Origin of the sequence: Bradyrhizobium sp., from assembly GCF_035652035.1 — a bacterium.
Classification (GTDB): Bacteria; Pseudomonadota; Alphaproteobacteria; order Rhizobiales; family Xanthobacteraceae; genus Bradyrhizobium.
In genome coordinates this window covers 1-57,671 of sequence record NZ_DASREO010000038.1, presented here as the reverse complement: position 1 = coordinate 57,671, position 57,671 = coordinate 1, and the positions used below count along the sequence as shown (strand labels likewise).

At 62.0% G+C, this 57,671-nt stretch carries 45 protein-coding genes (1 of these 45 running past the window's edge); 24 read left to right on the top strand and 21 right to left on the bottom strand.

All coding sequences use genetic code 11. The features are described 5' to 3' along the window. Positions 1 to 1,086: the 5' portion of a PQQ-dependent sugar dehydrogenase gene (locus VFB05_RS12285; RefSeq protein WP_325012615.1), read on the bottom strand. It extends 162 nt beyond the left edge of the window; the window shows 1,086 of its 1,248 coding nt (coding positions 1-1,086); the start codon lies at positions 1,084 to 1,086; its stop codon lies beyond the left edge, outside the window. A 221-nt stretch (positions 1,087 to 1,307) separates the two neighbouring features. Further along, positions 1,308 to 1,577, bottom strand: a complete 270-nt coding sequence (locus VFB05_RS12280; RefSeq protein WP_325012613.1) for a DUF6894 family protein — start codon at positions 1,575 to 1,577, stop codon at positions 1,308 to 1,310. A gap of 308 nt (positions 1,578 to 1,885) precedes the next feature. Between VFB05_RS12280 and pqqA the strand changes: the two genes are divergently transcribed. From pqqA to VFB05_RS12230, 10 genes are all read left to right on the top strand, one after another. Beyond that, the gene (gene pqqA, locus VFB05_RS12275; RefSeq protein ID WP_012029362.1) at positions 1,886 to 1,966 is read left to right on the top strand and encodes a pyrroloquinoline quinone precursor peptide PqqA; all 81 of its coding nucleotides are present in this window, start codon (positions 1,886 to 1,888) and stop codon (positions 1,964 to 1,966) included. 150 nt (positions 1,967 to 2,116) lie between these two features. Next, a complete protein-coding gene (pqqB, locus tag VFB05_RS12270) occupies positions 2,117 to 3,043 on the top strand; it encodes a pyrroloquinoline quinone biosynthesis protein PqqB (RefSeq protein WP_325012611.1) in 927 nt (308 codons plus the stop codon). Positions 3,044 to 3,054: 11 nt separating this feature from the next. Beyond that, positions 3,055 to 3,813 (top strand): pyrroloquinoline-quinone synthase PqqC, encoded by a 759-nt coding sequence (pqqC, locus tag VFB05_RS12265; protein WP_325012742.1) that lies wholly within the window; start codon positions 3,055 to 3,057, stop codon positions 3,811 to 3,813. 9 nt (positions 3,814 to 3,822) lie between these two features. Further along, complete coding sequence (gene pqqD / locus VFB05_RS12260) at positions 3,823 to 4,134, top strand: pyrroloquinoline quinone biosynthesis peptide chaperone PqqD (protein WP_325012609.1); 312 nt, start codon at positions 3,823 to 3,825, stop codon at positions 4,132 to 4,134. Positions 4,135 to 4,144: 10 nt separating this feature from the next. Then, positions 4,145 to 5,347: a pyrroloquinoline quinone biosynthesis protein PqqE gene (gene pqqE / locus VFB05_RS12255; RefSeq protein WP_325012607.1), complete on the top strand. Its 1,203-nt coding sequence runs from the start codon at positions 4,145 to 4,147 to the stop codon at positions 5,345 to 5,347. Then, complete coding sequence (pip, locus tag VFB05_RS12250) at positions 5,337 to 6,329, top strand: prolyl aminopeptidase (protein ID WP_325012605.1); 993 nt, start codon at positions 5,337 to 5,339, stop codon at positions 6,327 to 6,329. Before pqqE ends, pip begins: the two co-directional genes overlap by 11 nt. 106 nt (positions 6,330 to 6,435) lie before the next feature. After that, on the top strand, positions 6,436 to 7,101 hold the full coding sequence (locus tag VFB05_RS12245; protein WP_325012603.1) for a hypothetical protein: 666 nt from the start codon (positions 6,436 to 6,438) through the stop codon (positions 7,099 to 7,101). 272 nt (positions 7,102 to 7,373) lie between these two features. Continuing rightward, complete coding sequence (locus tag VFB05_RS12240; RefSeq protein ID WP_325012601.1) at positions 7,374 to 9,173, top strand: FAD-dependent oxidoreductase; 1,800 nt, start codon at positions 7,374 to 7,376, stop codon at positions 9,171 to 9,173. Further along, entirely contained in the window at positions 9,143 to 10,990 is a 1,848-nt protein-coding gene (locus tag VFB05_RS12235) for a 2-oxoacid:acceptor oxidoreductase subunit alpha (protein WP_325012599.1), read from the top strand. Before VFB05_RS12240 ends, VFB05_RS12235 begins: the two co-directional genes overlap by 31 nt. Before the next feature lie 127 nt (positions 10,991 to 11,117). Then, a complete protein-coding gene (locus tag VFB05_RS12230) occupies positions 11,118 to 12,173 on the top strand; it encodes a 2-oxoacid:ferredoxin oxidoreductase subunit beta (RefSeq protein WP_325012596.1) in 1,056 nt (351 codons plus the stop codon). Positions 12,174 to 12,249: 76 nt separating this feature from the next. On the opposite strand, the gene VFB05_RS32150 is transcribed toward VFB05_RS12230, so the two are convergent. The 3 genes from VFB05_RS32150 to VFB05_RS12220 all read right to left on the bottom strand — a co-directional run bounded on the left by VFB05_RS32150 (position 12,250) and on the right by VFB05_RS12220 (position 14,840). Next, on the bottom strand, positions 12,250 to 12,486 hold the full coding sequence (locus tag VFB05_RS32150) for a GCG_CRPN prefix-to-repeats domain-containing protein (protein ID WP_414643189.1): 237 nt from the start codon (positions 12,484 to 12,486) through the stop codon (positions 12,250 to 12,252). Positions 12,487 to 12,677: 191 nt separating this feature from the next. Continuing rightward, a complete protein-coding gene (locus tag VFB05_RS12225) occupies positions 12,678 to 13,445 on the bottom strand; it encodes a hypothetical protein (protein WP_325012594.1) in 768 nt (255 codons plus the stop codon). A 135-nt stretch (positions 13,446 to 13,580) separates the two neighbouring features. After that, positions 13,581 to 14,840, bottom strand: coding sequence for an alpha-hydroxy acid oxidase (locus VFB05_RS12220; RefSeq protein WP_325012592.1), 1,260 nt, complete (start codon positions 14,838 to 14,840; stop codon positions 13,581 to 13,583). Between the two features lie 329 nt (positions 14,841 to 15,169). Here VFB05_RS12220 and VFB05_RS12215 point away from each other — a divergent pair, with 329 nt between their 5' ends. From VFB05_RS12215 to VFB05_RS12190, 6 genes are read left to right on the top strand one after another with little or no spacing between them, the layout of a single operon-like run. Further along, a complete protein-coding gene (locus tag VFB05_RS12215) occupies positions 15,170 to 18,016 on the top strand; it encodes a bifunctional transaldolase/phosoglucose isomerase (protein ID WP_325012589.1) in 2,847 nt (948 codons plus the stop codon). A 27-nt stretch (positions 18,017 to 18,043) separates the two neighbouring features. Beyond that, positions 18,044 to 19,066 carry a phosphogluconate dehydrogenase (NAD(+)-dependent, decarboxylating) gene (gnd, locus tag VFB05_RS12210; RefSeq protein ID WP_325012587.1) on the top strand — a complete coding sequence of 341 codons (1,023 nt, stop codon included), beginning with the start codon at positions 18,044 to 18,046 and terminating at the stop codon, positions 19,064 to 19,066. Continuing rightward, positions 19,063 to 20,574 carry a glucose-6-phosphate dehydrogenase gene (gene zwf / locus VFB05_RS12205; RefSeq protein ID WP_325012585.1) on the top strand — a complete coding sequence of 504 codons (1,512 nt, stop codon included), beginning with the start codon at positions 19,063 to 19,065 and terminating at the stop codon, positions 20,572 to 20,574. Before gnd ends, zwf begins: the two co-directional genes overlap by 4 nt. A 5-nt stretch (positions 20,575 to 20,579) precedes the next feature. Beyond that, the gene (gene pgl / locus VFB05_RS12200) at positions 20,580 to 21,311 is read left to right on the top strand and encodes a 6-phosphogluconolactonase (protein WP_325012583.1); all 732 of its coding nucleotides are present in this window, start codon (positions 20,580 to 20,582) and stop codon (positions 21,309 to 21,311) included. 47 nt (positions 21,312 to 21,358) lie between these two features. Beyond that, positions 21,359 to 21,838 (top strand): gluconokinase, encoded by a 480-nt coding sequence (locus VFB05_RS12195; RefSeq protein ID WP_325012740.1) that lies wholly within the window; start codon positions 21,359 to 21,361, stop codon positions 21,836 to 21,838. 5 nt (positions 21,839 to 21,843) lie between these two features. Further along, on the top strand, positions 21,844 to 22,650 hold the full coding sequence (locus tag VFB05_RS12190) for a Cof-type HAD-IIB family hydrolase (RefSeq protein WP_325012581.1): 807 nt from the start codon (positions 21,844 to 21,846) through the stop codon (positions 22,648 to 22,650). Positions 22,651 to 22,777: 127 nt separating this feature from the next. On the opposite strand, the gene VFB05_RS12185 is transcribed toward VFB05_RS12190, so the two are convergent. Together VFB05_RS12185 and malQ are read right to left on the bottom strand one after the other, a co-directional pair. Continuing rightward, positions 22,778 to 24,577 carry a glycoside hydrolase family 15 protein gene (locus VFB05_RS12185; protein ID WP_325012579.1) on the bottom strand — a complete coding sequence of 600 codons (1,800 nt, stop codon included), beginning with the start codon at positions 24,575 to 24,577 and terminating at the stop codon, positions 22,778 to 22,780. A 1-nt stretch (position 24,578) separates the two neighbouring features. Then, a complete protein-coding gene (gene malQ, locus VFB05_RS12180) occupies positions 24,579 to 26,561 on the bottom strand; it encodes a 4-alpha-glucanotransferase (RefSeq protein ID WP_325012578.1) in 1,983 nt (660 codons plus the stop codon). A gap of 316 nt (positions 26,562 to 26,877) precedes the next feature. Here malQ and treS point away from each other — a divergent pair, with 316 nt between their 5' ends. From treS to VFB05_RS12150, 6 genes are all read left to right on the top strand, one after another. After that, positions 26,878 to 30,183, top strand: coding sequence for a maltose alpha-D-glucosyltransferase (treS, locus tag VFB05_RS12175; RefSeq protein WP_325012576.1), 3,306 nt, complete (start codon positions 26,878 to 26,880; stop codon positions 30,181 to 30,183). After that, on the top strand, positions 30,176 to 32,323 hold the full coding sequence (glgB, locus tag VFB05_RS12170; RefSeq protein ID WP_325012574.1) for a 1,4-alpha-glucan branching protein GlgB: 2,148 nt from the start codon (positions 30,176 to 30,178) through the stop codon (positions 32,321 to 32,323). The genes treS and glgB overlap by 8 nt, the downstream gene beginning before the upstream one ends. A gap of 2 nt (positions 32,324 to 32,325) precedes the next feature. Beyond that, the gene (gene glgX, locus VFB05_RS12165; protein WP_325012572.1) at positions 32,326 to 34,401 is read left to right on the top strand and encodes a glycogen debranching protein GlgX; all 2,076 of its coding nucleotides are present in this window, start codon (positions 32,326 to 32,328) and stop codon (positions 34,399 to 34,401) included. After that, the gene (gene treZ, locus VFB05_RS12160; RefSeq protein WP_325012570.1) at positions 34,398 to 36,161 is read left to right on the top strand and encodes a malto-oligosyltrehalose trehalohydrolase; all 1,764 of its coding nucleotides are present in this window, start codon (positions 34,398 to 34,400) and stop codon (positions 36,159 to 36,161) included. Before glgX ends, treZ begins: the two co-directional genes overlap by 4 nt. Then, positions 36,161 to 38,962, top strand: coding sequence for a malto-oligosyltrehalose synthase (gene treY / locus VFB05_RS12155; RefSeq protein WP_325012568.1), 2,802 nt, complete (start codon positions 36,161 to 36,163; stop codon positions 38,960 to 38,962). Before treZ ends, treY begins: the two co-directional genes overlap by 1 nt. 118 nt (positions 38,963 to 39,080) lie before the next feature. Continuing rightward, positions 39,081 to 39,245, top strand: a complete 165-nt coding sequence (locus VFB05_RS12150) for a DUF3309 family protein (protein WP_325012566.1) — start codon at positions 39,081 to 39,083, stop codon at positions 39,243 to 39,245. 15 nt (positions 39,246 to 39,260) lie between these two features. Here the strand turns inward: VFB05_RS12150 and ligD are convergent, their stop codons facing one another. From ligD to VFB05_RS12110, 8 genes are all read right to left on the bottom strand, one after another. Further along, a complete protein-coding gene (gene ligD, locus VFB05_RS12145; RefSeq protein ID WP_325012563.1) occupies positions 39,261 to 41,879 on the bottom strand; it encodes a DNA ligase D in 2,619 nt (872 codons plus the stop codon). Positions 41,880 to 41,994: 115 nt separating this feature from the next. Continuing rightward, complete coding sequence (locus VFB05_RS12140; RefSeq protein WP_414643186.1) at positions 41,995 to 42,222, bottom strand: DUF6496 domain-containing protein; 228 nt, start codon at positions 42,220 to 42,222, stop codon at positions 41,995 to 41,997. Positions 42,223 to 43,224: 1,002 nt separating this feature from the next. Next, a complete protein-coding gene (locus VFB05_RS12135; protein ID WP_325012561.1) occupies positions 43,225 to 43,914 on the bottom strand; it encodes a response regulator transcription factor in 690 nt (229 codons plus the stop codon). Beyond that, positions 43,911 to 46,640: a sensor histidine kinase KdpD gene (locus VFB05_RS12130; protein ID WP_325012559.1), complete on the bottom strand. Its 2,730-nt coding sequence runs from the start codon at positions 46,638 to 46,640 to the stop codon at positions 43,911 to 43,913. Before VFB05_RS12130 ends, VFB05_RS12135 begins: the two co-directional genes overlap by 4 nt. A 32-nt stretch (positions 46,641 to 46,672) precedes the next feature. Next, positions 46,673 to 47,275, bottom strand: a complete 603-nt coding sequence (locus tag VFB05_RS12125) for a K(+)-transporting ATPase subunit C (protein ID WP_325012557.1) — start codon at positions 47,273 to 47,275, stop codon at positions 46,673 to 46,675. Positions 47,276 to 47,286: 11 nt separating this feature from the next. Then, positions 47,287 to 49,404 carry a potassium-transporting ATPase subunit KdpB gene (gene kdpB / locus VFB05_RS12120; protein ID WP_325012555.1) on the bottom strand — a complete coding sequence of 706 codons (2,118 nt, stop codon included), beginning with the start codon at positions 49,402 to 49,404 and terminating at the stop codon, positions 47,287 to 47,289. Between the two features lie 22 nt (positions 49,405 to 49,426). Continuing rightward, positions 49,427 to 51,130: a potassium-transporting ATPase subunit KdpA gene (gene kdpA, locus VFB05_RS12115; protein ID WP_325012553.1), complete on the bottom strand. Its 1,704-nt coding sequence runs from the start codon at positions 51,128 to 51,130 to the stop codon at positions 49,427 to 49,429. Between the two features lie 79 nt (positions 51,131 to 51,209). Then, positions 51,210 to 51,299 (bottom strand): K(+)-transporting ATPase subunit F, encoded by a 90-nt coding sequence (locus VFB05_RS12110; RefSeq protein WP_325012551.1) that lies wholly within the window; start codon positions 51,297 to 51,299, stop codon positions 51,210 to 51,212. Between the two features lie 525 nt (positions 51,300 to 51,824). Between VFB05_RS12110 and VFB05_RS12105 the strand changes: the two genes are divergently transcribed. Next, the gene (locus tag VFB05_RS12105; RefSeq protein WP_414643188.1) at positions 51,825 to 52,655 is read left to right on the top strand and encodes a DUF2927 domain-containing protein; all 831 of its coding nucleotides are present in this window, start codon (positions 51,825 to 51,827) and stop codon (positions 52,653 to 52,655) included. Here the strand turns inward: VFB05_RS12105 and VFB05_RS12100 are convergent. Continuing rightward, positions 52,652 to 52,879 carry a hypothetical protein gene (locus VFB05_RS12100; protein ID WP_325012547.1) on the bottom strand — a complete coding sequence of 76 codons (228 nt, stop codon included), beginning with the start codon at positions 52,877 to 52,879 and terminating at the stop codon, positions 52,652 to 52,654. The two genes, VFB05_RS12105 and VFB05_RS12100, sit on opposite strands and share 4 nt — an antisense overlap. Positions 52,880 to 53,171: 292 nt before the next feature. Continuing rightward, positions 53,172 to 53,423, bottom strand: a complete 252-nt coding sequence (locus VFB05_RS12095) for a hypothetical protein (protein WP_325012545.1) — start codon at positions 53,421 to 53,423, stop codon at positions 53,172 to 53,174. Between the two features lie 254 nt (positions 53,424 to 53,677). Here VFB05_RS12095 and VFB05_RS12090 point away from each other — a divergent pair, with 254 nt between their 5' ends. Beyond that, complete coding sequence (locus tag VFB05_RS12090) at positions 53,678 to 54,022, top strand: hypothetical protein (RefSeq protein ID WP_325012543.1); 345 nt, start codon at positions 53,678 to 53,680, stop codon at positions 54,020 to 54,022. 48 nt (positions 54,023 to 54,070) lie between these two features. On the opposite strand, the gene VFB05_RS12085 is transcribed toward VFB05_RS12090, so the two are convergent. From VFB05_RS12085 to VFB05_RS12070, 4 genes are all read right to left on the bottom strand, one after another. Beyond that, positions 54,071 to 54,403, bottom strand: a complete 333-nt coding sequence (locus VFB05_RS12085; RefSeq protein ID WP_325012541.1) for a hypothetical protein — start codon at positions 54,401 to 54,403, stop codon at positions 54,071 to 54,073. A gap of 676 nt (positions 54,404 to 55,079) precedes the next feature. Further along, positions 55,080 to 55,841, bottom strand: coding sequence for an outer membrane protein (locus VFB05_RS12080; protein ID WP_325012540.1), 762 nt, complete (start codon positions 55,839 to 55,841; stop codon positions 55,080 to 55,082). Positions 55,842 to 56,045: 204 nt separating this feature from the next. Then, the gene (locus tag VFB05_RS12075) at positions 56,046 to 56,777 is read right to left on the bottom strand and encodes a porin family protein (protein WP_325012538.1); all 732 of its coding nucleotides are present in this window, start codon (positions 56,775 to 56,777) and stop codon (positions 56,046 to 56,048) included. Between the two features lie 67 nt (positions 56,778 to 56,844). Next, a partial coding sequence (locus VFB05_RS12070; protein ID WP_325012536.1) for an outer membrane beta-barrel protein occupies positions 56,845 to 57,671 on the bottom strand: 827 nt, incomplete at its 5' end.

Sequence of the window (57,671 nt, the reverse complement as noted above, 5' to 3'; positions counted from 1 at the left end):
CTTGACCGTGCCGTCCTTGTTCAGGTGCGCGACGACAACGTCACCGCCGAACTTGTTGGTCCGGTTCCACGAGCCGTGGCGTGCAATGATGGGCTGGTTCTTGAAGGCCGCCGGGAACATCTTGCCGGTGTAGAAGCGCATGCCGAGCGACGCCGCGTGCGGACCCATCAGGCCGACCGGCGGCGTGTAATCGCTGCACTTATGTCCCCAACCGAATTCGGTGTCGGGAATGTTGCCCTGCCAGCAATAGGGCGCGCCAAAGTGCTCGCCGACCTTGGTGACGCGGTTGAGCTCGTCGTTCGGCAGGTCTTCCGAGAACCAGTCGCGGCTGTTGTCGGTGAAGTAGAGCTGCTTGGTTTCCGGATTCCAGTCGAAGCCGACCGTGTTGCGGACGCCGACGGCGACCACTTCCGCTCCCGAACCGTCGAGGTTGATGCGGCGGATCTGGCCGTGATCCTTGTCATGCAGCACGTTGTTGCCTGGCTGGCCGACCGGAACGTAGAGCTTGTTGTCCGGTCCGATGGCGATGAACTTCCAGCCGTGCGCTTCGTCCTTTGGCAGGTCGTCGTAGACCACCGTCGGCTTCGGCGGATTGTCGAGATTGTCCTCGATGTGTTCGATCTTCGACACCTTCGACAGCTCGGCGATGTAGAGCGTGCCGTCCTTGAAGGCGACGCCGTTCGGCCGGTAGAGGCCGGAAGCGATGATCTTGACCTCGCGTTTGCCGTCCTTGTTGACGATGGCATAAACCTTGTCGACCGTGCGGCTGCCGACGAAGACGGTGCCCTTGTCGCCCAGCGCCATCTCGCGCGCATTCGGCATGCCGGCGGCATAGACTTCGAGGTTGAAGCCGGCCGCGGTCTTCAGCTTGTCCATCGGCAGCTTGTCGGGCGCGGCTGCGAGCGGCGGAGCCACCTGCGGAGCCAGTTTTTGTGCCGCTTCATTGTCAGGACGGCCGATCATCGGCGAACCCGGGGGAAGCGGCTGGGCCGGCGCAGGCGTCTGGGCGGCCGCGCCATAGCTGAAAATGCTGATGAAGGCGCCCGCCAGCAACAGGCTGCGCGGCACCGATGAACTGATCCTCATAATCTTCTCCCTTTGTGGAAGTCTTCGATCCGTGCGCGAGGCAAACCCGAGGCAGTCCCTTGGCCCCCGACGGTGGACTTCATCCCATAGTGTGGAATATTTCCGAGCCCGGACGCAATCAGAAACATCTTTCAAGCGGTTGCGGGAAGCGCGTCGCGGGACCAGCGGACGCTGGTGCGACACCTTAACCGTCCTGAACCCGGCCGGCCCGCCGGCGCCTATCAATGCTTCGTGACGGATATGTTGTCGTCATCCGCATCGCTGTCGTCCAGCACGGCCTCGGCAAAGGGAAACTCCAGCACGATCTCGCCTTCATCGTCCGTCACCTCAAGCACGGCCCGCATGAGGCTCTCGACGCCCTCGATTTTCAGGAGCTCGTGGATCATGGCGCGGGCGACTTCCCAGGCACGATCAGGGTTGCGCAATTCTTCGCCCTCGGGGTCGGCGATCACCTCGTCGCCGATTCTCGTATTGAAGAAGTATCGCGGCATGATCGAACCTGTTTTCGGCTAGAGGGTCGGATATCGGCAGGCCGGACCCGCCGTCTTTCACAGTTGCTTTATCTGGCACTTGCCGGCGCGGACCAGCCAATCCCCAACGCACATTCTCGCCAGAAGAACCTATTGATGCGTCATTGGTTTGACGGGAACCCGGTCACGGATCTTCGAAAAGATTGTGCAATGCAACAATTTCTTTCGGCTGGCCGCAAGCCAAGAAGATTCCACTGGCGAACTTTTTGATCTGTACTAACTTGTCAGGAGGGCGGAAGTCGTCCGGTTTCATCTTAAGGAGAGCCAAAATGGCCTGGAAAGCACCGAAGATCGTTGAAGTGCCGGTCGGCATGGAAATCAACATGTATGCCTGCGCCGCCCGCAAGTAAGCGACGGCATCACACTACGTCTTGAACAAGGTGGATCGCCGGGAGTGATGCGTCCCATCCGGGAGCGCTTGTCACCCCGCGTCCACCTTTTAAGTTTTCAGAGCTCGAACTCTCAGACATCCAAGTTTCAGGGATTCCAGGAGACGGATCATGTTGCGCGTCGTCGTCCTGGGCGCCGCGGCGGGTGGCGGCGTTCCGCAGTGGAATTGCGGCTGCCGGGTCTGTCAGGCGGCGCGAACCGACCATCCCGGACTTCAAAGCACGCAGGCGTCAATCGCGATCAGCGCGGACGGCGACCATTGGTTCCTGATCAACGCTTCGCCGGATCTGCGCCAACAATTGATCAACGCGCCACAGCTTCACCCTGCCCCCGGCAAACTTCGGCATTCGCCGGTTTCAGGCGTCATCCTGACCAACGGCGAGATCGATGCGATCGCAGGCCTGTTGTCGATGCGCGAAGGCTGGCCGTTTACGATCTACGCGCACCCAAAAGTGCTCGCGACCTTGAAGGCCAACAGCGTCTTCAACGTGCTGAGCGAAAAGAACGTGCACCGTCGGCCGATCGAGATCGATCAGGCGTTCGAACTGACGCTTCCGGATGGGTCGTCCTCCGGCATTGAAATCCTGCCTTTTGAGGTCACCGGCAAGGGCGCGTGGTACCTCGAAGGCGAGCGCCGCGAGGGGACCAAGGCCGCGGGCGATACGCTCGGCCTTCGCATCCGCGACAAGGCGACGGGCAAGTTCTTCTACTTTCTGGCCGCTTGCGCCGAAGTGACCGACGATCTCAAATCGCGGCTGAAGGGAGCCAGCCTCGTGTTCTTCGACGGCACGGTGTGGCGGGACGACGAGATGATCCTGGCCGGCCTTGCCACCAAGACCGGGCGAAGCATGGGACATATTTCGATGTCGGGCGAACAAGGCGCGATCGCAGCCCTTGAAAGTCTTGGCATCGGACGAAAGATATTCTTGCATATCAACAACTCGAACCCGGCGCTGCTTCCCGATTCCGAGGAACGCAAAGCGGTCGAGCGGGCGGGATGGCAGATCCCGGCGGATGGAATGGAGATTATCCTGTGAAGCTGGAAGGGATGACTGCGCAATCGCTCGGGGCCAAGACCATGCTGAACGGCGCCGCGGAACTCGAAGCTGCGCTGCGCTTCATCGGCGAGACGCGCTATCACAGCCTGCACCCGTTTCATAAGCTGCTGCACGGCGGCAAGCTCAATAAGGGCCAGGTGCAAGCCTGGGCGCTGAACCGCTACTATTACCAGAGCACGATCCCGATCAAGGATGCCGTGGTGATCTCGCGCTTCCGCGATCGCAACACCCGCCTGGAATGGCGGCATCGCATCGAGGACCATGACGGCGATACGGGTGCGGAAGGCGGCATCGAACGCTGGCTGAAACTGACCGAAGGCCTTGGGCTGGATACGGCCTACGTCGAATCCACCGAGGGCATCCTGCCGGCAACGCGCTTTGCGGTCGAAGCCTACGTGCATTTCGTGCGCGACAAGAGCCCGCTGGAAGCCATCGCCTCCTCGCTGACGGAACTGTTCGCGCCCAATCTGCATGAAGAGCGCATTTCCGGCATGCTGGCGCACTATGACTTCGTGAACCCGGACATTATGAGCTATTTCAGCCGACGCCTGACCCAGGCGCCGCGCGATGCCGGCTTTGCGCTCGATTACGTCAAGAAGCATGCCCATACGCCGGAACAGCGCGCGGCGGTCTGCAACGCGCTGATCTTCAAGACCAACGTGCTATGGGTTCAGTTGGATGCGCTGTATCATGCCTATGTCGAGGGCCATATTCCGCCGGGCGCCTTTGTGCCGAGGGAAGGCAAGTAGAGAAACGCAATGGCATCGGGCCGCAACATCACCGTCAGCGAAACGAGCCGGCCGAAACTGCCGCGCCACACCCGCCTGAAATTCGATGAGACGCGCCAGGTCTGGGTGATCCTTGCGCCGGAGCGCGTGCTCGCTCCCGACGAGATCGCAGTGGAAGTGTTGCATTTCTGCGACGGCGTGCGCAGCGTCGCCGAGATGGTCGATCAGCTCGCCGCCAAATATGCCGCGCCACGCGAGGCGATCTCGTCAGACGTGATCGCCATGCTGCAGGACCTCGCCGACAAGGGCTTTCTCACCGAGGCACGGGAGAACGCGCCATGAGACCACGATCATGAGTCCGACGCTGACCGATGCCAATCAGGCCGTGACCGATCCCGCCGACGGGCTGGCGGCGCTGGAATCGCGCCGCTCCACGGCTGAGACGTATGGCATTCCGCTCGCCGTGCTCGCGGAAGTGACTCACCGCTGTCCGCTACAATGTCCATATTGCTCGAACCCGGTCGAACTCGACCGCGCCGGCAGCGAACTCACGACGGACGAATGGAAGAAGGTCTTGTCCGAGCTCGCCGAGATCGGCGTGTTGCAGATTCATTTTTCCGGCGGCGAGCCGACCGCGCGCAAGGACCTGGTCGAACTGATCCAGCATGCCAGCGATGTCGGGCTTTATTCCAACCTGATCACATCAGCGGTGTTGCTGACGCGCGAAAGACTTGCAGCCCTTGGCGATGCCGGGCTCTGCCACGTGCAGATCAGCTTCCAGGGCAACGAGCCTGTGGTGGCCGATCGCGTCGCCGGCTTCAAGGGGCACGCCAAGAAGCTCGAAGTTGCGAAATGGACGCGCGAGCTCGAACTGCCATTGACGGTAAACGCCGTCATGCATCGTCAGAACCTGCACCAGCTCTCCGACATCATCCAGATGGCGGTCGATCTCGACGCCGACCGGCTCGAAGTCGCCAACGTGCAATATTACGGCTGGGCGCTGAAGAACCGCGCCGCCTTGATGCCGACGCTGGAGCAGATCGAGGAAACGAGCCGCATCGTCGAGGATGCGCAAGCGCGGCTGAAAGGCGTTCTCGCCATCGACTATGTCGTGCCGGATTACTACGCGCTGCGGCCGAAGAAATGCATGGGCGGCTGGGGACGGCAGTTCTTCAATATCTCGCCGGCCGGCAAGATCTTGCCGTGCCATGCGGCCGAGAGCATCACGGGGCTCGAGTTCGAATCCGTGCGCTCCAACCATTCGATCGCCTGGATCTGGCAAAACTCGGAAGCGTTCAACCGCTATCGCGGAACGGGGTGGATGCCCGAGCCATGCAAGAGTTGCGAATTCCGCGAGGTCGATTTTGGCGGCTGCCGCTGTCAGGCCTTCGCGCTGACCGGCGATGCCGGCAACACGGACCCGGCCTGCACGCTGTCGCCGCATCACGACCGGATTTTCAAGGTCGCATCCGAAGAGGCCGCCGGCGACCACAACCGCTTCATCTATCGCAATTTTGCGGGTGGCACGCCGGAGCCGAGCGACGATGGGGCCTGATGCGGACGCCGGCAAATCGATTGCACAGCGCGCCGATCCCTTTGCGCCGCTGACATCGGAGCTTTTGCCGGTCAGCGACGGCCACAGCATTCATGTGGAGAGCGTCGGCCGCGAAGGCGGCATTCCCGCCGTCTATCTGCACGGCGGGCCCGGCAGCGGCTGCCAACCCGATCACCGCCGCCTGTTCGATCCCGAGCGATTTCACGCCGTGCTGTTCGATCAGCGCGGCGCGGGGCGCAGCCGCCCGAAGGGCCGCCGCGAGAACAATACGACGGCAGCGCTGATCGCGGACATGGAGACGATCCGCGAAAAATTTTCCTTCGATCGCTGGATCGTGGCCGGTGGCTCCTGGGGCGCGACGCTGGCTCTGGCTTACGCGCAGGCCCATCCTGATCGCGTGTCGGGCATCGTGCTGCGCGCGACCTTCCTCGGCACACGTGACGAGCTCGATGGCGCTTTCCTGAAAACGCTGCCGCAGTTTTATCCCGGGCTCAGCGAGGATTTCATCACCCTGTTGCCGGAAGCCGAGCGCACTCAGCCGCTGGAGACCTACTGGCGGCGCATTCTCGATCCCGATGCGGCGGTGCATGCGCCCTTCGCGCGCGCCTGGCACGATACCGAACGGATCCTGTCGGAGCATTTGCCCTCGCGCACGCGGCTCGACCTGACGTCGCTCAAATCGTCGGGTCCCCTGCCCGCGACGCCGTTCATGGAAGCGCATTACTTTGCCAATGATTGCTTCATGCGGCCGAACCAGATTCTGGACGAGGCCGACAGGCTGAAGGGTATTCCCGGCGTCATCGTACAGGGTCGCTATGATCTCTTGTGCCCGCCCGCAACCTCGCATGCGCTGGCGGCAAAGTGGCCTGATGCCGAGCTTCGCGTCGTTGAAGGCGCCGGTCACACGCTCTACGATCCCGGCGTGCGCAATGCGGTGATGCGCGCGATTGCGGACGTCGCATCGAGGATAACTGGCCAATGACGCCGTCATTGCGAGCGGAGCGAAGCAATCCAGGAGTCTTACGTAAAGCTGGATTGCTTCGTCGCTGACGCTCCTCGCAATGACGAGAAGATTCGGAGACACAAAAATGCCGATCGCCGGAAAAGGCATGCTGCTCACATCGATGGATGTCGACCCCGAGCACGAGGAAGATTTCAACCGCTGGTACGATCGCGAGCATCTGGAAGAGCGCGTCGCCATCGACGGCTTCATCGAGGCCCGGCGCTACGTTGCCGAAGACGGCGCGCCGAAATATCTCTTTCTTTATTCGACGCAATCGATCGAAGTCCTCGACAGCCCCGCCTACAGGAACCGTCTCGCCAACCCGACCGAGTGGTCGAAGACGACGATGGCGCGCTTCAAGAACATGCTCCGCGCGGTCGCGCGCATCACCATCAGCCGCGGCAAGGGCCGCGGTGCTGTGCTGGGCATTGTCCGAATTCGTCCCCCAGGCGGCGGGCACGATACGCTACGAGAGGCGCTGCGCGCGGCGCTCGATCCGCACTTCGCCGATGGCGTCGTTTCGGCACACCTGATCGAGAGCGATCCGGCGTTGTCCGGCCCGACGGCGGAAATCCGCAACGCCGCGGGCGCAGGCGCCGGCGACTGGTTCGTCTTGATCGACGCGACGGATATCACGCCAGCCGAGACGGCAATGCGACGCGTGACCGACAACATCGCCCTCAAGCCGATGATCATCTCGATCGGCGTCTATCGCCTGCTCTGGGACATCGCGAAAGCCGACATTTCCTGATGCAACCATTTCATAGGAAGAAATATTACCACCAGTAGCTTCGCATTTCGCTCATGCTGCACTGCCACATAAACTCGCTTTTATGATGAACGCAGCCGCCGGCGTGCAAAACCGCAAGTTCAAACAAAATTGGCTTTGTAGAGCGGCGTGATTGGCTTTAATACGAGAAGCCGATCATACGATTTGAGAAGCGAAAAGAACGCCGCGATCAGAGCGTTCGCAAGCAAGATAAGGCCGCGCCGTTGGAGTTTTTTGAGCGCGGATAGGTAGGAATGAAACCGACTGATATCTCGGCGCCGGACTACTTCCACAAAGTAGTCGACTGCCAATGGGCCTGTCCCGCGCACACTCCCGTCCCGGAATATATCCGCTTGATCGCCGAAGGCCGCTACAGCGACGCCTATATGATCAATTGGAAATCGAACGTGTTTCCCGGAATTCTGGGACGCACTTGCGATCGTCCATGCGAGCCGGCCTGCCGACGCGGCCGCGTCGAGGAAAATCCGGTCGCGATCTGCCGCCTCAAGCGCGTCGCCGCCGACTTCAAGGATGACATCAAGAGCCGCCTGCCGCGCCCGGGCGCGAAGAACGGCAAGCGCATCGCCATCATCGGCGGCGGCCCGGCATCGCTCACCGTGGCGCGCGATCTCGCCCCGCTCGGCTACCACTGCACCGTGTTCGACCAGGACCCCAAAGCCGGCGGCATGATGCGGACGCAGATTCCGAAATTCCGCTTGCCGGATTCGGTGATCGACGAAGAGACCGATTACATTCTGGGCCTCGGCATCGAGTTCAAGGGCGGCACGCGCATCGACAGCCTGAAGAAGCTCTTGTCGGAGAACTACGACGCGATCTTCGTCGGCTCCGGCGCGCCGCGTGGTCGCGAGCTCGACATTCCCGGACGTAAAGAGGCCGCCGCCAACATCCATATCGGCATCGACTGGCTCTCCAATGTCTCCTTCGGCCATATCGACAGGATCAACAAGCGCGTGATCGTGCTCGGCGGCGGCAACACCGCGATGGATTGCTGCCGCACCGCGCGCCGCCTCGGCGGCGAAGACGTCAAGGTGATCGTCCGCTCCGGCTTCGAGGAGATGAAGGCGAGCCCTTGGGAAAAAGAAGACGCCATGCATGAGGATATTCCGATCCTCAATTTCATGGTGCCGATCGCCTTCGTGCACAAAAACGGCAAGCTTACCGGCGTCACCTTCCAGAAGGTGAAGGCCGAATATGACGCCAAGGGCAAGCGCTCTCTGGTGCCGTCAGGCGAAGCCGACGAGACCATCAACTGCGACGACGTGCTGGTCGCTGTTGGCCAGGAGAATGCATTCCCCTGGATCGAGCGCGATTGCGGCATCGAATTCGACAAATGGGACATGCCGAAAGTCGATCCCAAGACCATGGGCTCAACTCATCCGAAGGTGTTTTTCGGCGGTGACGCCGCGTTCGGCCCGAAGAACATCATCTGGGCGGTCGCGCATGGCCATGACGCCGCGCTCTCGATCCACCGGCTCGTCTCCGGCGAAGACGTCAACGAGCGGCCGCTGCCGCAGGTGACTATCTCGTCGCAGAAGATGGGCATCCACGAGTGGAGCTACGACAACGACATTTCCGACGAGAAGCGCTTCAAGGTGCCGCATCGCGACAAGGTGGTGGCGCTGAAGGATATCCGCGCCGAAGTCGAACTCGGCTACGACCTCAAGCTCGCGCTCGGCGAAGCGCAGCGCTGCCTGAACTGCGATGTGCAGACGGTGTTTTCGACCTCGCTCTGTATCGAATGCGATGCCTGCGTCGACATCTGCCCGATGGATTGCATCACCTTCACGGAGAACGGCGACGAGGCCGATTTGCGCAAGCGGCTGAAGGCGCCGTCGCAGCATGCCGACCAGGATCTTTACGTCTCGAGCGACCTCAAGACCGGGCGCGTCATGGTGAAGGACGAGGACGTCTGCCTGCACTGCGGGCTGTGCGCCGAACGTTGTCCCACCGGCGCCTGGGACATGCAGAAATATCTCATCGATATGACCTACGCAGGAACATCATGTCCGTCCAAAGCCCGATCAGCAGCGTAAACGACTTCGTCGTTCGCTTCGCCAACGTCAACGGCTCGGGTTCGGCCAGCGCCAACGAGATGTTCGCCCGCTCGATCCTTCGCCACGGCGTTCCGGTTTCGCCCCGCAACATCTTTCCATCCAACATCCAGGGCCTGCCGACCTGGTATGAAGTGCGGGTGACCGAAGATGGCCATCTCGGCGCGCGCGGCGGCGTCGACATGATGGTCGCGATGAATCCGCAGACCTGGGACAAGGACGTGATGTCCATCGAACCGGGCGGCTACCTGTTCTACGATTCCACCAAGCCGCTGCCGGCCTCGAAATTCCGCGCCGACATCACCGTGATCGGCGTGCCGCTGACCGCGATCACCAATTCCACCTATACCGATCCGCGCCAGCGCCAGCTGTTCAAGAACATCATCTATTTGGGCGCGCTCTGTGCGCTGCTCGACATGGACCCGAAGCTGATCGAGCAACTGATCGGCGAGCAGTACAAGGGCAAGGAAAAGCTCCTGTCGTCGAACGTCCACGCGCTGCATCTGGGACGCGACTGGGCGCTGCAAAACCTCAAATGCCCGATCGGGTTGCGCGTCAAGAAAGCCGACAAGGTCGGCGATCGCATCTTCATCGAAGGCAACAGCGCGGCTGCGCTCGGGGCCGTCTATGGCGGCGCCACCGTTTGCGCCTGGTATCCGATCACGCCGTCATCATCGCTGGCGGATGCCTTCTCTAGTCATTGCAAAAAGCTGCGGCACGACCCCGAGACCGGCAAGGCGAAATACGCGATCGTGCAGGGTGAAGACGAACTCGCCTCTATCGGCATCGTGATCGGCGCCGGCTGGAATGGCGCGCGCGCCTTCACCGCGACGTCCGGCCCCGGCATTTCGCTGATGACCGAATTCATCGGCCTTTCGTACTTCGCCGAGATTCCGGCGGTGATCATGAATGTGCAGCGCGCAGGTCCCTCCACGGGCATGCCGACCCGCACCCAGCAATGCGACATCATCGCCTGCGCCTACGCTTCGCACGGCGACACCAAGCATGTGCTGTTGTTTCCTGAGGATCCCGCAGAGGCCTTCGAATTTGCCGCGCAATCGTTCGACCTGGCCGAGCGGCTGCAGACCACGATCTTCCTCATGCTCGATCTCGACATCGGCATGAACCACCGGCTCTGCCGCCCTCTGAAGTGGGACGACGCCCGGCAATACGACCGCGGCAAGGTGATGACCGCCGAAATGCTCGATGAGGGACGCGACTTCGGCCGCTATCTCGATGTCGACGGCGACGGTATTCCCTATCGCACCTATCCGGGCACCCATCCGACCAAGGGCTCCTACTTCACCCGCGGCACCTCGCGCGACCGCTATGCGCGCTATTCGGAAGAAGGCGCGGTCTACGCCGACAACATGCAGCGCCTCTTACGCAAGTTCGAGACCGCGCAGGACATGGTGCCGCGGCCGTTGCAGGCCAATGCGGCCAAGCCAACCAAATACGGTGTGATCTATTTCGGCTCGACCGCACCGGCGATGGATGAGGCGATCCAGATCCTGGAGGACCGCGGCCATACCCTCGATCGCATGCGCATCCGCGCCTTCCCGTTCCACTCCTCCGTCGCGAGCTTCATCGCCGACCACGACTTCGTGTACGTGGTCGAGCAGAACCGCGACGCCCAGCTTCGCACGCTGATCGTCAACGAAAACGGCATCGATCCGGTGCGGCTCGTTCCGATCCGCCATTACGACGGCACGCCGATCACCGCGCGTTTCATCGCGAACGCGATCGGCGAACATCAGGATCAGCTCAAGCTGACTCCGCTGCGCAAGGTGAAGTCATGACCTCTGGTCTGACTTCTCCTTCGTCATGCCCGGCTTCATGCCGGGCATCCACGTCTTTCCTTTTCCTGGCCAAGACGTGGATGGCCGGGACAAGCCCGGCCATGACGGCTGGACCGAAGGTGAAGTCATGACCTACATTGCAAAACCCAAATTTCATCATCCGGGTCTGACCAAGAACCGTCTCGGCTATACGCATCGCGATTACGAAGGCAAGATTTCGACGCTGTGTGCCGGCTGCGGCCACGACTCGATCACGGCGTCCATCATCGAGGCCTGCTACGAGCTCTCGATCGAACCGCATCGCGTGGCGAAGATTTCCGGCATCGGCTGCTCGTCGAAGACGCCGGACTACTTCCTCGGCAATTCCCACGGCTTTAATTCAGTGCATGGCCGCATGCCGTCGGTGCTGACCGGCGCCAATCTCGCCAACCGCGATCTGATCTATCTCGGCGTGTCCGGCGACGGAGATTCCGCCTCTATCGGCTTTGGCCAGTTCGCGCATTCGATCCGGCGCGGCGTCAACATGACCTATATCGTCGAGAACAACGGCGTCTACGGCCTGACCAAGGGCCAATTCTCGGCGACCGCCGACCGCGGCTCGAAATCGAAGAAGGGCGTGACCAACACCGACAACGCGGTCGATCTCGTCGCGATCGCGCTTCAGCTCGGTGCAAGCTTCGTGGCGCGCAGCTTCTCCGGCGACAAGACCCAGCTCGTGCCGCTGATTGCAGCCGCCATCGAGCACAAGGGCGCAGCCTTCCTCGACGTGATCAGCCCGTGCATCGCCTTCAACAACCACGCCGGCTCGACCAAGAGCTTCGATTATGTGCGCGAACATAATGACGCGGTGAATCGCCTCGACGTGCTGACCGGCCGCGAGCCGATTTCGGTCGATTACGCGCCGGGCACGGTGCAGGTGGTCGAACAGCACGACGGCAGCAAGATCGCGCTGCGCAAGATCGACGCCGATTACGACGCGCACGACCGCGTCGGCGCGCTGGCCTTCCTGCAAAAGCACGCCGCCAAGGGCCAGATCGTCACCGGACTGCTTTACGTCGATCCCGACTCGGAAGATCTGCACAGCCACCTCAACACGGTCGAGCAGCCGCTCAACCGCCTCGAGGCCGACGTGCTCTGCCCCGGCACGGCTGCGCTGGATAAGATCAACGCCAGTCTGCGCTGAGACCTTCCCGCGCGAATGATTTCGGAAATAAGAACGGCCGGGTCGCAATGACCCGGCCGTTTTCGTGTTCAACCGATCAGTTGGGCCAGCACCGGTGGCGCTCCGGTCCGAGGTGATATCCGGGAGGGCAAGCCCTGCCGTCGAACATCGGATGGCACCTTCCACCCGGTCCGCGCCACCAGCCGCGCCCGCAGCCTTCTGCAACCTTGATTATCGAGCTGTTAGCGGCCCCAGCTGGCGCAAGCGTAACCGCCGCACTAGCGGGGTTCGCAAGACCAATCGCCAGCGCAGCGCCGACAAAGATCGTCCGCATCATCCTGTATCTCCCTTTGATTGAACAAGGCGCGATTGATTTACCGAACGGGCCGGTAAATCAGCCGCGACGCTAGCACCGGCCTTGTGAAAGGCGGATGAACAATCTCTCTGCACGGGCCGCTCGAATGTTTCTCTCTGGCAACAATTGAACGCTTGTGCACCGGCCGTCGGACGCCGACCGCACAACACTCACGAACGCGGTGCCGCACCCGGATGCGAGCCGGCGCGCTGCGGCAGGAACACGATGCAGGCGAGAATGGCGACGGCGAGAATCGCCGTCGCGTGATAGCGGCTGAAGGCGAGGCCGCCGTCCTGTATGGGCTTGTCGAGCAGGTCTCCGAGCGTGGCGCCGAGCGGGCGGGTCAGAATGAACGCAGCCCAGAACAGCGGCGTTCGGGAGACATCGGTCCAAAGATAGATCGCGGCGATCACCGCAAGGCCTGCGGCGAAAACCAGCGCGCCGCCTTCGTAACCGAGGCCGTTGGTGTCGGCGACCCAGTCGCCAAGCGCTGTTCCGAGCGTCTGCGAAAACAGGATCGACACCCAATAGAGGATTTCGACTCTCGGCGTCGCCACGGTATTGACCGACACCGTTCCTTCCGACGTGTACCAGATGCCGAGGGAGATCATCAGCAACGCAAAAAGCAGCGACGCGCCGCCGGGGTAGCCGACGCCGAGCGAACGGTCGGCGAAATCGGCCATGGTAGTGCCGGCGGTCGTGGTTGCGACGATCACAAACCAGTACAGCAGCGGGTGAAAGGATTTCGCGCAAATCTGCGCAACGACCGCGACGAGCAGGATGCCAATGAAAATCAGGCTGCTGATCGCATAGCCAAGACCCATCGACATCGAAACAGCGTCGCCGCCGGTTTCACCAAGCGTTGTTGCAAGTATCTTGATGATCCAGAAGACGAGCGTGACTTCGGGGACCTTGCTTTGCGGCAAGTCTGAAACCATTCGGCGCGTCCTCGGCCCCGTGCAAAGTTTTTCGTAAAACAGGCACATCCCTGCCCGGCCGCTTGCGAAGCGGTCAGGTTCATCAACGGTCGGGCCGTTGAACGGTTCCGTCAGCAGGAACCAGCGAAAGCGCCTTCAGGTCACCCGGCGCACGTAGCTTGCATTGAGATCCTTCACCGATTTTGCGCCGCATTGCTGCATGGCAGCTCTGGTCTCGGTGCGCACGAGCTCCAGCACCCGCTCGACGCCTGCCTGGCCGAACGCGCCCAGCCCCCAGAGATAGGGACGACCGACGCCGACGGCCTGCGCGCCCATCGCCAGGGCCTTCACCGCATCGGTGCCGCGGCGGAAACCCGAATCGACGATGACGGGAATTCGGCCCTTCACGGCTGCGATGATCTCCGGAAGCGCGTCAATGGTCGAGCGGCCGTTGTCCTCGCCGCGTCCGCCGTGGTTGGAGACCAGAATGCCGTCGAGGCCGTTCTGCACGGCGAGCTCTGCATCGTCAGCCGTCACGATGCCCTTCAGCATGATTTTCATTTTGGTCACGTCACGCATGCGCTTGACGGTGTCCCAATCGAGATTGGAGGACTCGCCGCCGCCCTTGATGCCGGAAAGGTCGATGCCGTCGTAGTTGTGCCGGCGCAGCGCGCGGGCGGCAAAGCTGGAGCGATCGTGACAGCCCGAGCATTCGCGAGTATCGGACTTCATCAGGCGGAAAAGCGTCTCCTGATTGCGCCCGGCAATGCGATCGATCGTCACCATCAGCACCGGACAGCCGGCACCGTCCGCGCGCTTGATCAGCGCTTTCGCCACCTCGAAGCTCGGCGAGGCATAGAGCTGGAACCAGATCGGCGCGCCGCGCTCCTTTGTAACGTCATCGACCGAGAAGTTCGACGAGGTCGAGAGCATTTGCAGGTGATTGCCGGCCTTTGCTGCCCTCGCGACCGCGAGTTCGCCGTCCGGGTGAAAGAACTGGTTGGCGCCGGTCGGGCAGATGAAGATCGGCGAGTCGTATTTCACACCGAACAGCTCGATCGAGGTATCGACCTTGGAGACATCGTTGAGCCGATGCGGCATCAACTGGAATTTCTTGAAATCCTCGCGGTTGGCGCGCAGCGTCGTTTCGTCGTCAATGCCGGAGGCCATATAGCCGAAATGGGCCGGCGGCACGTTCTGGCGAGCAACCGGTTCGAAATCGAAGACGTTGATGGCCTCTTTCGGCGTCTTGATGAGATCGATGCTGCCGGGGGGCGCCCACATCATTGGGTCGGGCAGTTTGGACGGCGCTTCCAGCGCCTTGGCGGCAAACGCGCCCGAGGCCAGCAGCGGCGAAGCCGCGCAATATTGCAAAAAGCGGCGGCGGCTGGTGGCGCGAATATCCTCTGACGACATGTGATGCTTCTCCCCTGTGCTTATTTTTATGGAGGTACGATAGCAGTGGCAAAGATGACCCGGAAGGCTCCGGCCATGGCAAGCCAGACATGCATGCCAGTCGTGCCAGCGCCCGCACGAAGTCCAAAAATTGATCGGGGATGGCCGGTTGAGCCGGCATCCGGGAGGATCGAACCCGCGGCCGGGGCGTTAGCCGAATGGAGGCGCCCATAATCCGGTCACTGGGGCGGTTTAAAGGACGACCCCTGAGGATTGTTGATGGCGAGACCTCTCGTTAATGTCCGCCCCAGTTGTCATATCCTCCTCCGCTCGAACCGAAACAGGGCATCATGAATCCGGTCAAGGCACTTGAACAACACGGCCAGGCGGTCTGGCTGGATTTTTTGGCACGCGGCTTTATCGCCAAGGGCGAGCTGAAAAAGCTGATCGATACCGACGGCGTCAAGGGCGTCACCTCCAATCCCTCGATCTTCGAAAAAGCGATCGGCAGCTCGGACGAATATGACGGCGCGATCGGCCGCGCCTTGCAAAAAGGCGACCGCCCCATTGCCGACCTGTTCGAGCACGTCGCGGTTGAAGACATCCAGAGCGCCGCCGACGTGCTGCGGCCTGTGTATGACGACCTCAAGGGCAATGACGGCTTCGTCAGTCTCGAAGTGTCGCCTTATTTTGCGATGGACACCAAGGCCACCATCGCGGAAGCGATGCGGCTGTGGAAGGACGTCCACCGCAAGAATCTGATGGTGAAGGTGCCGGCGACGCCGGAAGGCCTGCCCGCGATCGAGCAGTTGACTGGCAAGGGCCTGAACATCAACATCACGCTGCTGTTCTCGCAAAAGGTCTATATCGAGGTCGCGAAGGCCTACATCGCGGGTCTCGAAAAGCTTATCGCCGACGGCGGCGATCCCTCGGATATCGCCAGCGTCGCAAGCTTCTTCGTCAGCCGCATCGATACCGCGGTCGACAAGCAACTTGACGAGAAGATCGCCCGCGCCAATGACCCGCAGGAAAAGGAACGTCTCGCCGCGCTGAAAGGCAAGGTCGCGATCGCCAACGCCAAGCTCGCTTACCAAGAATACAAGGAACTGTTTTCCGGCGCGCGCTGGGAAAAGCTCGCCGCCAAAGGCGCCAAGCCACAGCGGCTGCTGTGGGCCTCAACCGGCACCAAGAACAAGGACTACAGCGACGTCCTCTACGTCGAGGAGCTGATCGGATCGAACACGATCAACACGATGCCGCCAGCCACGCTCGAGGCCTTTCGCGACCACGGCAAGCTACGCGACAGCCTCGAGGAGAACGTCGACGAGGCGCGGCAAATTCTCGTCGAGCTTGAGAAGTCCGGCATCTCGCTGGATGCAATCACCGAAGAACTGGTCAAGGACGGCGTCAAGCTGTTCGCGGATGCCGCCGACAAGCTCTATGGCGCGGTCGCCCACAAGCGTGCGACCGTGCTTGGCTCGGCCATCGGATCGCAGAAGCTCGCACTCGGCAGCAACCTGACGAAGGCCGTCGAGAAGAGCAGCGAGGAATGGCGCGCCGCGGCCAAGGTGCGAAGGCTTTGGCACAAGGACAAGTCGGTCTGGACCGATGACGACGAGAACAAGTGGCTCGGCTGGCTCGACGGTCCGGCCAAGGCCGACATCGCCGACTACGAAGATTATGCGCGGCGGGTGAAGGGACAGAATTTCTCTGACGCCGTCGTGCTCGGCATGGGCGGCTCAAGCCTCGGGCCTGAAGTGCTGGCTGAAACGTTCCCGAAGAAGTCCGGCTTCCCGACGCTGCACGTGCTCGATTCCACCGACCCGGCGCAAGTGCGGGCGATGGAAAAAGCGATCGATCTCAAGCGAACCTTGTTCATCGTCTCCAGCAAGTCCGGCGGCACCACCGAGCCGAACGTGATGAAAGATTACTTCTTTGCGCAGGTGTCGAAGGCGATCGGCGCTAACAAGGCCGGGCATCGCTTCATCGCCGTGACCGATCCCGGCTCGTCACTGGAGAAGGTTGCGAAGAAGCAAGGTTTCGCTCGCATCTTCCACGGCGAGCCTTCGATCGGCGGCCGCTATTCCGTGCTGTCACCGTTCGGCCTTGTGCCGGCAGCGACCGCCGGCATCGATGTGAAGAGCCTGATCCACCATACGCTTTCGATGGTGCGCTCGTGCGGCGCGGATGTGCCGCCGCAAGAAAATCCCGGCGTTCAGCTTGGCCTCGCCATGGGCCTCGCCGGTCTGGAAGGCCGCGACAAGGTCACGATCTTCTCGTCGGAGAAGATTGCCGATTTTGGCGCCTGGGCCGAGCAGCTGATTGCCGAATCCACCGGCAAGGAAGGCAAGGGCCTGATCCCGATCGATGGCGAAACCATCGGCAACGTCTCGGTCTACGGCCGTGATCGCTTCTTCATCGACTTGCGCACCGAGAGCGAGCACGACGCCGTTCATGCCTCCAGGCTCGACGCGCTGGAGCACGCCGGTCATCCCGTTGTTCGCATCGTCATGAAGTCGATCGAACATATCGGGCAGGAATTCTACCGCTTCGAGATGGCAACGGCCGTGGCAGGCAGCGTCCTCGGCATCAACCCGTTCAACCAGCCTGATGTCGAGGCCGCCAAGGTCAAGACGCGCGAACTGACGGCAGCTTTCGAAAAATCAGGCAGCCTGCCGGTGGAAGAGCCCGTGGTCTCCACTGACGAGGCCGACCTCTACACCGATGCGACCAATGCCGGCGAATTGCGCAAAGCCGGCGCCGACGGTACGCTTGAATCCTGGCTGAAGGCGCATCTCTCCCGCGTGCACGCCGACGACTACGTCGCGCTGCTCGCCTATATCGAACGCAATGCCGACCATATCGATGCATTGGAGGGCGCGCGGCTCGCCGTGCGCGACCGGCGCCGTGTCGCGACCTGCGCGGAGTTCGGCCCGCGATTCCTCCACTCGACCGGCCAGGCCTATAAAGGCGGTCCCGACAGCGGTGTGTTCCTTCAGGTCACCGCGGATGATGCGAAGGATTTGCCGGTGCCCGGCCAAAAGGCGAGCTTCGGTGTGATCAAGGCAGCCCAAGCGCGCGGCGATTTCGACGTGCTCACCGAGCGCGGCCGGCGCGCGCTGCGGGTGCATCTGAAGGGCGACCTCAAGAGCGGCCTGAAGACGCTCGACGATGCGATCCGGCAGGCCCTGAACTGAACAGGCGTTGAACCAAGGGAGTTCGTGATGCAGCTTGGCATGATTGGCCTCGGGCGGATGGGCGGCAACATCGTCCGCCGCCTGATGCGTCACGGACATCAGACCGTCGTCTATGACAAGGACGATAAGGCGGTGGCCGGGCTTGCCAAGGAAGGCGCGGCGGGCTCCGGCACGCTGGAAGAGTTCGTAAGCCGACTGGAAAAGCCGCGCACGGCCTGGATCATGCTCCCGGCTGGCCACATCACGGAAACGACGATCGACGCGCTGGCGAAGCTGATGCAGAGCGGCGACGTCATCATCGATGGCGGCAACACATTCTGGCAGGACGACGTTCGCCGCGGCAAGAAGCTGAGGGATCGCGGCATACACTACGTCGACGTCGGCACGTCCGGCGGCGTGTGGGGCATCGAACGCGGTTACTGCATGATGATCGGCGGCGACAAACAGGTCGTCGAGCGTCTCGACCCGATCTTCAAGACGCTCGCGCCCGGCCTCGGCGACATCCCGCGCACCGAAGGACGGCAGGGGCGCGACCCGCGCGTCGAGCAAGGCTACATCCATGCCGGCCCGATCGGCGCCGGACACTTCGTCAAGATGGTTCATAACGGCATCGAATATGGCCTGATGCAGGCCTATGCCGAAGGCTTCGACATTTTGAAGAACGCAAATATCGAAGCGCTTCCGGCCGAGCATCGTTTCGAGCTCGATATCGCAGACATTGCCGAAGTCTGGCGGCGCGGCAGCGTCATCCCATCCTGGCTGCTCGATCTCACGGCCTCCGCTTTGGCGAAGAATCCGGCGCTGCAGAACTATTCGGGCTTTGTCGAGGATTCCGGCGAAGGCCGCTGGACCGTCAATGCCGCGATCGACGAGGCCGTGCCGGCCGAAGTTCTGACCGCGGCGCTATTTGCGCGGTTTCGTTCCCGTCAGGAACATACCTTCGCGGAAAAGATTCTCTCCGCAATGCGTCAGGGTTTTGGCGGCCACATAGAGGGGCACGCCGGACCTGCACAAGGGGCGTCCAATCCGTCAAAGGCCGGTCATTCGTGACAGAAACGCTAGCAAAAAAACGCAAACCGGATCCCTGCTCGTTCGTCATCTTCGGCGCGACCGGCGATCTGACCCATCGGCTCGTGATTCCAGCGCTCTATAATCTCGCCGCCGGCGACCTGTTGCCGGAAAAATTCTGCGTGGTCGGCGTCGCCCGCAAGGGCATGTCGAGCGATGACATGCGCGAGAGCCTGCTGAAAGGCCTCAAGCAATACAAAACCCGTCCCATCGAGGACGCGATCGTCAAGCGGCTTCTCGAATGCGTCACCTCCATCGAGGCCGACCCGAAAGACCCGGCCTCGTTCGACGCCATGGCCGAACGACTGCATCGGCTGGAGACCAATCGGGCAACCGGCGGCAACCGGCTGTTCTACCTCGCGACGCCGCCTGCCGCCTTCGCCCCGATCGCCAAACAGCTCGGCCGCACCGGCATGCTGAAGGAAGACGGCGCCTGGCGAAGGCTCGTGGTCGAAAAGCCGTTCGGGACCGATCTTGCCTCGGCGAAAGCGCTCAACGGCGAACTGCTCAAGCTGATGGACGAACACCAGATCTACCGGATCGATCACTATCTCGGCAAGGAGACGGTCCAGAACATCCTGGTGCTGCGCTTTGCCAACGGCATGTTCGAGCCGATCTGGAATCGGGATCATATCGACCACGTGCAGATCACGGTCAGCGAGAAGATCGGCGTCGGCCATCGCGGCAGCTTCTATGACGCGACCGGCGCGCTGCGCGATATGGTGCCGAACCACCTGTTTCAACTGCTGTCGCTGGTGGCGATGGAGCCGCCGGTGAGATTCAATGCCCATGCCGTACGAACGGAAAAGGCCGAGGTGCTGGCGGCAATCCAGGCCGAGAGCGAGGAAGAAGCACTGAAGAATTCAGTGCGGGGTCAGTATCAGGCAGGCAAAAGCGGCGACGTCGAGATTTCAGACTATCGCAGGACCGAACAGGTCAAGCCCGAGTCTACCACCGAAACCTACGCTGCGCTGAAACTGACCATCGACAACTGGCGCTGGGCCGGCGTGCCGTTTTATCTGCGCACCGGCAAGGCGCTCGGCACCAAACGCACCGAAGTCGCGATCAAGTTCAAGCAGGCGCCGTTTGCGATGTTCCGCGACACCCCTGTCGACAAGCTCTCGCAGAACTATCTCGTCATCGCGGTCGAACCGAACGAAGGCATTACGCTTCAGTTCAACACCAAGGTGCCGGGGCCGACGATCAATATCGACGGCGTCGAAATGAAATTCCGCTACAAGGATTACTTCCAGGCGGAGCCGACCACCGGCTATGAAACGCTGATCTACGATTGCATGATCGGCGACAACATCCTGTTTCAGCGCGCCGACAGCGTCGAGGCCGGCTGGCAGGCGGTGCAGCCGTTCCTGGATGCCTGGAAGAAGGCGGGCGCCAAGGGCCTCGAGCCGTATAAAGCCGGTAACGAGGGCCCGAATGCTGCCGAAGAACTGCTGAAGCGCGACGGCCGCACCTGGCGCAAGCTGGGCTAACGCACATGCCGTCCTCCGATCAAATCAACCGGATCGTCGTCGCCGATCCGGCCGCGCTCGCGGTTACGGCCGCCGGACGTCTGATGACGAGGATCGAGGCTAACTCCGATCGCATTGCGATCTGTCTGACAGGCGGGTCGAGCCCGAAGCAGCTCTATCAGTTGCTGGCGACGGATGCTTACGCAAAGACAATTCCCTGGGACCGCGTGCATTGGTTCATCGGCGATGAGCGCTTTGTCTCCGCAAGCGATCCCCTCAACAACATGAGCACGGCGCGAAAACTCTTCCTCGATCATTTCGCGCCGAAGGATCACATTCATCCGATCCCGACCGATGTCGCGACACCGGACGAATCCGCGACGCGTTATGAGCGACAACTGCAAACCTTCTACGGCGCTGGCGATCTCGATCCGGCGCGGCCGCTGTTCGATCTCGTGCTGATGGGCGTCGGCCCCGACGGCCATACCGCCTCGCTGTTTCCCGGCTATCCGGCGCTTGCCGAGACCAAACGCTGGGTTGTCGGTGTACCGGAAGCCCATGTCGAACCGTTCGTGCCGCGGGTGACCCTCACCTTGCCTGCGCTCGCCTCGTGCCGCGAAATGTTGTTTGAGGTCGCGGGCAAGGAAAAGCGTGCAATACTTGCGAGGCTTTCAAAGGATGAAAGCCTGCCAGCCAACCGGGCACGCTCGATCGGCGAAACCGTTTTTTTGGTGGATCAGGCCGCGATCGGGAAGTAATTCGCTTGAGCGACAGACCGGAAACGGCGCTCTGCGCCTTGATCGTGATGGGCGTATCGGGCTCGGGAAAGAGCACGATTGCCGCTGCGCTCGCCGCGCGTTTGCAATGGACGTTCGAAGACGGCGACCGCTTTCACCCCGCAAGCAACGTCGAAAAGATGCGCGCCGGACATCCGCTGTCCGACGAAGACCGCTGGCCGTGGCTTGAAGCGATCGCCGATGAGATCGGCCGCGTCTGCAAAGCGGGCGGCCATGTCGTGATTGCCTGCTCGGCTTTGAAACACGCCTATCGAGACGTATTGCTGCGCGGGCGCGACGACGTCCGCTTCGTCTTCCTCAATGGAGACCAGGCGCTGATCGCCGAGCGCCTTGCCCGGCGCAAGGGCCATTTCATGCCGCCCGGCTTGCTCGACAGCCAGTTCAAGACGCTGGAACCGCCAGAGGCCGATGAGCGGCCTATCACCGTCTCGATCGACGCGCCGGTTGAGACCATCATCATCGACATCATCGCTCAGTTACGGACCTGACGCCCATGACCCGCATCGCACTCGTTGTCTCGGACGTCGACGGAACGCTCCTGACCAAGGAAAAGCTTCTCACCGAACGCGCCATCGGCGCGGTGCGAAAGCTTCACGAGGCCGGCATCGGCTTCACCATCACCTCGAGCCGTCCGACCATCGGCATGCGCTTTTTGATCGAACCGCTCGGCATCACGCTTCCCGTCGGCGCTTTCAACGGCAGCTGCATCGTCGATCCCGCGCTGAAGCCGGTCGAGCAGCATTTGATCGGCGAAGCAGCAGTTCGCCGCGCGCTCGACGTTCTCGTCAAGTTCGGCATCGACGCCTGGCTTTTCACCAGCGACCAGTGGCTTGTTCGCAACCGCGACGGCGATTATGTCGCGCACGAGGGGCGAACGATCCGCGCCGAACCGACCATCGTAGCCGACTTCACGCCGTATCTCTCGAACGCCTGCAAAATCGTCGGCGCCAGCGCCGATGCCGCCGGCCTTGAGCGCTGCGAGACCGCCATGCAGGAGGCGCTTGGCGCAGAGGCGACCGCGGTGCGATCGCAAAGCTACTACCTCGATATCACCCCGCCCGGCGTCAACAAGGGCACGTTCGTGCAGACCATCGCGCGCATGCTCGGCATTTCGACCGATCTCGTCGTCACCATCGGCGACATGGGGAACGATCTGACGATGTTCAAAGTGAGTGGCACTTCGTTTGCCATGGGCAACGCGACCGACGATGTGAAACGTCAGGCCACGCACGTCACCGACTCGAACGAAGAGGACGGTTTCGCCAAAGCGATGGAGCGGATTCTGGTCCCGGCAAAATAGCGCAACTGTCGTCATTGCGAGCGAAGCGAAGCAATCCAGCCTTCGAACAAATTCTGGATTGCTTCGTCGCTGGCGCTCCTCGCAATGACGATTGGTGGTATGGTTCCCGGGACGACGACGAGCGAAGTCACTTCGAACGCTGCATGGTGGGATTGCCCGCAGCGTGCCTGGCTTCGCTCAGATTATGGGCGGTATTGACCAGCGCGATGTGGGTCAAGGCTTGCGGGAAATTTCCGGTCTGGCGGCCGGCGGCGGGATCGAATTCTTCCGCCAGAAGCCCGAGGTCATTGGCGATGCCGACCACGCGGTCGAACAATGCCTGTGCCTTCTCGATCTCGCCGCAGAGCACGTACGCATCGGCGAGCCAGAGCGAGCATGCCAGGAACGCGCCCTCGTCCGGTTGCTTCAGAACTGCCAACTCGCGCGGATCGTGCCGCAGCACAAAGCCGTCGCGAAGCATGTGGCGCTCGATTGCAGCGATCGTGCCGCGCACCCGCGGGTCCGAACTTGGCAGAAAGCCCACCGCCGGCAACAGCAGGAGGCTGCCGTCGAACCACTCCGAACCGTAGGATTCGACGAAGCTGTTCAGCTTGCGGTCAAATCCTTTCTCGCAGACGTCGGAATGGATCGTCTCTCGCAAGGTTCTCCAACGATCGAGCGGGGCTTTGAGGCCGAACTGCTCGGCACCCCTGATGCCGCGATCGAATGCAACCCACGACATGACTTTTGAAAGGACGCAATGCCGGGCCTCCCCGCGCCGCTCCCAGATGCCGTGGTCCGGCTGATTCCAGACTTCGGCGAGGTGGTCGAGCATGATGCATTCGAGATCCCAGGTCTCATCCTCCAGTTTCAGTTCGGCCATGCGCGACTGGTGGAAAGCGTCCATCAGCTCGCCATAGACATCGAGCTGCAACTGCGCGTGCGCGGCGTTGCCGAAGCGGACCGGCTGCGCGCCTTCGTAACCCGGCAGCCAGTCCGCTTCCCATTCGAGCAGCCGGCGGCGGCCGTGGATACCGTACATGATCTGGATGTTGGCCGGAGCGCCTGCTGCCGCGCGCATCAGCCAGCTGTGCCAGTCGCAGGCTTCCTCGGTATAGCCGGAGTTCATCAGCGCCAGCAGCGTAAAGGTTGCGTCGCGCAGCCAGCAATAGCGATAGTCCCAGTTCTTGCTGCCACCAAGCTTCTCCGGCAGCGACGTCGTGGGAGCGGCGACGATGCCGCCGGTCGGCGCATAGGTCAGCGCCTTCAGCGTGATCAGCGAGCGCATCACGAGGTCGCGGCAATCGCCCTCGTAGGTGCAGCGACTGCACCAATCGAGCCAGAAATCCTCGGTATCCTGCAAGGCCTGCGCCGGATCGATCGGATCGGGCAGCGGGAGGTGCGAGGCGCCGTAGGTGAGAACGAAAGGAACGGTCTCGCCTTCGCTCACCTCGAATTCGCTGACCGTGGTCATGTCCTCGCCGCGCAGCTTCACAGGCGTCCGCAGCACCGTCATGTCCGGTCCGCAGACCGCCCGCAACGCGCCGTCCTCGGTGCGCTTGACCCACGGAATTTCATCGCCTGTTCCGAAGCGGATGATCAGCTCCATCCGCATCTTGACGCGGCCTTTGAGGCCGCGCACCAGGCGGACAACGTCGGAGGCTTTCTCGCGCGGCGGCATGAAGTCGACGATACCAACCGCACCGTCGCTGCTTTCGAACCGCGTCTCCAGGATCAGCGTATTGTCCCAGTAACGGCGCGAGACGCGCGCCTTCCCATCCGCAGGCGCAATCAGCCAGCGGCCGTTCCTGCGCGTACCCAGCAGCGCCGCAAAACAGGCATCGGAGTCAAACGCAGGCCAGCACAGCCAGTCGATTGAACCGTCTCGGCCGACCAGAGCTGCGGTCTCGCAATCCCCGATCAGACCGTAATCTTCTATCTTTGACACATCACTTTACCGGCTCACTTTGGCGCGGGCTCACGCGAGTGCCGTTCGCTCTCTCGTGGGTCGCGTCTTTCAATGCCCCGATATCAATCTCCTGCGCGATGTCGTCGATCGCAACCGGCAACCGCTGCCGCCAGTTCGGATGCTCGTCGACCGTTCCCGGAATGTTGGGTTGATCGATCACGCCGAGGAGATCCTCGAGCTGGATCGCCATCAGGCGCGATCTCGTCCTCGCAAGGAAAGCGGCGATCGCATTGAGATCGTTGCCGGGGATGCCGTGGTGGCGCAGCACCTCGTCCAGCATCGTCAGCGCATGCCAGCGCGCGTCATCGCTCTCGCCGGGATCGATGCCGAGCGATCGCTTGATCTTGAGATCACCGAACGAACGCCAACCGGCGTAGGTCGAGAGGTCATGGGTATTGAACGTGACGAGGGCGTTCGGCAGATATCGATCGGGGTTTTGAAAGGCGCCGCGATCGTCACGCTCGAACATCATGACCTGGTAGGACCAGATGCCCCACTCCGCCATGGTGTCGCGAAAGCCTTCAGGCACCGTGCCGAGATCCTCGCCGATCACGATGCATCGATTGGCCATGCTCTCCTGTGCGGTCGCCGCCAGAAGCGCCTCGAACGGCATCTGCACGTAGGCGCCGTTATCGGCGGCAAAGCCATGCGGCACGAGATAGAGCCGCTTCAATCCGAGCACGTGATCGAGCCTGACCGCGCCGGCATAGCGCATCGCGGCCCGCAGCATCTCGCGATACGGCTCGAACAGTTGCAGTTCAAGACCGGCCGCATTGAAGCCCGCCAAACCCCAGTTCTGCCCGGCGAGATTGAGCGGATCGGGCGGCGCGCCGACCGACAGGTGGCGCGAGATCGCGGTCTGTTCGTTCCAGGCATCGAAGCCGCCGGATTGCACGCCAACCGCGACATCGAGATAAAGCCCGACCTTCATGCCGAGACGGAGTGCCAGATCGCGGCAGGCACGCAATTGCCGGTCAGCCGTCCACTGCACGAATTCGACGAATTCGATCTCGGCAGCGCCCTCTCCCCGCCGCAACTCGGCGCATTTGGCGTCGTCGGGCGTGCGCCACTCGGCGGGCCATTCCCACCACGCCTGATCAAACCTGTGCCGCAACACCTCGAAGCAGGCAAAGCGCGACAGCAGCGGCGCGCGCTCGGCGCGGAAGGCGTCGAAATCCGCCCTCCGGCCTGCACCGGGCAAATCCCTGAATTTCTCAAAGGCCGCGCGCAGCGCCCTTAACTTCAATTCGGCGACGCCCTTGTAGTCCACGAAATGGCCTTCGCGTAGCCGCGCCGCGGCTTTGTGAGCCTCGCCGCCGGCCTCGAATTCGGGGATTTGCTCAACGTCGATATAGAGCGCGTTGAGGAACAACCGGCTGTTGGGCGAATAGGGGCTGCAATCGGCAGGCTTGTCGTCGAATAAAGCGTGCAGCGGATTGAGGCCGACGCCGTCGGCACCGAGTTCGGCGGCAAGTTCAAGCAAGGCGGCGAGATCGGTAAAGTCGCCGATACCCCAGTTGCGCGACGAACGAAGGCTGTACAGCTGGACCGCCAGCAGCCAGCCGCGATCGAACTCGCCGGCAAAGGCGCGGGGCGGTGACACGACCAGCGGGACTTCCTCAGTTAACGAAGCCGCGTCGGTAAGTTGCAGCCGGTAAATGCCCTCGCGCCAGTTGGCGGGCCAGGCGATGATGCGCTGGTCTGCCCGGCCTTGGGCGATCACCTCGCGGCCGGCCATGACCTGCCAGGCAACAGGCAGCGCCGCAGCAGCGCTGAATTCGTTACGCGTGGTCTCACCGGAGCGAATCACGACGGGAGAAGCGAGAAGCTGGGTCGGATTTCGTTCCGGCAGGGCGTCCAGGATGATCTTGAGCGCCGTGGCGTCTGTCACATGGCGGTGACCCTGACCGTCCACAAATTCGGTCTGGATGCCCAATTCCCTAGCCCGGTCATAAACGTCCATTCGGCACGCCATTTGCAGAAAAAGAGAACAGAAAGGGGGAAGAAGGTTGAAGGAAGGTTGCCGCAAATTCTACTGATTCAGGAAGAGGATAGAAGTGGCTAACGCTTGTCCCTGCTATGCTGTTCCCCGGGGAACCAATGGAAGAGAAGCGCTTTCTATATACGTCCCCAGCATCTCCTTTCGCGCCAACGAAATGGGACCGATTCATGCCGACGGCACCATCGTGAACAAACTCACCGAAACCGCCGGAGGCACTGCACGCGCCCCTCGGCTTGAACCGTATCACAATCCAGCCTCAGCTCGTTCGCCGGCCCCGATGAATCTGATGTCAGACATCGATACAAAGGAAGCTGCGGCTGCCGCGCGCGACAGCGACACGCTGTGGTACAAAGATGCCATCATCTATCAGCTTCACGTCAAGGCGTTCGCCGACAGCAACAATGACGGCATCGGCGATTTCGCAGGGCTGACCGAAAAGCTGGACTATCTGCAAGAGCTGGGTGTTACGACGCTCTGGCTGTTGCCGTTCTTCCCCTCGCCCGGGCGCGACGACGGCTACGACATTGCCGACTATGGCGCCATCAATCCCGATTTCGGGACGATGAAGGATTTTCGCCGCTTCATCGTCGAGGCCAAGCGGCGCGGTTTGCGGGTCATCATCGAACTCGTCATTAATCACACGTCCGACCAGCATCACTGGTTCAAGCGCGCCAAGCGCAGCGATCCAAAGTCGAGCGCGCGCAACTGGTACGTCTGGAGCGACACCGACCAGAAGTATCTCGGCACGCGCATCATCTTCACCGATACCGAGAAGTCGAACTGGACCTGGGATTCCGAAGCCGGCCAGTTCTACTGGCACCGCTTCTTCTCGCATCAGCCGGACCTGAATTTCGACAATCCGCGCGTTGTCAACGCATTGGTGCAGGTGATGAAGCGCTGGCTCGACACCGGGGTCGACGGCTTCCGCCTCGACGCCATCCCCTACCTCTGCGAGCGCGACGGCACCAACAACGAAAACCTGCCCGAGACCCACGCCATCATCCGACGCTTGCGCAGCGAGCTCGACGCCTACGCCAAGGGCAAGGTCCTGTTGGCCGAAGCCAATCAATGGCCGGAAGACGTCCAGGCCTATTTTGGCAACAGCGATGAATGCCACATGGCGTATCATTTTCCGCTGATGCCGCGCATCTACATGGCGATCGCCCAGGAAGATCGCTTTCCCATCACCGACATCCTGCGCCAGACCCCGGATATTCCCCCCGACTGCCAATGGGCGCTGTTCCTGCGCAACCACGACGAACTGACGCTCGAAATGGTCACCGACGTCGAGCGCGACTATCTGTGGTCGACCTATGCGAACGATCCGCGCGCGCGGATCAACGTCGGCATTCGCCGGCGCCTCGCGCCGCTGATGGACAACGACCGGCGCAAGATCGAGTTGATGAACTCGCTGCTCCTGTCGTTTCCGGGCACGCCGATCATCTATTACGGCGACGAAATCGGCATGGGCGACAACATCTATCTCGGCGACCGCAATGGCGTGCGGACGCCGATGCAATGGACGCCGGATCGCAACGGCGGCTTTTCGCGCACCGATCCCGCGCGGCTTTACGCGCCCATCATCATGGACTCGGTCTATGGCTATGAAGCGGTCAATGTCGAGGCGCAGTCGCGCAGCCTGTCGTCGCTGCTCAGCGCGAACAAGAAACTGATTGCGGTGCGCAAATCGACGCTTGCCTTCGGCCGCGGCACCATGACATTCATCCGCCCGGCCAATCGCGCGGTGCTGGCTTATGTGCGGCAATATGGCGATGAGGTCATTTTGTGCGTCGCCAATCTATCCCGTTCGGCGCAGGCGACGGAACTCGACCTCTCCGCCTTCAAGGACCGCGTGCCGCTGGAAATGCTCGGGCGCACGCATTTCCCGGCGATCGGCGAATTGCCTTATATGATCACGCTGGCGCCTTACGGCTTCTACTGGTTCCAGCTTCAGGAACGCGACAAGTCGGAGCCCGCGCCGCCTTCGATCGTCCCCGAATTCGAAACGCTGGTGGTGCCGGTCGGCTCGACCTGGGTGTCGCTGGCCCGCACCCGCAGCGTATTCGAAGGCGACGTGCTGCCCGGACATCTCGCCCGCTCGCGCTGGTACCCGATCCACACGTCCTCCGCGATCCACCCGACACTGACGTCGGCAGTTCCGTTCTGCGATATCGGCGACAACCGGCCGTGGCTCGCCTTCTTCGAGGTCGCCGAAGATGAGGCCAAGACACGTTATGTCCTGCCGCTGCAGATCGAGTGGGTGCGCTTCGACCGTGAACGCTACAATCCAAACGCGCTGGCGGCGGTTCGTCAGGGCGCGCGCGAAGGGACGTTGCTCGACGTCGCGACCAGCACCATCTTCGTCGGGCTTCTGTTGCGAAACCTGCGCCAGAAACTGACGATCGAGGAAAACGGCTTGAGGCTCGAATTCAGGCCGACAAGCAAGTTCGACGGCAAACTAGTCAGGCAGCCCGAAAGAGTCACACCGCTCGATAGCCGCCCCTTCTCGACCGCAATGCAGGTCGAGTCCGACTACGTGGTGAAGCTGTTCCGGAAACTCGAAAGCGGCATGAACCCTGCGATCGAGATGGGCCTGTTCCTGACCGAGGTCGCGGACTTCCCCAATACGCCGGCGATGCTCGGCAGCGCCGAATTGATCGAAGACGGCAAGTGCTACGGCATTGCGATCGTTCACGCCCAAGTCGGCAATCAGGGGGACGTCTGGACGGTGACGGCGGCCCATCTCGATCGCCTGCTGGAACGGGAGCGCCTGCTTGCCTCAAGCGGTGAGAGACGGGGCAGCGAAGAACAGCTCGCCTACCTGCGTCACCCGTCGCAGATCGGTCGGCGCACAGCCGAGCTCCATTTGGCGCTGGCCGGCGGCAGCGGACTGCCTGATTTTGCGCCCGAGCCGATCCGCCCCTCCGATGTCTCCACCTGGGTGACCGCGATCAACCAGCGCGCCGAACGCGTCTTCCAGATGCTCAGGCAACGCCGCGGCTCCTTCAACGAAACCGACCGTGCGACGGCCGACGAACTGCTGGCGCAGCGCGACAACCTGCATGACCGCCTGAACAGCCTGATGCCGCCGCATGCGGCGGGTCTCAATCTGCGCCTGCACGGCGACTTGCATCTGGGACGGGTCCTCATCGTCAAGGACGATGTCTTCCTGACCGGCTTCGAGGGCGATGTTCGCCGGCCGATCGAGGAACGCCGGCGCAGGATGCCTGCGGCACGTGATGTCGCCAGCCTGATCTGGTCGATCGAGACCGCCAGCCACGCCGCGCGCGAACGCGCACTTCACTTCGCGCCCGACGAGACCGGCAGGCTTGGCGCGGCGCTGACCGAATGGGTCGATCGCGCCACCGATGCTTTCCTGTCGGCCTATCGCGAGTTCATTGCGGATTCCGCGATCTGGCCGGCAGAGCCGCTCGCCGCGCGGCGAATGGTGCACTTCTTCCTGGTGGAAAAGGCTTTCGACGCCCTCGAAACCGAATTACTACAGCGGGTGGAGACCGCGCCGGCAATGCTTGCGCGCGTGTTGCGGATTTTGACCAGCCTGCCCACGAGGCCGCATGACTGAGCTGACCGCTGAAGCCTATGCGATTCTGGAAGGCCGCCACTCCGATCCCTTTCAGTATCTCGGTCCTCATCGCGAGGGGGGCAAAACGGTCGTGCGTGCCTTTCTGCCCGAGGCGCAGAAGGTGGACGCGATCGCGCCGCACGGCGAGGCCACCGCGCTGACCCGCATTCACGACGACGGCCTGTTTGCCGGCGTTCTGCCCAACGGTTCGCGCGAGTATCAGTTGCGCGCGCGCTTCGGCGAGACCGTGGTCGATCTCGACGACCCCTACCGCTTTCCGCCTGTTCTGACCGACTACGATCTTTATCTGCTTGGCGAAGGCACCCATCAGCGGCTCTATGAAAAGCTTGGCGCCCATCCGATAGAATTGGAACGCGTACCGGGCGTTGCATTCGTCGTGTTCGCGCCCAATGCGCGACAGGTGAGCGTCGTCGGCGATTTCAATTACTGGAATCCAAAGCGGCATCCGATGCGGGTGCGCGGTCTCGGCTATTGGGAGCTGTTCATTCCCCATGCCCTGCCTGGCGACCGTTACAAATTCAATATCGTCAGCCGGCAAGGCGCGCAGCTGCCCCTGAAGTCCGATCCGCTCGCCTTTGCCGCTGAAATGCGCCCGAGCACGGCTTCAGTCGTTTTCGACGAAGAGAGACTGCCCCGCCCTCACCCGGCTCCCACAAGCATCAATTCGTTGAACGGGCCCGTCTCGATCTACGAAGTGCACCTCGGCTCGTGGCGGCGCAAAGGCAACAACGAATGGTTGACCTACCGTGAACTCGCGGAGCAGTTGCCGGCTTACGCGCATGACATGGGCTTTACCCATATCGAGTTTCTTCCCGTCAGCGAGCATCCGTTCGACGGCTCGTGGGGCTATCAGCCGACCGGGCTTTTTGCGCCGACCAGCCGCTTCGGCAGCCCGGACGATTTCGCCGCGCTGGTCGACGCCTGTCATCAACAGGGGCTTGGCGTGTGGCTCGACTGGGTGCCCGGACATTTTCCCGACGACCCGCACGGGCTCGGAAACTTCGACGGCACCGCGCTCTACGAACACGCCAACCCGCTGCAGGGCCGGCATCTCGACTGGGGCACGTTGATCTACAATTACGGGCGCACCGAGATCGTAAACTTCCTGGTTTCCAACGCGTTGTTCTGGCTCGAGCGCTACGCAGTCGACGGCCTGCGCGTCGACGCAGTCGCCTCGATGCTTTATCTCGACTACAGCCGGCCCGCCGGCGAATGGGTGCCCAACCGGTTTGGCGGCCGGGAAAACCTCGACGCCATCGCTTTCCTGCGCCGCTTCAACACGGAAGTGTTCGGCCAATTTCCACACGCCACGACGGCAGCGGAAGAATCCACCGCATGGCCGCAGGTGTCGCGCCCGGTCGAATTCGGCGGACTCGGCTTCGGCTACAAATGGAACATGGGCTGGATGCACGACACGCTGAAATATATCGGCAAAGAACCGATCCATCGCCAATACCACCATGGCGATATTCTGTTCGGCCTGCACTATGCCTTTTCGGAAAACTTCATCCTGCCGCTGTCACATGACGAAGTGGTTCACGGCAAACGCTCGATCCTGGGGCGCATGCCAGGCGACGACTGGCAGCGTTTTGCGAATTTGCGCGCTTATTACGGCTTCATGTTCGGCCATCCCGGCAAGAAGCTCTTGTTCATGGGCTGCGAGTTCGCGCAATCGAATGAATGGAATCATGACCACTCGCTCGACTGGCATCTGCTCCAGCATGCTCCGCACGCCGGCGTGCAATCGCTGATCCGGGATCTGAACTGGCTCTACCGTGAAACACCGGCGCTGCACGAACTCGATTGCGATCCGTCCGGCTTCGAATGGCTGGTGGCCGATGACGCGCATGGCAACGTCTTTGCCTGGCTGCGCAAGGGTCGGGACGAGCGCGGGCTTTGCCTCGTCGTGACAAATTTTTCTCCGAACGTCTATCATAATTATATTGTTCACGTGCCGCTCGCAGGCACGTGGCGCGAGGTTCTCAACACTGATTCATCGCATTACGGCGGAAGCAATGTCGGCAATATCGGCGAAGTCCACACGCTTGAAGGCACCGGACCGGAGTTGAGGCTCACCATTCCGCCGTTGGCAACCATTTTTCTCGTACCGGGTAACTAAGGATGCGCCTTTCGGCCGGATCGCCTTCGCGCCTCGGTGCAAGCTGGGACGGCCGGGGCACCAATTTCGCGCTGTTTTCCGCCAATGCGCAGAAGGTCGAGCTTTGCTTGTTCGACGGCCAGGGTCGCCGCGAGATCGAGCGCATCGAATTGCCCGAGCGCACCGAAGACGTCTGGCATGGCTATCTCAACGATGTCTCGCCGGGTCAGCTGTACGGCTATCGCGTTCACGGCGTTTACGCACCCGAGCACGGCCATCGTTTCAACCCCAACAAGCTCCTGCTCGATCCCTATGCGCGGCGGCTCGCCGGGCGGCTGGTGTGGAGCGATGCGCATTTCGGCTACCGCACCGGCAGCGCACGCGAGGATCTTTCCTTCGACCGCCGCGACAATGCGCGCGGCATGCCAAAGGCCGTCGTGGTCGACGAGACCTTCAACTGGGGCCGGCGCGAAATCAGGCCCAGCATTCCCTGGGAAGACACCATCATCTATGAAGCCCACGTCAAGGGGCTGACGCAAAAGCGCGAGGACGTCACGCCCAATCTGCGCGGCACTTATGGCGGGCTCGCTTCGCCGGCTGTCATCGCGCATCTGAAACGGCTCGGCGTCACCACGATCGAACTGCTGCCGATCCATGGCCTCGTCGACGACCGCATCCTGGTTGAGCGGAAGCTTGCAAATTACTGGGGCTACAACACCCTCGCGTTCTTTGCACCGGAAGCGCGCTACGCGCAGGACAACGCGCTCGATTCCTTCCGCACGGCCGTCGCGCGGCTGCACGACGCCGGCATCGAGGTGATGCTCGACGTCGTCTACAACCACACCGCGGAAGGCAACCATATGGGCCCGACCTTGTCGTTTCGCGGCATCGACAACGCCTCCTATTACTGGCTCAAGCCGGAGAACCCGCGCTACTACGACGACTTCACCGGCACTGGCAATTCAGTCAACCTCGCCCATCCGCGCGTGTTGCAGATGGTGATGGATTCACTGCGCTACTGGGTCGAGGTCTGCCATGTCGACGGCTTCCGCTTCGATCTCGCCACCACGCTCGGCCGTGGCCCGAACGGTTTCGATCGCAACGCCTCCTTCCTTACCGCGGTCCGGCAGGACCCGGTGCTCGCCACGGTCAAACTGGTCGCCGAACCCTGGGATCTCGGCATGGGCGGCTACCAAGTCGGCGCCTTTCCTTCGCAGTGGTCGGAGTGGAATGACCGCTACCGTACAGCGATGCGCCGCTACTGGGGCGGCGAAGGCAGCTTGATCGGCGAAATCTCCAGCCGCATGACCGGCTCATCCGATCTCTTCAATCATGACGGCAGGACCCAGCGCGCCAGCATCAACCATATCACCGTGCATGACGGCTTTACGCTGAACGACCTCTTCAGCTACAACACCAAGCACAACGAGGCGAACGGCGAAGACAATCGCGACGGCGCCAACGACAATCACAGCAACAACTGCGGACATGAAGGCGCGACCGACGATCCCGCCATCAATGCGCTGCGCGCCCAGTTGCGGCGAAACCAGCTCGCCTGCCTGTTACTCGCACAGGGCGTGCCGCTGATTCTGGCGGGTGACGAGGTCGGCAACACCCAGAACGGCAACAACAACGCCTATTGCCAGGACAACGAAACGGGGTGGACCGGCTGGGAGGGCATCGGACGCGACGGCAGCGACCTGATCGATTTCATTGGTCACCTGACTGAAATCCGCCGTCGCTTTTCGCAAATCCGCAGCCACCGCTGGCTCGACGGACGGCGCACCGACGGCTCTTATGGCGTGCTGTGGCTGACGCCGGCAGCCCAGGACATGAAAGAGCAGGACTGGAATTTCCCGGAAGGCCGTTTCCTTGCCTATGTGCTCGGCCCGGTCGAACAGGGAGAGCCGCCGGTCTTCATCGTGCTCAATGCGGCGCCAGAGCCGATCAAATTTACCCTGCCGAAAATGGCTGAATACAAAAGCTGGCAGCAACTATTGAACACGGCCGACGTTAAGCAGACGGCCGCGGAGTTCCCGTCGGGGAACGAGACCACCGCGCCGCCCCGCTCGGTTCTGGTCTTTTCAGGTTCGGCATGAATGAACGGCATTTCGGCGCAAAGCTGACTGGCGACGGCGTCACATTCCGTCTGTGGGCGCCGGCCGCGAGGCGCGTCGACGTGTTGCTGGAGGGGCAGCCCCACGCGCTCGCGTCCGCCAGGCACGGCTGGTTCGAGGTCACGGTTCCGACTGCCGGGGCCGGCGCACGCTACAAATTCAGCATCGATGGCGAAATCGAGGTGCCGGACCCATCTTCCGCGTTTCAACCTGATGACGTGTTCGGCCCGAGCGAGGTGATCGATCACACAAGCTACAGCTGGCGCGCCATGGATTGGCGCGGACGGCCGTGGCACGAAACAGTGCTTATCGAAGCGCATGTCGGCGCCTTCACGCGCGAGGGCACGTATCGCGCCATGATCGACAAGCTCGATCATCTCCTCGATACCGGCATCACCGCGCTGGAATTGCTGCCGCTCGCGGATTTCGCCGGCCGACGCAACTGGGGCTATGACGGCGTCTTGTGGTATGCGCCCGACAGCGCCTACGGCCGGCCGGATGATTTGAAGCATCTCATCGACGAAGCGCATCTGCGCGGCCTGATGGTGTTTCTCGACGTCGTCTATAATCACTTCGGGCCTGAGGGAAATTACCTCGGCCGCTACGCGCCTGCCTTCTTTACCGACGCGCAAACGCCCTGGGGGAGCGCGATCGACTATCGGGTGCCGCAGGTGCGCGCCTTTGCGATCGAGAACGCGCTTTATTGGCTGAGCGAATATCGCTTCGACGGGCTGCGGCTGGACGCTGTGCACGCCATCGCCGAAATGGGCGAGATTTCGATGCTGAACGATCTCAGCCTCGCGGCCGGTCAACTCGCCGCCAAGACCGGCCGGCACATCCACCTCGTGCTTGAAAACGACGACAACAACGTCACCCTGCTCGATCCCGCGCAAGATTCGCCCTGCGGCAAATTTCGCGCGCAATGGAACGACGACTATCATCACGCCTGGCATGTGAAGCTAACCGGCGAAAGCCAAGGCTATTACCGCGACTATCAGCGTTCGCCGCTCGCTGACCTCGCACGCTGTCTCGGCTCGGGCTTTGCCTATCAGGGCGAGGTATCTGAACATCGTGGCGGCAAACGCCGCGGCGAACCAAGCGGAAAGCTTCCGCCGACCGCTTTCGTCAACTTCCTGCAAAACCACGACCAGATCGGCAACCGCGCCTTCGGCGACCGGCTCGAGAAGCTGGCTGAGCCGCAAGCCATCGAGGCTGCGCTCGCGATCACCCTGCTCGCACCTCCAATTCCCATGCTGTTCATGGGCGAAGAATGGGGCTCCAAAGTCCCCTTCCCGTTCTTCTGCGATTTCAACGGCGGCCTTGCCGACGCCGTGCGCAAGGGCCGCCGCGACGAATATGCGTGGGCGTATGAGAGATATGGCGACGAGGTGCCCGATCCCCTGCGCGAGGCCACGTTTCGATCCGCAATCGTCGATTGGGACACGCGAAGCGGCGATGGCCGCGAGCGGCTCGCGCTGGTGCGCGAGTTGCTCTCGATCCGCCGGCGTCACATCACGCCTCACCTTGCAGGCGCGCGTTTCGGCAAGGCGGAAGCGGCCGACGATGGACTGCTGACCGCGAACTGGCGCCTTGGTGACGGCGCAAACCTGTCGCTGACCGCCAATCTGTCGGACCACGCAATCGCGGCGCAGGCGGAATATGCGCCGGGCACACCAATTTGGGGCACTGCCGGCGGCGCGATCACACCGTGGTCGGTGCTCTGGCGTTTGGACGAACGCTGATGCCGCCAGCCATTCCCATCGCGACCTATCGTTTGCAGCTGACCGCGAACTTCGATTTCGACGCGGCCGCCACCGTCGTGCCTTACCTGAAGGCGCTCGGCATCAGCCACGTCTATGCCTCGCCGTTTACAAAAGCGCGCAAGGGTTCGACCCACGGCTATGACGTCGTCAATCACACCATCATCAATCCCGAACTCGGCGGCGAGACGGGTTTCGAGCGATTCAGCGACACGCTGAAAGCGCACGACCTCGGCCTGATCCTCGACTTCGTGCCCAACCATGTCGGCGTACACTATGACGATAATCCATGGTGGCTCGACGTGCTGGAATGGGGCGAGGCTTCGCCGCACGCCGTCTCGTTCGATATCGACTGGGAGCAGTTGCCTTATCGTTCGCGCGGCGGCGTGCTGCTGCCGATCCTCGGCTCGTCCTACGGCAAGGCGCTGGAAAGCGGCGAGATCGAGCTGCGCTATGACGCCGGCGAAGGCAGTTTCTCGGCCTGGTATTTCGAGCATCGCCTGCCGATTGCTCCGGAGCGCTACGGCGAAATCCTGAACACCATCGTCAAGGAGGCCGGGGCCGAGGACAGTGAAGCCGGACAACGCATCCTTGATCTCACCTCGCGCTATCGCGGCCTGCGGCATCCCAACCGCAAGGAAACCCCAGGTTTCAAAACGGAACTCAGGGATATCGAAAGTGGGCGCGACATTATCGAGCGTGGGCTTGCGGCCTATCGCGCTCACGCAGATCGCCCCGTGCAGACGCTGGCGTTGCATCACCTGCTCGAGCGCCAGCACTACAAGCTCGGCCACTGGCGATTGGCATCGAGCGACATCAACTATCGCCGCTTCTTCGACGTCAACTCGCTGGCCGGATTGCGGGTGGAAGACGCTGCGACCTTCAACGTCGCCCATCGCCTGGTGCGACGGCTCATCGAGGAAGGCAGGCTGCAAGGATTGCGGCTCGATCACATCGACGGCCTGAGCGACCCCGCGCAGTATTTCCAGCGCTTGAGCCGCCTGATCCGGCAGGCCGGCGGGAAAACCGCCCGGTCGTTCTACGTTGTGGTCGAAAAAATCCTCGGCGAGCATGAAGGTCTGCGGGCCTTCGCCGGCGTCGAAGGCACGACCGGCTATGAGACGCTCAACGCGATCACCCGCGTGCTCGCTAATCAGACTGGACTGGAAGCGCTCGACGAAACCTGGCGGCAGATCAGCAATTTGCCGCCTGCGCTCGGGCCCGTGCTCAAGGCCGCCAAGCAGCGCGTGCTGGAAACGTTGCTGACCAGTGAATTCACAGTGCTGGCGCGCCTGCTCGGGCGTATCGCGGCGGGTCATTATTCGACGCGGGACTTCTCCGCCGACAGCTTGCGTCAGGCGCTCGAACTTTACGTGCTGAATTTTCCGATCTACCGGACCTATCTGACCGCGGCCGGCCCGTCGCCAGAGGACCGCGCCCTGATCTCGGAGACGATCGAAAAGGCGCGCGCCGAGTGGTACGCCGCCGACGAAGGCATCTTCGACTTCCTGCGCGATGCGCTGACGATGGATCTCGCGAGGCCCGGCGCCGCACTGCACAGCGCACCGCGGGTGCGGCGGTTTGCGCTGAAGGTGCAGCAATTCACCGGGCCGTTGATGGCGAAGTCGCTGGAGGATACGGCGTTCTATCGCACTCATCGCCTGCTCGCGCTGAACGAAGTCGGCGGCGAGCCGTTCGCATCGGCGCTGTCACCCGATACCTTCCACCACATGATGAAGACTCGCGCGCGCGACTGGCCGCACGCCATGACCACGACGGCCACGCACGATACCAAGCGCGGCGAAGACGCGCGGGCCCGCCTGATCGCGCTCAGCGAACTCCCCGGCGAATGGACCGCCGCGGTCGCGCGCTGGAAAGTCCTCAACGCGCCACACATCGTCACCGACGGCAACTTGCGCGCGCCGTCGGCGACGTTCGAATATATGCTGTACCAGACGCTGCTCGGCGTCTGGCCGCTTGCGGCTCCTGATCCCACGCTGACCGAACGGCTGCAGAACTATGCGATAAAGGCGGCGCGCGAGGGCAAGCAGGAGACGAGCTGGCTGAACCCCCATGACGGCTATGAGAATGCCGTCTGCAGCTTCATCGAGCGGTTTCTCAATCGATCTGCGTCCGGCGAATTTCTGGAGCAGTTCGAAGCCTTCGCCCGGCGCGTCGCGCTGCTCGGCGCGCTCAATTCGCTGAGCCAGGTCACGCTGAAGACGATGATGCCGGGTATGCCGGATTTCTATCAGGGGACGGAATTCTGGGCTCTGTCGATGGTCGATCCCGACAACCGCCGGCCGGTCGATTTCGCCGAGCGCGCCGCTGTTCTCACGCAGACCGCAAAGCCTGATTGGCAAGCGCTCGTTCAGTGTTGGCCGAACGGCCGCATCAAGCTCGCCTGGACGGGACACCTCATCGCGCTTCGCAACGAATTTCCGGACGTTTTTGCGCATGGCGACTACGAGCCGCTGGAAGTCAGCGGTCCCCATCGCGACCATGTCGTCGCATTTGCCCGGCGCCGCGGCCGCCACGCTGTGATTGTTGCGGCGGCGCGCTGGTTCGCGCCGCTGTCGGAGCAAGGCCGCAAATGGCCGAATGGACACGCCTTCGAAGGCGAACTCCACGTCGACGGCTATTCGCTCGAAAGCGCACGCGGACCTGACAGGGCGCGCATCCCGCTGGCAGCACTATTCCGGCACCTTCCGCTCGCGGCACTGAAAGCGAGCCCAGCCGGCGTAACAAGGCCAGCCGCGAAGAGAATGAAGCAGTTCGCGTAAGCAGCACGGCTTTGGCCTGCAATCCGCAGCGCCTCGCATCCAGGTATCGGGAACTTTCGCGATTCACGTTTGTTGGCTGCCAGGTGCGTGCACGAGCACGGCGGCTGGAGGAATAACAATGTCTATTGGAACAATCATTCTGATTATCTTGATCATTGCGTTGCTCGGCGGCTTTAGCGGCGTCGGAGGCGGGCCATTTTACGGCACCGGCTATTATGGCGGCGGCGGCCTCGGACTCGTCATCATCATTATTCTGATACTCGTGCTGCTCGGACGAATCTGAGGCCCGCACCTACGGCTAGAGCTTATCGGCCAGCTTCTTCATCGCAGATTTGATCGACGATGCCGCATTGTCGTAACCGTCCCACGCCTTGCTTTTCGCGAGCAAGGCCGGGACCGTGCGGATGGTGTAGCGCTTGGGATCGAGATCGCCCTTAACCTGCGCCCAGGTCAACGGCATCGAGACGGTCGCGCCTTCGCGGGCGCGGGGCGAGAGGACGGCGACCGCGGTCGACATGCGGTCGTTGCGCAAGTAATCGAGGAAGATTTTTCCAACGCGCTTCGTCTTCGACATGTTGAGCAGATACTCTTGCGGATTGTCATTCGCCATCCATTGGCAGACGCCTTGCGCAAACGCCTTGGCCTCCTTCCATGTGACCCGGTCCCTCGCGCCATAGGTCAGCGGCACGACGACGTGAAGTCCCTTGCCGCCTGTGGTCTTGCAGAAGCTTTCAAGACCCAACGCATCCAGGCGCTGCTTCATGTCCCTCGCCGCCGCGACGACATCCGCAAAGTCGACGTTCGGTGCGGGGTCGAGATCGAACACGAGACGTCCGGGGACATCGACCGCGTCCGGCGCGCAATTCCAGGGATGCAATTCTAACCCGCCGGATTGCGCCACCGCCGCCAATCCCTCGACGCGGTCGATCTGCAAATAAGGTTTGCGATCGCCGGAGACCTTGACGAGCGTCAAGAGATCCGACGTGCTCGGCATGGCGTGACGCTGGAAAAACCTTTCTCCGCCGATGCCGTCCGGTGCGCGCACGACAGAACAAGGCCGCCCCTTCAGATGCGGCATCATCCAGTCGCCGATCGCCTCGAAATACTGCGCGAGGTCGAGCTTGGTGACGGCCTCTCCATCGCCCGCATCCGGCCACAACTCCTTGTCGGGCTTTGAGATCGTAACGCCCATCACCGCAGATGATTTGCCAGGCGCCTTCGCGACGGGCTTGATGACGTTGACCATGGCGGGTTTCTCCGCGACGATTTCCTTCGCCGGCTTGTCCTGGCGCAGGCCCTTGAACGCCGCCTGCCGGATGTTGCCTCCGTCGGTAAAACCGGCGAATTCGATTTCAGCGACAAGCTCCGGCTTCAGCCAGTGAATATCGCGGGTCCTGCGCGGCGCATCCTTGCCGCCGAACGGGCTTGCGTCGGCCTCTGCCTTCTTGAGAAGAGGCATGATGCGCCGAACCGTATCCTGCCCGAAACCGGTTCCGACCATCCCGACAAAGGCGAGGTGGCCGTCGCGATAGACGCCAGCCATCAGCGAGCGGAATTTGCCGTTCGTCGTCTTCCAGCCGCCGAGCACCACTTCCTGTCCGGCCCGGCATTTGGTCTTGGTCCAGCTTTCCGAGCGGCCGGAGCGATACGGCGCGCTCAGTCTCTTGGAAACGATGCCTTCGAGCGACAGCTTGTTTGCCGACTCCAGAACATCCTCGCCGCTCACCTCGAAATGCTCGACATAGCGGATCGATTGCGCGGCCTTCTTCGGCAACGCCTCCAGCAGATCCTTGAGCCGCGCCTTTCGTTGCTCCAGCGGCAGGCGGCGCAGATCCTCATTCCCGGCAAACAGCAGGTCGAAGGCGTAGAAGATCAGGCGCCCCGTCTTGCCGTCGGAGATCGCCGCCTGCAACGCGGAAAAGTTCGGCGCTCCGTTATGATCGAGCGCGACGATCTCGCCATCGATCATCGCATCCGGCAGGCGGCCACCCGCTGTCGCGATCGCCTCGAATTTGTCGGTCCAGTCGAGGCCCTTGCGCGTTCTCAAAATGGCTTCGCCGTTCTCCACCCGCATCTGCACACGGTAGCCGTCGAACTTGATCTCATGACCCCAACCGGCGCTGTTCGGCGGCGTTTCGACCGGCGTGCAAAGCTCGAACGCGACAAACTCCGGCATTGCGTCGACCTTCGTCGCCTTGACCGGCGCCGCCGTCTTGCTCCGTGCGCGCGCCTCCTTATCGTGTGCACGTGCTTCGGCCGCCTCGCCGCGGTTCGAATGCCAGACTGCATCGGCCTTAGCCCGGCCACGCGCGGTCATGAACGGCTTTGGCGCCTTGCCCTTGCCAGCCGCGATCTGGTCCATGCTGCGGCCTGAGGCGACCGAACGATCTTCCGCGAGCAGATCGTTCTCTTCCCCCTCGCGCGCATATTCGTCGCGATGCTTGATCAGAAGCCAGTTGGTGCGCTTGCCGCCGTTACGGTCATGCCGCATACGCACCAGCACCCAGCTTCCATGCAGCTTGTCGCCATGCAGGCTGAATTTCAGATCGCCCTTCTTGAACCCCCTTTCGGGATCGTCCGATTCCCAAGTGCCGCGGTCCCAGAGCTGCACCGTGCCGCCGCCATATTGGCCTTTCGGAATGGTGCCTTCGAAATCGCCGTAGTCGAGCGGATGGTCCTCGACTTCGACGGCAAGCCGCTTGTCGTGCGGATCGAGCGAGGGGCCGCGCGTCACCGCCCATGATTTGAAAACGCCGTCAAATTCGAGCCTGAAATCGTAATGCAGGCGCGTCGCATCGTGCTTCTGCACCACAAAGCGCCGCAGTTTCGAGGGCGCTACGGCAACGTCGCCGGCTGGCTCCGCCGTCTTTTCGAAATCGCGTTTTTTCCGGTAGGTGGAAAGGCTTTTGAGGGGCAAGGGACGATCTCAACAAAGGGCTTTCATGCGCGAATGAAGGAAGCATTGTAATGCCCCCTCCCGCCGGATGAAAAGGCGGGTAGCGGGCCCACCGTGGCCAATGTCGCTGTGACGGTTACTTTTTGTGGCTGCGACGCTTGGATTTCTTGGCGGCCTTTCGGCCCGTTGTCTTCCTGGGCACCTTCTGTCCGGCGGCCCTCGCCTCGGACAGGCCGATCGCGATCGCCTGCCTGCGGCTCTTGACCTTGCGCCCCGAACGGCCGCTCTTCAACGTGCCGGCTTTGCGCTTCTTCATCACGCGCTCGACCGAGCTTTGCGCCCTTCTCGAATATTTGCGTGCCATGATTTTTTCTCCGGTTGATACGGAACTAATCGACGCGGACGAAGATGGTTCCGATTGCCTACCGCCCCTCGGTGCTGCGGACGAGCTTCCGCACTCCCGCGGCGTGATGCGCCCGAGTTTTGCGTGAACCGTTCGCGGCCCAAGAGGGCGCAGGGAAAGCCGGGCGCCTGATGCACCCGCTGGTGTCCCGGTTCTGACATTCGTATCCCGGCGCGGCAGGTTCGTTTACGAATGTCAGAACCAAAGGGACACCAGCAAATATCCGCTTTCTAGTGTGGCTTTGGATTTGACATTCGCCTAAATGGCCCTCGGGGAGACTGGAGCGAATGTCAAATCCGCCACACTAGCCTCGTATGCAAGAGTGGAAAGCATACGAGTTAGTCACCACAGGTCCACCGGATCGATCCGGCCTTCCCTGCGCGATGGTGTTACGGTTTCCTTCGTGCTCTCTCCGGTGATCGGGCTTTGTTGTCACCATCGCCAGCGCAATGCGAAGCATTGTCGCCAACTTGACGCCAGCGCCGAGGCGCCTGTTGCCCGCTTTCCGAAGTTCGTGCGCTATTTGCGGCCCCACCTTCACGAACTTCGGAAAGCAAAGGGCAACAGCAATTTTGTATTCCAGTGCCGCTTACGATTTTGAAGTTCCTAGGAAGACCCGCGGCCTGCTCTGAGGAACTTCAAAATCGGCGGCACTGGTACCACACGACTTCGCCGTCCGCAGGACCACCCGTCTTCGCCAAATGGCTTCGCCGGGCGTAAGCGTCGCTCGTCTAGCGACGCTTCCGCGTCCACCGCATCCCGCGCTCCACGTTCGTGACGATGGCCAACGCCCCTCCTGGTGAGGCGGGATGGCGCGGGCCTGTAGAGATGATTTGCCCGACGGGGTGAGCGAAATATGTTTGTCTCAGGGGCTAGACAGCGGCGGCGAAGCAGACGGAATCTGTCTCGTATCCCGGACGAGGCGCGGCATGACACGACGCGATGCAGATCCGGGGACGCGACCTAATCCGGCGCTCTCAGGCGATAGCCGATGCCGGTCTCGGTCAGCACGAATTGCGGACGCTCGGGATCGGTCTCGATCTTCTGCCGGAGCTGCCGGACATAGACGCGCAGATATTGCGCATCCGTCATTTCGTCCCAGAGTTCTTTCAGCAGAAACCGGTGAGTCAAAACCTTGCCGGCATGCTGCACCAGCACGCGCAAGAGATCGTATTCCTTCGGCGACAGCTTGACCTCGCGTTCACCGACCTTGACGATGCGGCGCACGAGATCGACGGAGAGATCGCCGGTGCGGAACACCGGACGCTCGCCATGAACCTGAAGCTGATGCCGCAGCGCGGCGCGCATGCGCGCCAGGAGTTCGTCCATGCCGAACGGCTTGGTGAGGTAGTCGTCGGCGCCAAGATCGAGCGCCTGGACCTTGCCCGCCTCGTCGCCGCGGCTCGACAACACCACGATCGGAACGCCATCGTTGCGGCCGCGGATCGTCCGCAAGAGGTCATGTCCCTGGATGTCGGGTAGGCCGAGATCCAGAATGATCAGAGCTGGACCCTGTTCGAGCAATTCCAGTCCCGTTTTGCCGTTCGGCGCCTCCAGGATTTCATAGCCCTGCGTGCTCAGCCCCATCCGCAGCAATTTGCGGATCGGCGGCTCGTCGTCGATGACAAGGACCTTGATCGGGGTTGCGCTCATGCAGCCGTATCCAGTGTGTTTGAGGCCGAAGGCGCAACGGGCAGACGGATCGTCAGCACTGCGCCACTTCGATCGGAGCGATTGTTTGCAGAAATCGTGCCACCCATCGCCTCGACAAAGCCGCGGGAAATCGCAAGGCCAAGCCCGGTGCCGGGGCGGACGTGATCGCCCTTCTGCGCCCGATAAAACTTGTCGAACACGCTCTCCAGCTCGGAATGCGGAATGCCCTCGCCTTCGTCGAGAACCTGGAGCGTGACGAAATTCGCCTCGCGCCAACCCCGGATCGAAACCGTGGTCTCTGGCGGCGCGTATTTGGCGGCATTATCGAGCAGGTTGAACAGCGCCTGCTCGAACAGCACCGCGTCAAGCTCCAGCATCGGCAAATCGGCTTCCAGCTCGAGCGACACTTTGTGATGGACGAGAATCTTGCCGGCCCGGCGCAACGCGCTGCCGACGATCTCGCCGATATCATGCCGCGCGGTATTCGGCTTGATGGCGCCGGATTCGAGCTTGGTCATATCGAGAAGATTGGCGATGAAACGATTGAGCCGTTCCGACTCGTCGATCACGGTCGCCAGCAGATCGCGTTTTTCGGAATCGGTCAGTCCGCCGGAGAGATCGCGCATGGTGGAGGCCGCGCCGAGCACGGAGGCGAGCGGCGTCTTGAGATCGTGCGAGATCGACGTCAAGAGCGCCGAGCGCAGGCGATCCGATTCGACGGTGCGCTTGACGCGGTCCATGTCCTCCACCAGCAACACGCGTTCGATCGCAAGCGCTCCCTGATCGACCAGCGCGTCGAGCAGGCGGCGCTGATCCGGCGTCAGCAGCGGCCCGGTCTTGTCGTCGTCGATGCCGATGACGCCGATCAAGCCGCGGCCGGTCCGCATCGGCAAGAACAGCCGCCTGGCGCCGGGTAGCGTATCGGAGCCGCGGCCGGCCGCGCGATCGTTGCCCCAGGCCCAGTTGGCGGCGGCAAGATCCGCCTTGTCGAGTTGGTCTTCCGGCGGATAGCCCGCTTTCACCGTCAACACGCCGTTCTCCGGCAACAGCAGCACCACGCGAACCTTCAGCATCAGCGCGGTCTGATAGGCGCTCGCCCACAGCACGTCGTCGAGCGTGCCGGTGCCGGCCAGTTTGCGACTGAAGGCGTAGAGCTGCTCGGTGGTCCTGATGCGGCCAATCGCAGTGTCGGCCTGCGTGCGCACCCGCGCGGCAACGTTGGAGACGAGAATGGCGATCAGCATGAAGAAGAAGAACGCCGCGACATTGGTCGGATCGGTGATCGTGAAGGTATAGATCGGCGGCAGGAAGAAGAAGTTATAGCAGAGCGAAGCCGCGACACTGGCGAGCAGCGACGGCCACAGGCCGAAGCGCACGGCGACGCCGACCACCGCGGTCAGGAACACCAGGTCGACATTCTCGATCCCGAACGGCCCCTGAATCAGTTCGGCCGCCGCAAGCCCGATCGCCACGATCAGGAGCGCCATCAGATAGGGTCTGGGATTGAGCGGCTCGCGGCGTTCCGCGGCGCGGACCGTTTTCTTCGGAACGGGATCCGCGGCGAGTTCCTCGCCCGCGATCACGTTGACGCTGATGTTGCCGGCGCGGCGAACGAGGTCGTGCACCACCGATCCGCGCGTCAGCTCGAACCACAGGGAGCGCTGCGATTTTCCGATGATGATTTGCGTGACGTTGTTGGTTTGCGCAAATCCGATGACGTCGTCGGCAATGCGCCGGCCGATGGCGGGAATCGTCATCGCCTCGCCACCGAGCGCTTCGGCGAGCCGCAGCGTATCCGCGAGGCGGTCGCGCTCCACGTCACTCAGCCGCAGACTGCGCCGCGTCTCGATGCTGACCGCCGTCCACGGCGCGTGCAGACGATCCGCCAATCTTTTGGTGTAACGCACGAGCCCTGCCGAGCGGGGATCTTCGCTGATGCAGACGAGAATGCGCTCGCCGGCGGCCCAGGGACCGGCGATGGCATTGGCCTGCATATGGGTGAGCAGTTGCTCGTCGACGCGCTCGGCGGTCCGGCGCAATGCCAGCTCGCGCAATGCGGTCAGGTTGCCCGGCGAGAAATAGTGCTCCAGCGCCCGCTCGGCCTGCTTGGGAACGTAGACCTTGCCTTCCTTCAGCCGCTGGATCAGGTCGTCCGGCGTGAGATCGATCAGCTCGACGCCGTCGGCGCGGTCGAATACCGAATCCGGAACGGTCTCGCGCACGCGCACATGCGTGATCTGCGCGACCACGTCGTTGAGGCTTTCGATGTGCTGGATATTGACCGCAGTGTAGACGTCGATACCGCGCGACAGCAGCTCCTCGACATCGAGATAACGCTTGGGATGCCGGCTACCGGGCGCGTTGGTGTGGGCGAGTTCATCGACCAACGCGAGCTGCGGCCGCCGCGCGATCAGGGCATCGAGGTCCATTTCCTCGATGAACTGGTCCTTGTAGGCGACGCGCTTGCGCGGGATCACCTCAAGCCCGTGCAGCAGCGCTTCGGTCTCGACCCGGCCGTGGGTCTCGACAAGGCCGACCACGACATCGACGCCGGCTTTCTTCCGGGCGTGGGCGCTCTGCAGCATCTCGTAGGTCTTGCCGACGCCGGGAGCGGCGCCGACGAAGATCTTCAGGCGACCGGCCTCGCTGTTTTCGCGCCGCGCCGCCTCCAGCAGGGCTTCCGGCGAAGGGCGTTGTTCGGAATCACGGCGCGGCTGTTGAACCATAGGAATAATATAATCCGCGGCCTCCGCCGGGCCTAGTGTGGCGCGGCATCGAGCGCAAGGTTAAGCGCCAGCACGTTAACCCTCGGCTCACCAAATATGCCAACCAGGCGGCCGGAGGTGTTCTCGGTCACGAGCTGCCGTACCTTGTCTTCCGGCATGTTTCTCGCCTTCGCGACGCGCGGCACCTGGAACAGCGCGCCTTCCGGTGAAATATCAGGGTCGAGACCACTGCCCGATGTGGTCACGAGATCGACCGGAACGCTCGCGGACGGATTCTCCGCTTTCAGCTTGTCGATGTCTTCCTTGATGCGATCGTTGAGCGCCTTGCTGGTCGGACCGAGATTCGAGCCGCCGGAATTGGCGGCATTGTAGGGCGCCGGCACCGTCTTGGATGAATCAGCCGGATCCGGCGCCGTCGTCGCCGAGGGGCGGCCATGAAAATATTTGTTGCTCTTGAATTCCTGCCCGATCAGCCCGGAACCAACGACCTTGCCGTCACGCACGATCAGGCTGCCCTGCGCCTGTTTCGGAAAAATCGCGCCTGCGATTTCCGTGATCGCGAGTGGATAGGCGAGACCCGTAAGCGCAGTCAGCAGCAACAAGACGAGGATTGCGGGGCGAATTTCTCTGAGCATGGTTGGCTCCTTCAAGCCAGATGCAGGGCGGCGACGACGAGGTCGATCGCCTTGATGCCGATAAAGGGAATGATGATGCCGCCGAGCCCATAGATCATCAGATTGCGCCGCAGCAGCGCGCCGGCGCCGATCGCGCGATAGGCCACGCCCTTCAGCGCCAGCGGAATCAACGCAACGATGATCAGCGCGTTGAAGATGATCGCCGACAGGATCGCGCTCTGCGGGCTGGCGAGATGCATGACGTTGAGCACCGACAGTTGCGGGTAGAACGCCAGGAACATCGCCGGGATGATCGCGAAATACTTGGCGACGTCGTTCGCAATCGAGAACGTCGTCAGCGCGCCGCGCGTCATCAGAAGCTGCTTGCCGATCTCGACCACCTCGATCAGCTTGGTCGGATTGGAATCGAGATCGACCATGTTGCCGGCCTCGCGCGCGGCCTGCGTGCCGGTGTTCATGGCAACGCCAACGTCGGCTTGCGCGAGCGCCGGCGCATCGTTGGTGCCGTCGCCGCACATCGCCACCAGCTTGCCGTTGGCCTGCTCGTTGCGGATCAGCTTCAGTTTGTCTTCGGGCGTCGCCTGCGCGAGAAAATCGTCGACGCCGGCTTCCGCCGCAATGGCGGCTGCCGTCATCGGGTTGTCACCCGTGATCATCACGGTGCGGATGCCCATGCGGCGCAGCTCGGCGAAGCGCTCGCGGATGCCGCCCTTCACGATATCTTTCAAATGAACGACGCCGAGCAGCCGGCCGTCCCTGGCGACGGCAAGCGGCGTGCCGCCGGCCTTGGCGATCTCGTCCGATATCGCCCTGATCTCGCGCGCGGCGTCGGAGGCCACCGCGGGATGCAAGGCGCGAACCGTATTCCCCGAGGCCATGGCTTCAGCCGTGCCGCCGCCGACATAAGCAAGGATGGCGTCGACCGCGCCCTTGCGCACCGAGGAGCCGCCGGCGTCGATGCCGCTCATGCGGGTTTGCGCCGTGAACGGCACGAAGGTCGCCGACAGCTCGCCCATGTCGCGGCCGCGGATGCCGTATTTTTCCTTGGCGAGCACCACGATCGAGCGGCCCTCCGGGGTCTCGTCGGCCAGCGAAGCGAGCTGCGCTGCATCCGCCAGATCCTGTTCGCTGACACCGCGAACGGGACGAAACGCCGTCGCCTGGCGGTTGCCGAGCGTGATGGTGCCGGTCTTGTCGAGCAGCAGCGTGTCGACGTCGCCGGCCGCTTCGACTGCGCGGCCGGACATCGCCAGCACGTTGAAGCGCACCAGGCGATCCATGCCGGCGATGCCGATCGCCGACAACAGCGCGCCGATCGTGGTCGGAATCAGCGTCACGAACAGCGCCACCAGGATGATCACCGAAATCTGGCCGCCTGCGTAAGCGGCGTAGCTCGGAATGGTGACGGTCGCGAACACGAAGATGATGGTGAGGCCCGCGAGCAGGATATTGAGCGCGATCTCGTTCGGCGTCTTCTGCCGCTCCGCGCCCTCGACCAAGCGGATCATACGGTCGATGAAGGTCGAGCCCTGCGCGGCGGTGATGCGAACGCGGATCCAGTCCGAAAGCACCTGCGTGCCGCCAGTCACGGCCGAACGGTCGCCGCCGGATTCCCGGATCACGGGGGCGGATTCGCCGGTGATCGCGGCTTCGTTGACGGACGCGATGCCCTCGACCACCTCGCCATCGGAGGGAATGTTGTCGCCGGCCTCGACCAGCACGATGTCGCCAACTTTGAGACTCGTGCCCGGCACCAGCCGATAGTCCCTGCCCTCGCTGCTCAGAAGCTTGGCCTGGCTTTCGGTGCGGGTCTTGCGCAGCGATTCGGCCTGCGCCTTGCCGCGGCCTTCGGCCACCGCTTCGGCGAAATTGGCGAACAGCACGGTGAACCAGAGCCACAAAATGATCTGGAATGCGAAGCCGAGGCCGGCAGCGCCGGTCAAGAGATCGCGCAGGAAGATCACGGTGGTGAGCACGGCGACGACTTCGACCACGAACATCACGGGATTCTTGGCCATCTGCCGCGGGTCGAGCTTGACGAAGGCCGAGCCGATCGCGGGCATCACGATCTTCGGATCCAGCATCGTGGCGGCCGGCGTTTGCCTTTTCGTTTTCTGGACGACTTCCATTGAAGCTACTCCTGATGACCGGTCAGAACAGCGCGTTGGCGTTACCGGCCAGATGCTCGACGATGGGCCCGAGCGCAAGCGCCGGGAAGAAAGTGAGGCCGCCGATGATGAGAATGACGCCAACGACAAGGCCGACGAACAGACCGCCCGTGGTCGGGAATGTGCCGCTTGAGGCCGGGATGGATTTTTTGCTGGCGAGCGAGCCTGCCATCGCCATCGCCGGCACGATCATGAAGAAGCGTCCGACGAACATCGCGCTGGCGAGCGTGAGGTTATAGAAGAAGCTGTTGCCGGAGAGGCCGGCAAACGCCGAGCCGTTATTGCCGGTTGCCGAGGTGAAGGCGTAGAGCACCTCCGTGAAGCCATGAGGCCCGGCGTTATTCATCGCCGCAACCGTCGACGGAAGCACCACCGCAACCGCGGTCCAGCCGAGATACATCAGAGGCAGAACGAGAATGGCGAGCATGGCCATCTTCACCTCGCGCGCCTCGATCTTCTTGCCGACATATTCCGGCGTGCGGCCGACCATGAGCCCCGCGACGAAAATCGCCAGCACGACGAACAGCAGCATGCCATAGAGACCGGCGCCGACGCCGCCGACGATGATTTCGCCAAGCTGCATGTTGATCAGCGGAATCATGCCGCCCAATGCCGTGAAGCTGTCATGCATCGCATTGACGGCGCCGCAGGATGCGGCCGTGGTGATGACCGCAAACAGGCTCGAGGCGACGATGCCGAAACGGACTTCCTTGCCTTCCATGTTGCCGCCGGTTAGCCCGAGCGCATCGAGCATCGCGGTGCCATTGGCTTCCGACCAGTAGGTGACCGTGACGCCTGCCAGGAACAGCACACCCATCACGGCGAGGATCGCCCAGCCCTGCCGCTGATTGCCGACCATGCGGCCGAACACGTTGGTCAGGGCCGCGCCGATGACAAAGATCGACAGCATCTGCACGAAATTGGACAGCGCCGTCGGATTCTCGAACGGATGGGAAGCATTGGCGTTGAAGAAGCCGCCACCATTGGTCCCTAACATTTTGATCGCGACTTGCGAGGCCACCGGGCCAACAGCGATGGTTTGCTTGGCCCCTTCGAGCGTGGTGGCTTCGACATAGGGGCCGAGGGTCTGCGGGATGCCCTGCCACACCAGAAACAGGGCGTAGACGATTGAGATCGGCAGCAATACGTAGAGCGTCGTGCGGGTCACATCGACCCAGAAATTGCCGACGGTGCGCACCGAGGCGCGGGAGAAGCCGCGGATGAGCGCGACCGCAAGCGCGATACCGGTGGCAGCCGACAGGAAATTCTGATGCGTCAGGCCCAGCATCTGCACGAGATAGGACATCGTGCTTTCGCCGCCGTAGTTCTGCCAGTTGGTGTTGGTGATGAAGCTGATCGCGGTGTTGAAGGAGAGATCTTCACCGACTGCCGGTTGCTCCGCCGGGTTGAACGGCAGCACGGCCTGCAATCGCATCACGGCATAAAGGATGAGAAATCCGCCGACGTGGAAAAACAGCATGGCGATCGTATAGGTGACCCAATGCTGCTCGCGCCTTTCATCGACGCCACTGACCCGGTAGATCGCCGCCTCGATCGGCCGTACCACCGGCGACAGAAAGGTGCGCTCGCCATTGAACACGCGCGTCATGTACCAGCCGAGCGGCTTGGTCATCGCAACGACAATGGCGCAGAACAGGAAAATCTGGATCCATCCGATGGCAGTCATGGCGGATACGCCCTTGGATTAAGTTCAGGAGTTAAATGAAACGCGCGCCGCAGTCGCGCGGCGACCAGGCGCGCCGTGATCAGAAGCGTTCCGGCCGCAGCAGCGCGTAGGTCAGGTAGAACAACAGGCCCGCGGAGACGAGGCCGGCGAGCGCATAGTCGAACATCATGGCCGTGTTCCTCTTGAAACGCCGCGCGGCCTCACAGCCGCTCGCACGCGTAGGTGTAGCCGACGGCCGCGGCGAAGAAGGCTAGCCCAAGGGCCAACATCATCAGGTCAAGCATGGAAATTCTCCGGATCGCGCGCGTCGAGCGCGACGCGTACCGTTGGGCGCGCGTCGCATGGGATTGCGTCCCGAATCCGGTCCTGAAGTGCCACTTGCGGCATAGGTTTTCGAGGCGGCGGGACCAGCGACCTTATAAAAATCTCATAAAGACCGGCGCCACGCTGGGCCGGCCGGCGCATCCCACAACATCCCTATAACGAAGTTTTTCGCTCCATCCCGATATCCTATGGCGGCATCACTATGCTGATGGGACGCGCATAAGCGCTCCTGCAGACGGTATGGATTTTGCTTGTGAAAAGCATCCAAGCCACTGATCGAAAAGCTATTATTTCCCTATCTAAGTAACCGCGAACCGACATGAAAATCAATATCGCCCGCGTTCTCCCCTCTCCCGCACGGCCCGCCGTGATGGAGGCGCTGCGTTTTTTGCTGGTCTTTGCGCTTGCCATGGCGGCGTTCGCCGCGCTCGGCAGCATTCCCGCGCATGGGGAAGATCCGCAGATCGCAAGCCGCCGCGCCGCCGAACGGACCGACTTCACCAACGACGAAATCAGGGAAGGCTTTTTCAAGATCGCCTTCGGCGCCGAACTGCAGCTCGGCAAGCCTGCGGGGCGCGTCCGCAAGTTCAATGAGCCGGTGAGGATCTTCGTCGAATCGGCGAGCGGGCCGGACCGGCGCGGCGGGCTGGCGAAGGTGGTGGCCGACATCCGTGCCCGCATCAACCATCTCGACATCGCGGTCACGAATGATCGCCGCGATGCGAATTTCGTCGTTCGCCTCGTGTCCGAGCGCAAGGTGAAGGCGACCATTCGCGCGCTCTACGGCAACGACAAGGCCAAGAAGATCCAGAAGGCCCTCAATCCAGAGTGCCTGTCAGGCATCGGCAAGGATGAGCGCTTTCACATTCGCCGCGCGGAAGTGATTCTGCCGATCGATGCCGGCGATTTCACTTTCTACGATTGCGCCTATGAGGAAATGCTTCAGGCGCTCGGCGTCATCAACGATGACGCCTCAGTACCATGGACGATGTTCAATGACGACGTCCAGATGGGATTCTTCGACGTCTACGACCAGTATCTTCTCAACATTCTCTACGACCCGCGCATCAAGGCCGGCATGACCAGGGACGAGGTCGACGCGGTCTTGCCGGAGATTCTGTCGAGCGCCCGCACCTGGGTGCAGGACATCAATCCGCCGCAGCGCGCCGAATCCGGGGATCGACCGGTCAGCCGCAACTAGCAGTAAGACGACGTCGTCGAGCAGCGAGCAGAATGGGTTCGCTTTGACGACGACGAATATTCGGTAATGCCGAACTGGTTCTTGCCGTTCTGCTGCTGAGCGAGCTGGCTCGACTTTGAATTTTTCGAGGGTGCACTCGCCGATGCGCCGGCTTCGGCGGGGCCGGTCAACGATACGGCTGCAAACAGAATGGTGAGGGTGATCGCGGTCAGACGTGTAATCATCGTTTCCTCCAGATAATCCGAGGGACAACGGAGCCTTGAGCGTTTGCCGCCCGATGATTGTGCTCGACGCATTGGCTACGTCTTGTTGTCTCTTTCGAAGAGGATGATCCCGACCTTCTCCGGGCGCAACAAATAAACGGCAAATGCATAAAAGATCAGCATGACAAGGTGCCGCCGAAAGACAGGGCACCTTCCAGTTGAGGCAGGTGACGGCTGATGCTGGCCTAGAGACTTCGTCGCGCGCAAGCGCGCTGCTCAGGATGAGCGTTGCTGTTCTTGCAGCACGTAGGCGCTAGTTCGATTTGCCGGCGGGTTTTGCGGTCTGATCGTCGTGAACCTGGCCCCAGGGATCGTAAGGCTTCTTTGGCGTCGGGATTCGATCAAGCGCGGCATTGTAGGCCTTCTCATCCACCCTCGGCTTGGTCTCGCCGGTTGGCGCCGCGTGGCTCCTCTTGCTCAACTGGGCATCGGCCGCGGAAGACAGGAGCAGCAGCGCCGCCGTCGCAGCCAATGCCATTGCAACCGGATTCAACCTGCCCGCCATTCGTCTAATCCTCCCTTGCGCCCATCCCATTGAACTCCAATTTTTATGATCAGGACACCCCAATCTGGCGGGCCTGAAGGCCGTTGAAACGTCCAGACAAGGTGCCGTCAAAGCCCGAAAGGGCGCTACCGAGCAAAGGTCACAAATGCGTAAGCATTATTGTCCTTTCTTTTCTTTATATAAGAAAAATAGCTGCTTGTCGCCGCGACGCGACAGGAGATATCGTTTTAGGCGGAATGCTTCGGGATTGTGCGATGAGCACCAACGCGGATTTGCCGGTCAATCAAAGGCGTAAGACAGAGGAGACAACCAAGCCGCCGTCTCACGTCTGGGTTGGAGGCGTTGTCGTCCGCACGATTTTCCTGCTCGTCCTCATCGTTCTCACGGCGCGGGTCGCAAGCCCGCAGATGGAGCGTCTTTCCACGATCTACGAGACGCCCGGCGATCTCATTCGCGTGCTGATGGGCGTTGCGGTTTGCGCCTGGTTCATCGTCAACGTGTTCAAACTGCCGAAGGATGGCGGCGCCTACCGCACCTGGATGTATATGGGCCTTGCCCTGTTGCCGTTGGCCGCGCTCTGCGCCTACGTCGTCTGGTAATCTTCCTTAGGCTTGTTTTTCTGACAGCGCTGCTGCGTCTTCAATCGCTCAATCCCATAGCGTGACGATCAATCCGCCGACGACGATCAACGCGCCGCCGAACCAGACCGGCATGGCCGGCGGTGCGCGAAACACGATCAGGTTCACGACCTGCCAGGCGACGAACAGCGTCGCAATATAGAGCCCGACCACGCGACTGAATTCGATCGGCGCGAGATTGACCGACAGGCCATAACCAAACAACAGCACGGCACCGGCGATGAACAAGATCATGCGCTGCGGCCAAGCGGTCTGGCCGATGCCAATCCGCACAATCGCATCGCCGGTCGTTTCCAGCGAAGTCGCGACGATCAAAAACATGAGAATTCTGATGACGTCCATCTTGCTCTTACCTTTCGCGCCCCGGCTGGCATTTGCGCCCGCATGAAGGCCGTTGTCACGGCGGGCGTCATCTCGAAGCTGTCCGGTGCTGCTGGATCGTATTCATCTCTTTTGCCGGAAAGTCGTACTGTCGGGGAAACGACAGTCCAGAAAGACCCTTGCGTTTGATGGAAGACGGTCGAGGGTTTCGCCAAAAATCTGAGTTACCAGTGGCCAAACCTCGTCGCGAGCGACCCATCCAGTCGGCGCACGCCGTCGCTCCAGAACGATTGTGAGGGTCCAGTCGCCCCCGTCAGTGCGCGGTTTGATATCGACTGGGGTCGGGGCCTTTCTGGTCATCGGCGAGCGTCGCAGGTTTACCAGCGTGGCGGCCCGACCATCGCTCGACCTGTCGCTGCATCGCGCAGCGAGCACCCAAAAGTGGTTCTACACAATGACGGCGGGAAAGCAAGGCGCGAACAGCGAAGGCCGTCAGCCCCGCCACATCGGAGATTTTGGTCCGCCATGGTAGCGCATCTGGGGAAGGTCCCTCTGCCGTTGAAGGCCCTTCTTGAGCAACGCCTTTTGCGCACCGCTCGCATATCCCACCGCTACAGCCCAGAGAGTTGCAGCGGCAATGACGCTCACAAATCGTCGAAGCCAGAGAGAAGCCACCATCTTCGCTTCCCTCTGCAACTCAGTACTTCGCGATTACCGGACCATCCCGGTGGAATTTGTAGTTGACGCCGACGAGCACCGTTTGCGCGGTCTGCTTGACGTTGAGAACTTCACCGGACGGGAAACCTGCGGCAGCGTTGAAATGCTGCCCGGACATATCCTCGATCCACATGTAGCTGTAGTCGACAAATATCGACCAGTTGCGCGAGAGCATCCACTCGGCGCCGGCACCCGCCACCATTCCCGGCAAGGTATAGCTTGCGGATTCAGCCAGGGCCCCGTTCGGTTGAAACACCTGGTTCCTGTTCTGCATCCATGACATGCCAGCTTTTCCGTAAGTCAGGAAAGACGGCGTCCAGAGGTAACCGATACGACCGGTCGCGGTGTAAGCGGCCTTGAGACTGTTCGTCTCCGACATGTTCGGAAAAGCGGGGAGCGCGTGCGAGCCGTTGATGTTGCCGAAATCGAACGTGCCTTGAATGCCGAACACCAGGTTCGTGGTCTGGAAGTCACAGCCGGCCTGGCCGCCACCGAGGAAGCCCTTGTCGTCCTCGCGGCCATAGTCCGCAAACGAGACTCCGGTTGTGTCTTGCGAGAACCTCGATGTGTCGACCCTGGTCCAGCCCCCTCCGACATTTCCGCCGATGTAACAGCCCGTCCAGTTGTAGGCCGGTGCGGCGGGCGGCGCCGCCTTGAGCGGCATGTCTGCGGCTGACGCAATGCCCGTGGCAGAAAGCCCCATCAACAAGCCCGTCAGCGCCGTCTTCACGTTTCTGTACATGTTAGCCCCCAATATCATCTCATCCATCGCTGCGCGCTAGTGGAGTGGATTTGACATTCGCTACCCTGTCGCCCGGAATGCGCAAAGCGAATGTCAAATCCAAAACTCCAGTAGAAATCCATATTTGCTAGTGGTCCTTTGATTCCAACATTTGCAAAGGTGCCAGCCAGACCGGGATGCAAATGTTGGAATCGGACCACTAGGTCAGTACTTGGCGACCACCGGACCGCCGAACTTGAAGTCGATGCCGAGCGTGACCACGGAGTAGGTGTTGGCCACGTTGTATGGCAGTTGTCCGTTCGGCGTCAGCGTATTGCCAGCCCGGCTGTAGGTGCCGAAATCGTAGTAGCGGTATTCCAGCTTGCCGATGACGTTGTTGGTGATCGCGTAGGCGATGCCACCGCCGGCTGCGAGCCCGCTCCGGTGGTTGGTGAATTGATCGACCGGAAATCCCGGTGCGGTGCTGGTATGGACGAGATCGCCAAACGCCCAGCCACCGGTGAAGAACAGCAGCAAGCGGTCGACGGCGATGCCGCCGCGCGCACGCAGTGTGCCGCCCCAGCGAAGGTCGGTTTGATCGACAACGCCCAGCGCCTGGCTGGAGTCGTTGCCCTTGATGCCGGACCAGAAGCCGTCGGCCTCGACACCGACCAGATAGTTGCCGCTCTGCCAGTTGTAGCCGACCTCGCCGCCGCCGATGCCGCCGGTCGAATCGTAGTTGACGGTGAAGTTGGCAAAGCCGGCGGGACCGTTGGCGTTGTTGTAATTGTGGTTGCCAAAGCCGCCACCACCGAAGCCGCCGATATAGACGCCGGTCCAGTCATAGACGGCTGCCGGGGCCGACGGCGCTTTGGCGTAAGGCAGGTCCGCGCCGAACGCCGGTGACAGCAGACTCAAGGCCCCCAGAGAGACTGCGGTAAGAAGAATTCGTTTCATTTGTTAGCCCCTGTCGAATTGTTTTTCCGGTGAAGGGTGTGACGGCCTTCCGTCACATTGCGTCACCTCAGAAGTGAATAATGATGTCGGCTGAACCAATGAGGGCGTAGTTGCGAGTGGCCGGGATGCCCATGTTGGCGTTGCCGTTGAAGGCGAACGCATCGAGCGACCTGTAGTAGGTGAACTCCGGTCTGATCTCGATCTGCGGCGAGAACCAGTGCTGCCAGCCGATGCCGGTCTCGACGTATCGCGTCCTGGTGCCGGTTCGTTGACCCTCCAGGTCGTCGAAAAACTCACCCCGCCAGGAGATGTTGTCGAGCGGCGTCGCCTTGTAGTTCAGGTAGAACGTGGTGGCGTCCCAGTCGGCGTTGCAGGTAAGCCCAGCCGCGCTCTTGCAGAGCGCCGCGCCTGGCGCATTGAAGGGGATGTTCTGGGGTGAGAACGGCGTCCCGCCTTGAAGGAGAATGTTCAGGGCGGTGGGGTTGTTGAGGTTCAGCACGCCGCTCTGATGGCCATTATAAACCTCGAACGAGATGTGCCACTGGTCATTGAACTTGTGATAGTAGGTCAACCCGTACCATTGCAGGTTGTTGTAACCCCAGACACCGTTGTTGATGCCGTCCGCGACCACGTTGACGTTGTCGCGCCCGTCGTCGCTGGTCCAGCGAATGCCGAGTGTGTAGCTTGGCTTCGCGCCCGGATCCTTCAGGTAGGTTGGATTCGGATACAGCGGATTCGGGAACGGATTTGGAAGCGTGGCGCCGACGTGCCATGGCATCGCTTCGGTGCCGGCCACGATGCCCGTCTGCAGTATCCAGTTCTTGTTCAGCGCTGTCGTGACCTGGACGCCGGTGTTGGTGTAGTTATCGAACGTATACGTCATCGAGTGCGTAT

What these genes read in the sequence shown, in the direction of transcription:
- VFB05_RS12280 (WP_325012613.1), bottom strand. Translation starts at nt 1,577, where the DNA reads ATGCCGCGATACTTCTTCAATACGAGAATCGGCGACGAGGTGATCGCC.
- pqqA (WP_012029362.1), top strand. Translation starts at nt 1,886, where the DNA reads ATGGCCTGGAAAGCACCGAAGATCGTTGAAGTGCCGGTCGGCATGGAA.
- pqqB (WP_325012611.1), top strand. Translation starts at nt 2,117, where the DNA reads ATGTTGCGCGTCGTCGTCCTGGGCGCCGCGGCGGGTGGCGGCGTTCCG.
- pqqC (WP_325012742.1), top strand. Translation starts at nt 3,055, where the DNA reads ATGACTGCGCAATCGCTCGGGGCCAAGACCATGCTGAACGGCGCCGCG.
- pqqD (WP_325012609.1), top strand. Translation starts at nt 3,823, where the DNA reads ATGGCATCGGGCCGCAACATCACCGTCAGCGAAACGAGCCGGCCGAAA.
- pqqE (WP_325012607.1), top strand. Translation starts at nt 4,145, where the DNA reads ATGAGTCCGACGCTGACCGATGCCAATCAGGCCGTGACCGATCCCGCC.
- pip (WP_325012605.1), top strand. Translation starts at nt 5,337, where the DNA reads ATGGGGCCTGATGCGGACGCCGGCAAATCGATTGCACAGCGCGCCGAT.
- VFB05_RS12245 (WP_325012603.1), top strand. Translation starts at nt 6,436, where the DNA reads ATGCCGATCGCCGGAAAAGGCATGCTGCTCACATCGATGGATGTCGAC.
- VFB05_RS12240 (WP_325012601.1), top strand. Translation starts at nt 7,374, where the DNA reads ATGAAACCGACTGATATCTCGGCGCCGGACTACTTCCACAAAGTAGTC.
- VFB05_RS12235 (WP_325012599.1), top strand. Translation starts at nt 9,143, where the DNA reads ATGTCCGTCCAAAGCCCGATCAGCAGCGTAAACGACTTCGTCGTTCGC.
- VFB05_RS12230 (WP_325012596.1), top strand. Translation starts at nt 11,118, where the DNA reads ATGACCTACATTGCAAAACCCAAATTTCATCATCCGGGTCTGACCAAG.
- VFB05_RS32150 (WP_414643189.1), bottom strand. Translation starts at nt 12,486, where the DNA reads ATGCGGACGATCTTTGTCGGCGCTGCGCTGGCGATTGGTCTTGCGAAC.
- VFB05_RS12225 (WP_325012594.1), bottom strand. Translation starts at nt 13,445, where the DNA reads ATGGTTTCAGACTTGCCGCAAAGCAAGGTCCCCGAAGTCACGCTCGTC.
- VFB05_RS12220 (WP_325012592.1), bottom strand. Translation starts at nt 14,840, where the DNA reads ATGTCGTCAGAGGATATTCGCGCCACCAGCCGCCGCCGCTTTTTGCAA.
- VFB05_RS12215 (WP_325012589.1), top strand. Translation starts at nt 15,170, where the DNA reads ATGAATCCGGTCAAGGCACTTGAACAACACGGCCAGGCGGTCTGGCTG.
- gnd (WP_325012587.1), top strand. Translation starts at nt 18,044, where the DNA reads ATGCAGCTTGGCATGATTGGCCTCGGGCGGATGGGCGGCAACATCGTC.
- pgl (WP_325012583.1), top strand. Translation starts at nt 20,580, where the DNA reads ATGCCGTCCTCCGATCAAATCAACCGGATCGTCGTCGCCGATCCGGCC.
- VFB05_RS12195 (WP_325012740.1), top strand. Translation starts at nt 21,359, where the DNA reads ATGGGCGTATCGGGCTCGGGAAAGAGCACGATTGCCGCTGCGCTCGCC.
- VFB05_RS12190 (WP_325012581.1), top strand. Translation starts at nt 21,844, where the DNA reads ATGACCCGCATCGCACTCGTTGTCTCGGACGTCGACGGAACGCTCCTG.
- malQ (WP_325012578.1), bottom strand. Translation starts at nt 26,561, where the DNA reads ATGGACGTTTATGACCGGGCTAGGGAATTGGGCATCCAGACCGAATTT.
- treS (WP_325012576.1), top strand. Translation starts at nt 26,878, where the DNA reads ATGAATCTGATGTCAGACATCGATACAAAGGAAGCTGCGGCTGCCGCG.
- glgB (WP_325012574.1), top strand. Translation starts at nt 30,176, where the DNA reads ATGACTGAGCTGACCGCTGAAGCCTATGCGATTCTGGAAGGCCGCCAC.
- glgX (WP_325012572.1), top strand. Translation starts at nt 32,326, where the DNA reads ATGCGCCTTTCGGCCGGATCGCCTTCGCGCCTCGGTGCAAGCTGGGAC.
- treZ (WP_325012570.1), top strand. Translation starts at nt 34,398, where the DNA reads ATGAATGAACGGCATTTCGGCGCAAAGCTGACTGGCGACGGCGTCACA.
- treY (WP_325012568.1), top strand. Translation starts at nt 36,161, where the DNA reads ATGCCGCCAGCCATTCCCATCGCGACCTATCGTTTGCAGCTGACCGCG.
- VFB05_RS12150 (WP_325012566.1), top strand. Translation starts at nt 39,081, where the DNA reads ATGTCTATTGGAACAATCATTCTGATTATCTTGATCATTGCGTTGCTC.
- VFB05_RS12140 (WP_414643186.1), bottom strand. Translation starts at nt 42,222, where the DNA reads ATGGCACGCAAATATTCGAGAAGGGCGCAAAGCTCGGTCGAGCGCGTG.
- VFB05_RS12135 (WP_325012561.1), bottom strand. Translation starts at nt 43,914, where the DNA reads ATGAGCGCAACCCCGATCAAGGTCCTTGTCATCGACGACGAGCCGCCG.
- VFB05_RS12130 (WP_325012559.1), bottom strand. Translation starts at nt 46,640, where the DNA reads ATGGTTCAACAGCCGCGCCGTGATTCCGAACAACGCCCTTCGCCGGAA.
- VFB05_RS12125 (WP_325012557.1), bottom strand. Translation starts at nt 47,275, where the DNA reads ATGCTCAGAGAAATTCGCCCCGCAATCCTCGTCTTGTTGCTGCTGACT.
- kdpB (WP_325012555.1), bottom strand. Translation starts at nt 49,404, where the DNA reads ATGGAAGTCGTCCAGAAAACGAAAAGGCAAACGCCGGCCGCCACGATG.
- kdpA (WP_325012553.1), bottom strand. Translation starts at nt 51,130, where the DNA reads ATGACTGCCATCGGATGGATCCAGATTTTCCTGTTCTGCGCCATTGTC.
- VFB05_RS12110 (WP_325012551.1), bottom strand. Translation starts at nt 51,299, where the DNA reads ATGATGTTCGACTATGCGCTCGCCGGCCTCGTCTCCGCGGGCCTGTTG.
- VFB05_RS12105 (WP_414643188.1), top strand. Translation starts at nt 51,825, where the DNA reads ATGGAGGCGCTGCGTTTTTTGCTGGTCTTTGCGCTTGCCATGGCGGCG.
- VFB05_RS12100 (WP_325012547.1), bottom strand. Translation starts at nt 52,879, where the DNA reads ATGATTACACGTCTGACCGCGATCACCCTCACCATTCTGTTTGCAGCC.
- VFB05_RS12095 (WP_325012545.1), bottom strand. Translation starts at nt 53,423, where the DNA reads ATGGCGGGCAGGTTGAATCCGGTTGCAATGGCATTGGCTGCGACGGCG.
- VFB05_RS12090 (WP_325012543.1), top strand. Translation starts at nt 53,678, where the DNA reads ATGAGCACCAACGCGGATTTGCCGGTCAATCAAAGGCGTAAGACAGAG.
- VFB05_RS12085 (WP_325012541.1), bottom strand. Translation starts at nt 54,403, where the DNA reads ATGGACGTCATCAGAATTCTCATGTTTTTGATCGTCGCGACTTCGCTG.
- VFB05_RS12080 (WP_325012540.1), bottom strand. Translation starts at nt 55,841, where the DNA reads ATGTACAGAAACGTGAAGACGGCGCTGACGGGCTTGTTGATGGGGCTT.
- VFB05_RS12075 (WP_325012538.1), bottom strand. Translation starts at nt 56,777, where the DNA reads ATGAAACGAATTCTTCTTACCGCAGTCTCTCTGGGGGCCTTGAGTCTG.